The following is a 57,671-nucleotide window of genomic DNA, read 5'->3' on the forward strand; positions in this document are numbered from 1 at the left end:
GACGGCGCGGCCGCGGTGGTCGTGATGAGCAAGGAGAAGGCCCAGCAACTCGGCCTGAGCTGGATCGCCGAGATCGGCGCGGCGGGCGTGGTGGCCGGTCCGGACTCGACGCTGCAGGACCAGCCCGCCAATGCCATCGCCAAGGCCTGCGCGAAGCAGGGCATCTCGCCCGCGGATCTGGATCTGGTGGAGATCAACGAGGCGTTCGCGGCGGTCGGCATCGCCTCGACCCGCAAGCTGGGCATCGATCCGGCGAAGGTGAACGTCAACGGCGGCGCGATCGCCATCGGGCACCCGCTCGGCATGTCCGGCGCGCGCATCCTGCTGCACCTGGCGCTGGAGCTGAAGCGTCGCGGCGGCGGCATCGGCGCGGCCGCGCTGTGCGGTGGCGGCGGGCAGGGCGACGCCCTGATCGTCAAGGTCTAGTTGTGATGTCCGAGGACGTCGGTTCCACGGCGTCCTCGCAGGTGAGCTGCTGCGGGATCGGGTCGAGCGGCTTCGGTGGCCGGTCGGACACGATGCGGTGGTCGCTGCCGGAGGTCCGGCTGATGGGTGGCCGGCCTCCGCGGGTGGCGCTCCTGGACTCGGCGGCCGCGTTCACCGGGAGTCCGGGGATCTCGGGGCTCCCGCGTGCGCGGCTGTGCGTGGCGTCAGCGTGCGAACTTCTCGATGGCCTCCGGGGTGACGGGGGTGAAGAAGTTGACGAGGTTGCCGTCGGGATCGCGGAACAGCAGCGACCGGTTGCCCCAGGGCATCGTGGTGGGCTCGTTGACGAAGTCGGTGACGAAGCTGGTCAGGTTCTGGTGAACGCGGTCCACGTCGTCGACGAGGAACTCGGTGATCACGCTGTGGTTGTCCGCCGGGCGGGCAGAGCCCGGGGCGAACAGCGGGACGGTGCGGGTGCCGGCGATCGCGAGGGTTGCGCCCGTGGTCTCGAGTTCGGCGAAGTCCTCGGTGGCCCACGTCGCCTGCATCCCTGTGGCTCGCTCGTAGAACTCGACGAGGCGTGCGACGTCGCTGGTGATGATGCGGATCGAGACGAAGTCCATGGGAATCTCCTTGGCTGTGCTGGAAGCGTGCACCTCGCAGGCTAGGAGAAATAGCGGACAGAATCGGTCCTGTATTCGCGTTAGGCTGCGAATATGCCACGACCCACCGGCCGCGTGCTGACACTCCTGGAGTTGCTGCAGTCGGGCGGCACCCGGACGGTGGCCGAGCTCGCCGACCGTCTCGGCGTCGAAGGGCGCACTGTGCGCCGGTATGTGGACCAGCTGATCGACCTGGACGTGCCCGTGGAGTCGGTGCGCGGTCGCTACGGCGGGTACCGGCTGGCTCCCGGGTACCGCTTGCCTCCGCTCATGCTCAGCGACGACGAGGCGCTGGCCGTGCTGCTCGGCCTGGTCGCCGGCCGCCGGGCAGGGCTGACGACGACGGAGCGCACGGCAAACGAGACGGCGTCAGCGAAGATCCGGCGGGTGTTGCCCAAGCACATCGCCCGCCGGCTCGACACACTGCTGGAAGCTCTCGCCTTCACGGATCAGCCCGGCGAGTTGGACCACCCGGACGCCGGGCTCCTGCTCACCATCGCCGATGCGGTGCGCCACCGCCGACCGGTCTCGGTCCGCTACACCGACCGCGACGGACGGCGCAGCGAACGCACCCTGCACGCGTACGGGATCGTCGCCCATGCGGGCCGGTGGTACGTGACGGGCAAGGACGCCCAGGTCGACGAGGACCGAACCTTCCGGCTCGATCGCATCGCAGACGCGCGGACCCTGCCCGGCTCATTCGAAGCGCCCGTTGGTCCCGGTCCGGCACAGCGGGTGTTGTCAGGATTCGCCACGGCCGAGTACCGGCATGAGGTGACCTTGCGGATCCACGGGACAGTGGAGCAGATCCGCGCGCACCTCCCCGCCGGCGTCGCGAGCCTGGCGGAGCCCGACCCCGCGGCCGGCCAGGACCCGGCAGCCGAGCACTGGCTGCGCGTCGAGCTACGGGCGCAGCAGCTCGACTGGTTGCCTCGGATACTCGCCTCACTCGACCGGCCGTTCGTCATCGAGCGCCCCGATGAACTACGCGACCTCGTCATCGCCCTCGCCGATCGCCTCACGTCCTACGCCCGCCAAGCCTGACGGCGAGGAACCGGTGCCATGAGACGGCACATCTGGTCCGGCAGCCGGTCGCGCCGGGCAGATGTCCGTTCTGTCCGGTGTGACCGGTACGACTACGACCGTACGTAGTTGATACGGCACAATGGTGGCCATGGCCTCTTTCGACCCGCGCACCGTCGCCGGTAGGTTCCGCTTGTTCGCCGTTCTCGAAGCCGTGTCCTGGGCAGGTCTGCTCATCGGCATGGCCTTCAAGTACCTGCCTGCCGAGGGCAACGAGATCGGCGTGAAGATCTTCGGCCCGACGCACGGCGCCGTCTTCGTGCTGTTCCTGCTCACCACGCTGCTCACGGCGCGCGAGTTCGAGTGGAACTGGAAGACCACCATCCTCGCGCTGCTGTCGAGCATCCCGCCGTTCTTCACGGTGGCGTTCGAAGTGTGGGCCCAGCGAACCGGCAAGCTCGAAGCGCCCGCCGGGGCGAATTCCGGCAACGCGGCTGGTGGCTTCGTCGGGTCCGCCACCTCGCTCGCCAAAAGCGTGTCCGACTGATCCATCAGGTCGTCTGCCCCGCACCCGCCTCTTCGTGACAAACTGGGAACCGTGACTCGACCAGCCGCACGTCGTCCTTCGCCAGCAGTCGCCGCCGCCATGTCCGGAGCGGTCGACCTGTCCAGCCTGAAGCAGCCGCCCGCCGCCTCCGGAGCCACCGGTGGGGCGCCCGGCGGTGACTACGCCGTCTCGGAAGTCGATTTCGAAGCCAAGGTGCTGCACCGCTCCATGCAGGTGCCGGTGGTCGTCGCGCTCTACTCCCAGCGCAGTCCCGGCAGTGTCGAGCTGGTGCGGACGCTGCAGCGCCTGGTCGAGGCCGACGGCGGTTCCTGGGCGCTGGCCGCGGTGGAGGCCGAAGCCAATATGCGCATCGCCCAGGCGCTGCGGGTGCAGGGCATCCCCACCGTGATCGCGATCGCCGCGGGTCAGCCGCTGGCCGATTTCGAGGGCGCGCAGCCCGAGGCCCAGGTACGCCAGTGGCTCGACGCGGTGGTCGACGCCGTGGCGGGCAAGCTCGAGGGCGGCCCGGCCGAAGCGCACGAGCAGGAGGATCCCCGTTTCGTCGCCGCCGAGGACGCGCTCGAGCGCGGCGACTTCGAGGCCGCGGAGGCCGCCTACGAGGCGATCCTCGCCGCCGAGCCGGACAACACCGAGGCCAAGGCCGCGCTGCGACAGCTGAAGTTCCTGGCCAGGGCGCAGCAGGTGCCCGAGTCGGCGATCGAGACCGCCGACGCCGATCCGGGCAATGTGGACGCCGCCATTGCCGCGGCCGATCTGGAACTGCTCGGCCAGCAGCCGGAAGCGGCTTTCGATCGGCTGATCGCGGTGGTCAAGCGGACCGCGGGCGACGACCGCACCAAGGCGCGCACCCACCTGCTCGAACTGTTCGAGCTCTTCGATCAGGCCGAACCCTTCGTGGTGGCGGCTCGTCGCAGGCTCGCGGCGGCGCTGTACTGATCACCGCTCGAGCGGATCGCCCTCGGCGGGCCGATCGCATCGCGGCAATCCGTGCACGATCCGGCAGGACCGAAACTTTCGGCCCTGCCGGATCTGTGTCCGGGGCCGGATATGCGAGGCGGCGTCGAACCGAGGACGTCGCGGGGGATCAGATGTGCGGACCGGCCAGCCAGACGGCGGTGTTCGGCGCGAGGGCGACGGTCGCCGAGTACGGACGCCCGTGCCGGCGGACCTCCTCGGTGTGCACCGCGCCGAGGTTGCCGATGCCCGAGCCGCCGTATTCGACGGCATCGGTATTGAGCACCTCGGTCCACTCGCCCGCGACCGGCAGGCCGAGCCGGTACTCGCCGTGCGTGGAGCCGGAGAAATTGAACACGCAGGCCAGTACCGAGCCGTCGGAGCCGTAGCGCAGGAAGGCGAGGACATTGCGCTCGCGGTCGTCGGCCTCGATCCAGGCGTAGCCGCCGGGGGTGGTGTCCTGGCTCCACAGCGCGGGGGTGGCCCGGTAGACGCGGTTGAGGTCGCGCACCGTCGTGGCGATGCCGCGATGCAGGGGGTTGCCGAGTTCTTCCCAGTCCAGGCCGCGATCGTGGGACCACTCCCGGAACTGGCCGAAATCCTGGCCCATGAACAGCAGTTGCTTGCCGGGATGGGCCCACATGTAGGCCAGCAGCGCCCGCACGCCCGCGGCCTTGGCGAAGTCGTCGCCGGGCATCCGGCTCCACAGCGTGCCCTTGCCGTGCACCACCTCGTCGTGGCTGATGGGCAGCACGTAGTTCTCGCTCCACGCGTAGACCATGGAGAAGGTGATCTCGTGGTGGTGGTAGGCCCGGTGGATCGGGTCGCGCCCGAGGAAGCCCAGGGTGTCGTGCATCCAGCCCATGTTCCACTTCATCGTGAAACCGAGACCGCCGACATCGGCGCCGCGGGTCACGCCCGGCCAGGTGGTGGATTCCTCGGCGATGGTGACCACGCCCGGATGTGCTCGATGCACGACCTCGTTGAGTTCGCGCAGGAAGGCGACCGCTTCCAGGTTCTCCCGGCCGCCGTGGACGTTCGGTTCCCAGTCGCCGCCGCGTGAGTAGTCCAGGTAGAGCATCGAGGCGACGGCGTCCACCCGCAGGCCGTCGATGTGGAACTCCTCGATCCAGTAGCGCGCGTTGGCGATGAGGAAGTTGCGGACCTCGTTGCGGCCGAAGTCGAAGACGTAGGTGCCCCAGTCGGGTTGCTCGCCGCGGCGTGGGTCGGCGTGCTCGTAGAGCGGGGTGCCGTCGAAGCGGGCCAGCGCCCACTCGTCGCGCGGGAAGTGCGCGGGAACCCAATCGAGCAGCACGCCGATGCCCGCGCCGTGCAGGTGGTCGACGAAGGCGCGGAAATCGTCGGGGGTGCCGAAACGCGCGGTCGGGGCGTAGTAGGAGGTGACCTGGTAGCCCCAGGAACCGCCGAACGGGTGCTCGGCGACGGGCAGCAGTTCGACGTGGGTGTAGCCGGCCTCGCGGACGTAGTCGGCCAGTTGCCGCGCCAGTTCCCGGTAATCCAGCCCGGCCCGCCAGGAGCCCAGGTGCACTTCGTAGACGCTCATCGGCGATCGGGTGGGATCGGCGGCCGCGCGTCGGGCCAGCCACTGTTCGTCGTGCCAGGCGTAGCTGCTCTCGGTGACGACGGAGGCGGTGCGCGGCGGGACCTCGGTGGCGAAGGCGAGCGGGTCGGCGTGGTCCACGGCGCGACCGTCCGCGCCGTGCACCCGGTACTTGTACTTGGTGCCGGGACCGGCGCCGGGGACGAACACCTCCCAGACGCCCGAGGTGCCCAGCGCGCGCAGCGGAGCGGTGTGCCCGCTCCAGCCGTCGAAGTCGCCGAACACGGTGACGCCGCGGGCATTCGGGGCCCACACCGCGAAGGAGGTGCCCGATACCGGGCCGTCGAGGGTGTCGTAGTGGCGTGGATGCGCGCCGAGCACCTGCCAGAGATGCTCATGGCGGCCGGCGCCGATCAGGTGCAGGTCGAACTCGCCGAGCGTGGGCAGGAAGCGGTAGCCGTCGGCGGCGACGACGACCGGGCCGCCGGGGTAGGTCGTGACGACCCGGTAGTCCATCAGCTCGGGGTAGGGCAGGACGGCGGCGAACATGTCGTAGCCGAGGAACTCGAGCGGATGGTCGACGCCGCCGACGCGCACGTGGACCGACTCGGCGTGCGGGCGCAGCACCCGGACCACGGTGCCGCCGGGGTGCGGATGCGCGCCGAGCACGGTGTGCGGATCGCGGTGCGTGCCCGCCGCCAGCAGCATGAGGTCGCGGGTCTCGATCAGCGGCCCGCCCCGATCAGGTGGCAATGCGCCGGCGCGCCCGGAGTTCTCGGCAGCGCCGCCGCTCGTGCCGGAGCCGGTGTCGCCCGCGGCCGGCGCGCCGCCACGGGTGGCCGGTGTCGTCGTCTCCGGGTCGGGCTCCTTGGCGCTCATCGCAAACTCCTCCGGTAGGCCAGTGCGGCACGGGCTGCGGCGGGAACGGGCGGCAGGGCGACGATGTGCGCGACCGACCGAGCCGGCTCCAGACGCACCCAATTGTGCTGGCCCCAGTGCCATTCCTCGCCGCTGACCTCGTCGCGCACCACCGGATGGTCGTGCCATTCGCGGCCGATGGCGGGCAGGTCGAGGGAGAGGAAGCCCTCCTCGGCGCCGTAGGGGTTCAGGTTGACGACGACCAGAACCGCGTCGCCGCCGATCGGATCGAACTTGGAGTAGGCGATCAGGGCGTCGTTGTCCACGTGGTGGAAGTTCAGGCAGCGCAACTGCTGCAGCGCGGGGTGTGCGCGGCGGATCTCGTTGAGCCGGGTCAGCCAGGGCTCGAGTGATTCCCCGCGCTCGAGCGCGCCGGCGAAATCGCGCGGGCGCAGCTGGTACTTCTCCGAGTCCAGGTACTCCTCGCTGCCCGGTCGCACGGCCTGGTGCTCGAAGAGCTCGTACCCGGAGTAGACGCCCCAGGTGGGGGCCAGGGTCGCGGCGAGTACCGCGCGGATGGCGAACATGCCGGGGCCGCCGTGCTGCAGGCTCTCGTGCAGGATGTCGGGGGTGTTCACGAACAGGTTCGGCCGGGCCTCGTCGGCCTTGGCGGCCAGTTCGTTGCCGAACTCGGTGAGCTCCCACTTGGCCACGCGCCAGGTGAAATAGGTGTAGGACTGGCTGAATCCGCGCCGGGCCAGACCGTAGAGACGGGCCGGGCGGGTGAACGCCTCGGAGAGGAAGATCACTTCCGGGTTCTCCTTGCGCACCGCGGCGATCAGCCACTCCCAGAAGTCGGCGGGCTTGGTGTGCGGGTTGTCGACGCGGAAGATCTTCACGCCCAGCCCGATCCAGTGCCGCACGACCCGCAGGATCTCGGCGTAGAGGCCGTCCGGGTCGTTGTCGAAGTCGATCGGGTAGATGTCCTGGTACTTCTTGGGCGGATTCTCGGCGTAGGCGATGGTGCCGTCGGGCAGGGTGGTGAACCACTCCGGGTGCTGTGTCACCCACGGGTGGTCGGGCGCGCACTGCAGGGCCAGGTCGAGGGCGACCTCCAGGCCGAGCTGCTCGGCCGCGGTGACGAATTCCGCGAAGTCCGCCTCGGTGCCCAGCGCCGGATGCACGGCGTCGTGGCCGCCGTGCTTCGAGCCGATCGCCCACGGGGAACCGACATCTCCGGGAGCGGCGACCAGGGAGTTGTTGGGCCCCTTGCGGTTCACCTCGCCGATCGGATGGATCGGCGGCAGGTACACCACGTCGAAACCCATGCCGGCGATGCGCGGCAGTTCGGCGGCGGCGGTGGCGAAGGTGCCGTGTACGGGCTCGCCCTGGGCATCGCGGCCGCCGGTGGAGCGCGGGAAGAACTCGTACCAGGAGCCGAAGAGCGCGCGCGTGCGCTCGACCTGGACGTGATGGGCCGGGCCCCGGGTCACCAGCTCGCGCAGCGGGCTCACCCGCAGGATCTCGGCGATCTCCTCGGCGAAGGCGGGCGCGACCCGGGCGGGCAGCTGGTCGTCGCTGCGCAGCGCCGTCGCGACCGCGCGCAGCTTCTCGAACTCCGCCTTGCGCACCGACTGGGCGACACGCTCGAACAGCCGCGCCCCGATCTCGAGGTCGTTGGCCAGGTCGGCGGCGCTCTGGCCGACGGCGAGCTTGGCCTCCACCGCGTGCCGCCAGGTCGCGATCGGATCGCTCCAGCCCTCGACGCGCACGGTCCACAGCCCCGGTGCGTTCGGGACGAAGACGGCGTCGAACACGTCGGGCTCGGCGGCGGGCGTCATCCTGATGCGGGTCGGCCGGTTCGCGCCGGGGGCGCGCACGGTCAGGTTCGCCGAGACGGCGTCGTGTCCCTCGCGCCACACCACGGCGCGCACCGGGAACACCTCGCCCACCACAGCCTTGGCCGGGCGGCCGCCGGGGATCGAGGGGGCAGTGTCATCGATGGCGATGCGGCCGGTCACGTGCACCAACCTACTGGACGATCTTCGACGACGACGGGTGTGGCTGTCGTGCCTGTTGAGGCGTTGTTTCGTGGTCGGCGCGGGTTCCGGGGTCCGTGTAGGGTACTGCCGGTGAAGGCATTGCGTCGGTTCACTGTCCGTGCTCATCTGCCCGAGCGTCTGGCGGCCCTGGGTGAGCTGTCCACGAATCTGCGGTGGTCCTGGCATCCGCCGACGCAGGACGTGTTCGCCGCGATCGACCCGCGGCTGTGGCGCGAGGTCGGCCACGACCCGGTGCGGATCCTCGGCGAGGTGCCCGCGGCCCGCCTCGACGAACTCGCCGCCGATCCCGGTTTCCTCGCGCAGGTCGACGCCGCCGCCGCCGACCTGCGGGACTACCTGGGCGCGGCGACCTGGTTCCAGCGGCAGGGCCGCGAGGACGGGGTCTCGGGCATCGCCTATTTCTCGATGGAGTTCGGCGTCAGCGAAGTGCTGCCCAACTACTCCGGCGGCCTGGGCATCCTGGCGGGCGACCATCTCAAGGCCGCCTCCGACCTGGGCCTGCCGCTGATCGGCGTGGGACTGCTGTACCGCTCCGGCTACTTCCGGCAGTCGCTGTCGGCCGACGGCTGGCAGATCGAGCACTATCCGTCGCTCGATCCGCAGGGGCTGCCGCTGCGCCTGCTGACCAGCGAGGGTTCGGCGGTGCTGGTGCACGTGGCCATGCCCGACGGCCGGGTGCTGCGCGCGCGGGTGTGGATCGCCCAAGTCGGCCGGGTGCCGCTGCTGCTGCTCGACTCCGATATCGCCGAGAACGACGCGGACCTGCGTGCGGTGACGGACCGGCTCTACGGCGGCGACCAGGATCATCGCATCAAGCAGGAGATCCTGGCCGGTATCGGCGGGGTGCGGGCGGTGCGTGCCTTCACCCGCGCCGAAGGGCTGCCGGATCCGGAGGTCTTCCACATGAACGAGGGCCACGCGGGCTTCCTCGGCGTGGAGCGCATCCGCGAGTACGTGGCGGGTGGGATGGATTTCGACACCGCGCTGACCGTGGTGCGGGCGGCGACGGTGTTCACCACGCACACCCCGGTGCCCGCGGGCATCGACCGGTTCCCGATGCCGATGGTGCGCCGCTACTTCGGCGGTGCGCACGGCGAGGCGGAATCGGCGTTGCTGCCCGGGCTTTCGGTTGACCGCATCCTGGCGCTCGGTCGCGAGGCGGATCCCTCGGTCTACAACATGGCGCACATGGGCCTGCGGCTGGCGCAGCGCGCCAACGGCGTCTCGCGTCTGCACGGCGAGGTGAGCCGGGGCATGTTCGCCGCGCTCTCACCGGGTTTCGATCCCGAGGAGGTGCCGATCGGCTCGGTCACCAACGGCGTGCACGCGCCCACCTGGGCGGCCAGGGAATGGGTGGAGAAGGCGCGCGAACTCGTCGGTCCCGAGCTGGCCGAGGAGGGGCGCGGCTGGGAGAAACTGCGCGAGATCGACCTCGGCGAGCTGTGGTCCACCCGCAACACCCTGCGCGCGACGCTGGTCGCGGAGGTACGGCGCCGGTTGCGCGCCTCGTGGCTCGAACGCGGCGCCGCCGAAGCCGAACTGGGCTGGATCGACGATGTCTTCGACCCGGACGTGCTCACCGTCGGCTTCGCGCGCCGGGTGCCGACCTACAAGCGGCTGACCCTGATGCTGCGCGATCCCGAGCGGCTGCGCGCGCTGCTGCTGGACCCGCAGCGTCCGGTGCAGCTGGTGGTCGCGGGCAAGAGCCACCCGGCCGACGACGGCGGCAAGGCGCTGATCCAGCAGGTCGTGCGCTTCGCCGACGATCCGGAGCTGCGCCATCGCATCGTCTTCCTGCCCGACTACGACATGTCGATGGCCCGCTATCTGTACTGGGGTTGCGATGTGTGGCTGAACAATCCGCTGCGCCCGCTGGAGGCGTGCGGCACCTCGGGCATGAAGTCGGCGCTCAACGGCGGCCTCAACCTGTCCATCCGCGACGGCTGGTGGGACGAGATGTACGACGGCGAGAACGGCTGGGCGATCCCCACCGCCGACGGCGTGCGTGACGAGCAACGCCGCGACGACCTCGAGGCGGGCGCGCTCTACGACCTGTTCGAGCGGGCAGTGGCTCCGCGTTTCTACGATCGGGACGCCGCCGGGCTGCCGGTGCGCTGGGTGGAGATGGTGCGCCACACGCTGCAGACACTGGGGCCGAAGGTACCGGCCTCGCGCATGGTGCGCGACTACGCCGTGGAGTACTACGCGCCGGCGGCGGCGGCGTACCGGCGGGTGAGCGCCGACGATTTCGCCGGGGCGCGCGCGCTCGCCGAGTACCGCAGACGGGTCGAGGGAGCCTGGGGTGCGATCAAAGTGGTGCAGGTGGACAGCGCGGGTCTGCCCGACACTCCGGTCATCGGCGCACCGCTGTCGCTGACCGCGCGGGTGGATCTGGGCGGTCTCGCGGTCGACGATGTGGTGGTGCAGGCGGTCCTGGGCCGGGTGACGGCGGGCGACGACCTCGGCGAGGTGACCACCGTCGAGATGACGCACATCGGAAACGATTCCGGCACAGATGTTTTCACCGTGCAGACGCCGCTGTCGCTGTCGGGTGCGGTCGGCTACACGGTGCGGGTGCTGCCGCGTCACCCGTTGCTGGCCTCGGACGCCGAGCTGGGGCTGGTCGCCGCGCCCTGAGCCAGTTCGCGACCGGCCGCATTCGTGATCGCCCTGGTGAGGGCCGTCACGAGTGCGGTCGGGTGGGCGCGGGCGCCGGATAATTCTCCGCTAACGTCGCTGGGGCCACCAATCCCTCACCACGACCGGAGAACCGCCATGGCAACCGAGACGCGGCCCAGCGGCCCGGGTCGCATCGACAGCTACTTCGGCGTCACCGAGAACGGATCGAACTACCGCCGCGAGATCATGGCGGGCACGATCACCTTCCTGGCGATGTCCTACATCCTGGCCGTCAACCCGAGTGTCCTCGGCGACCAGGGAGCGCTGGGCGAGCAGGGCATCCCGATGCAGGCGGTGTTCACCGCGACCGCGGTGGCGGCGGTGTTCGGCACACTGGTGATGGGCCTGTGGGCCCGGTATCCGATCGCGCTCGCGCCGGGTATGGGTCTCAACGCGTTCTTCGCGTTCTCGGTGGTGCTGGGGATGGGCATTCCCTGGCAGGTCGCGCTGTCGGGCACGTTCCTGTCCGGCGTCATCTTCTTCGTGCTCGCCGTCACCAAGGTGCGCGAGCGGATCCTCGACGCGATTCCGTTGCAGCTCAAGCTCGCCGTCGGCGCGGGCATCGGCCTGTTCGTGGCGTTCCTCGGGTTCAAGAACGCCGGCATCGTGGTGGCCAGCGACGCCACCTTCGTCAAGCTGGGCGATTTCACCGAGCCGCGCACGATGCTGGCCCTGTTCGGTCTGCTGGTTACGGTGATCTTCCTGGTCAAGGGCTGGCACGGCGCGGTCCTCTACGGCATCGTGCTGACCGCGCTGCTCGGCGTCGTGACCGGACTGGTGGATCTACCCGACGGCGTGTTCGCCCTGCCGCGCGGTCTGGAGGACACCTTCGGTCAGGCGATCATCCATCTGCCCGATGCCTTCACCGGGCAGATGGCGATCGTGATCCTCACGATGTTGTTCGTCGACTTCTTCGACGCTTCCGGCACCCTGATCGGTGTGGCCAAGCAGGCCGGGCTGCTGACGACCGAAGGCAAGCTGCCGCGCGCGATGCAGGCCTTCGCCGCCGATTCGGTGGGCACGGCCGCCGGTGCGGTCATCGGCACCTCGACGACCACCGCCTATGTGGAGTCCACGGCCGGTGTCAGCTCGGGCGGGCGCACCGGACTGACCGCCGTGACCACCGCGGGATGGTTTCTGGTGGCGATGTTCTGCTACCCGATCTTCACGGTGGTGGCGAGCGCGGGGGAGGTGACCGCGCCCGCCCTCATCGTGGTCGGCGTACTGATGGCCCGCTCGCTCGGCGAGATCGAGTGGCACGAATTCGAGTTCGCGATCCCGGCGTTCATCACCGTGGTGATCATGCCGCTGACCTATTCGATCGCCAACGGTCTGGCGCTGGGCATGATCTTCTATCCGATCGTGATGACCGCCCGTGGCCGGTTCCGGGAAGTGCACCCGGTGATGTGGGGCCTGCTGGTGATCTTCCTCGGCTACTTCTTCTTCCTAGCGGAGTGAGGCGCCGCTCGCCCGCGTCACGGACTCGGTGGACTCACCGAGTCTCGGCGGGGCCGAGCGGTAGGTCGCCGGCGTCGCGCTCAGTTTGATCGGATTGGCGATCTGCCGGATCGGCGCGTCCCGGCGGGGATCGTCGATCGTCACCACCGGATCCAGCCCGAGCCGTTGCGCGAACGCCACGGCCCCGGCGATGTCGTTGACCGGGCCGGACGGCACCCGGGCCGCGGACAGCGCGTCGGCCCAGGCGTCGGCGGTGTCCTTCGCCAGCAGGTCGTCGAGGATCTTTTTCAGTTCCTCGCGATGGGCGACTCGGGAGGTGTTGGTGGCGAACCGCGCGTCACCGGCGAGTTCCGGTGCCCCGAGCACCTCGGTCAGCGACGCGAACTGCCGGTCGTTGCCCACCGCCAGGATCAGCGGCCGGTCGGCGGCCTGGAACACCTCGTAGGGCGCGATGCTCGGGTGCCGGTTGCCCATCGCCACCGGTACCACCCCGGCGCCGACATAGGCCGAGGATTGGTTGGCCAGTGCGGACAGCAGCGACGAGAGCAGGTCCACCTCGACCCGCTGCCCCTCGCCGGTGCGGTCGCGATGGCGCAGCGCCGCGAGGATGCCGAGGGCGGCATGCATGCCGGTGATGATGTCGACCATGGCGACCCCGACCTTGGTGGGCGTCTGCGGGTCCGGCCCGGTGATGCTCATCAGACCGCCGACCGCCTGGATCAGTAGGTCGTAGCCGGGCAGCACGTTGTCGCGGCCGAATCCGGTGATCGAGCAGTACACGACATCGGGATTGATCTCGCGTACCTGCTCGTAGCCGAGGCCGAGCCGGTCGAGGGCGCCCGGCAGGAAGTTCTCGACCACCACGTCGGCGCGGGCCGCGAGGGCGCGCGCGGCGTCGAGATCACCGGGATCGGACAGGTCGAGCGCGGCGGACTGCTTGTTGCGGTTCACCCCGAGGAAATAGGTGGATTCCTCGCCGACCCAGGGCGGTCCCCAGTGCCGGGTGTCGTCGCCGGCGCCGGGACGTTCGATCTTGACGACCTCGGCGCCGAGGTCGGCGAGCAGCATCGTGGCGTAGGGGCCGGCGAGCACGCGACCGAAGTCGGCGATCACCAGCCCGTCGAGGGCGCCTGTCACCGGAAGGCCGCCTGGCCGGTCAGTGCCTTGCCGATGGAGAGCTGGTGCATCTCCGAGGTGCCCTCGTAGGTCAGCACGGACTCGAGGTTGTTGGCGTGCCGGATGACCGGGTACTCGAGGGTGATGCCGTTGGCGCCCAGGATGGTCCGGCATTCCCGGGCGATGGCGATGGCCTCGCGCACGCTGTTGAGCTTGCCGGTGCTGATCTGCTCCGGGGTGATCTCGTGGCGGTCCTTGATGCGGCCGAGATGGTAGGCCAGCAGGTGGCCCTTGCCGAGTTCCAGCGCCATGTCGGCCAGCTTGGCCTGGGTCAGCTGGTAGGAGGCCAGCGGCTTGTCGAACACCTCGCGGGACTGCGCGTAGTCGATCGCGGTCTCCAGGCAGTCGCGGGCGGCGCCGAGCGCGCCGAAGGCGATGCCGAAACGGGCTTCGTTCAGCGCGGTGAGCGGGCCGCGCAGACCCTTGGCCTTCGGCAGCATCGCCGAGGCGGGCAGGCGCACCCCGTCGAGCACCAGTTCGGAGGTCACCGAGGCGCGCAGCGACAGCTTCGCGTGGATCTCGGGGGCCGAGAAGCCGGGGGTGTCGGTCGGGACGACGAAGCCGCGCACGCCGTCTTCGGTCTGCGCCCACACCACGGCCACATCGGCGATCGAGCCGTTGGTGATCCACATCTTGGTGCCGTTGAGGATCCAGTCGTCACCGTCGCGCTTGGCGTGGGTGCGCATGCCGGACGGATTGGAGCCGAAGTCGGGCTCGGTCAGGCCGAAGCAGCCGATGGCCGTGCCCGCGGCCATCCGCGGCAGCCACTCCTGCTTCTGCTCCTCGCTGCCCCAGTGGTGGATGGAGAACATCGCCAGCGAACCCTGCACGGAGACGAGGCTGCGGATACCCGAGTCGATGGCCTCGAGCTCGAGGCAGGCCAGACCGTAGGCGGTCGCGCTCATGCCCGCGCAGTCGTAGCCCTCCAGGTGCATGCCCAGCACGCCCAGTCCGCCCAGTTCCACGGCGAGCTCACGGGCGGGCAGCTGCGCCTTCTCGAACCACTCGGCGATGTGCGGGCGGATCCGCTCCTCGCCGAACTTGCGCACGGTGTCGCGGATGGCGATCTCCTCGGGCTCGAGCAGCGAGTCGAGGGCGAACAGCTGGGTCAGGGTCTGGGGCTTGGACACGATTCCTCCGGGTGCGGCAGCAAGGTCGTCGATAATCGAGAACGTTTGCAATAACGATTGCGAGAACGTTTGCGTGCAGTAGGGTATGGCTTGATCGCCACTTCGTCAAATGCCGTTTACCCGTCGACTGCCTCGACGAACAGCCCAGAAGGACCAGCCGGAACATGCCTCGACCCTCGCGGGCGCCGACCCTCAAGGAAATCGCCGAACGGGCGGGTGTGCACATCTCCACCGCTTCCCGGGTGCTGCGTCAACCGGAGCCGGTGGACGGTTGGTCCGCGTCGGCGCTGCGGGTGCGCGAGGTCGCCGCCGAACTCGGCTACCAGCCCAATCTGTGGGCGGCCAGCCTGCGCACCCGCAAGACGACGACCCTCGGTGTGGTCATGCCGCGCTTGACCGACGGCGTCGTCGCCACGACCTATCAGGGCATCGAGGAGGCGGCCACCCGCGCCGGATACTCGGTGCTGCTGTCCAGCCCGCCCGACGATCCGGAGGCCCAGCGCCGTGCGATCGAGTTGCTCTCCGGCAGGCAGGTGGACGGCCTGCTGCTCAGCAGTCTGCACGCGCCGGGGCGGCCCTTCGTCGAGTCGCTCGCGGTGGGCCCGCTGCCGATACTGACCGTCACCCGCCATGCCGATGCCGGGCTGCCGTTCGTCGGTGGTGACGATCGGCACGGTGGCGCGCTGGCGGCACGTCATCTCGTCGACCGCGGATATCGGGACCTCGCGGTGATCGCGGGTCCCGGCCATGCGACCACCGCCCGCGATCGCGTCGAGGGATTCGTCGGCGCGCTGGCCGAGGCGTCGATCACGCTGCCGCCGAACAGGATCGTGCCCTCGACCTTCGACGTGGCCGGCGGCGTCGCGGCGGGCCGGGAACTGCTGGACCGGCCGGATCGGCCACGGGCGATCTTCGCTGTCACCGACACCATCGCCGTCGGCGTGCTCGGCGTGGCCAGGGATCTGGGCTTGGCCGTGCCCGGCGACATCGCGCTGGTCGGCTACAACGACATCCCGATCGTGGCGCAGTTGCCGGTGCCGCTGACCACGGTGCGCTCGCCCGCGCGCGATATCGGCGTCACGGCGGTGCGTGTGGTGCTGGAACTGCTGCAGGGCAAGCAGGTCGAGTCGGTGCGGCTACCGGTCGAATTGGTGGTGCGGGGGAGCAGCTGATTCCTCTCGAGTGGTCCCCGCGCCGCGTGCAGGGCTTGGCGCGGGGACCGGATACGCCGGTGGGGGAATTGGGGTTTCCACCGCTGTATCGGTGCTCAATGTAGTTTCGAACAGAACTAGCGTGGTCGGTTTGTGTGCCGGATCATAACGAGGCGGCCTCGGTTGTGAGGCGGCGCAACGCCTTTGCCACGACCTCCGGATCGGCGGTCTCCCAATACGGCGGCAGGGTGGCTCGCAGATAGCCGCCGTAGCGAGCGGTGGCCAGGCGGGAATCGAGGACCGCGATCACGCCGCGATCGTCGACACTGCGCAGCAGCCGGCCGGTGCCCTGGGCGAGCAGCAGGGCCGCATGGTTGGCGGCGACCGCGAGAAAGCCGTTGCCGCCGCGAGATTCGACCGCGCGCTGCCGGGCCGCCAGCAGCGGATCGTCCGGGCGGGGGAACGGAATGCGGTCCAGGATCACCAGACTCAGCGAAGGGCCGGGCACGTCGACGCCCTGCCACAGCGACAGAGTGCCGAACAGCGAGGTCTCCGGGTCGTCGGCGAACTTGCGCACCAGCGCGCCGGTCGAGTCGTCGCCCTGGCACAGCACCGGGGTGCTCAACCGCTGGCGCATGGCCTCGGCGGCGGCCTTCGCCGCGCGCATCGAGGAGAACAGTCCGAGCGTGCGACCGCCCGCGGCGTCGATCAGCCGCTCGATCTCGTCGAGATAGGCGGGCGGCAGGCCGTCCCGACCGGGCGGTGGAAGATGTTTGGCGACATAGAGAATGCCCGACTTCGCGTGATCGAACGGCGAGCCGACGTCGAGGCCGTCCCAGTGGACCGGTCCGGAGTCCGACGGGGCGGTCGCGCCGTTGGCGGTGGCCGGATCGACCTTGTCGCCGGACTGCGCGGGCAGCCCCCAGGTGACCGCGAGGCTGTCGAAGGAGCCGCCGATCTGCAGGGTCGCCGAGGTCAGCACGACGGTCGAGGCGCCGAACAGCCGCGAGCGCAGCAATCCGCCGACCGACAGCGGCGCCATGCGCAGCGTCTTGCGCGCCACCCCGGTCTTGGACTCCTCCGCGGACAGCCAGACGACATCGCGGCGGGCGGCCGGGTCGGGCTCGTCGAAGGAGGTCAGCGCGCGCACCGCGGCGTCGTGCACCTCTTCGACGGCGGCCACGGCGAAGGTGCGGGCCGCGGCGCTGTCCGGATCGCCCTGCGCCTGCGTGCCGCCCGGCGGCGCGAGTTCGGTGCGGGCGTTCCACGCGGCGTCGCGCACCAGCGCCAGGGTCTGGGCCGCGCCCTCGGGGAGCCGGTCCCAGCGGGCGGGCGGCAGTTCGTCGAGCAACTCGTGCCAGGCTTCGGCCGCGCCCTCGAGCCGGTCGACTTCGCGGTCGTCGACGAGTTTCGCGCAGCGGCGGGCGGCGGCGCTGATCCCGGCCGCCGACAGCTCGGCGGTGGCCACGCCGGTGACCCGGTCGACCAGTTCGTGTGCCTCGTCGATGACGACGACATCGTGTTCGGGCAGGATCTGGATGCCGCTGATGGCGTCGATGGCCAGCAGCGCGTGATTGGTGACCACCACATCGGCCTGCGCGCCCTCGGCGCGGGCCCGCTCGGCGTAGCAGTCCTGGCCGAACTGGCAGCGCGATTTGCCCAGGCACTCCCGCGAGGACACGCTGACCTGCCGCCACGCCCGATCGCTGACGCCGGGGGCGAGATCGTCCCGGTCGCCGGTCTCGGTGTCGGAGGCCCATTCGTTGAGGCGCTGCACCTCGCGGCCGAGCCGGGAGATGGCGAAGGCGTCGAAGAGTTCGGCCTCGGCGGGCTCCTCGGGAATCACGCTGTTGATCTTGTTGAGGCACAGATAGTTGTTGCGGCCCTTCAGGATCGCGAAGCGCGCCGGGCGGCCGAGCGGCTTCGCCAGCGCCTCGGACAGCCGCGGCAGGTCGCGATCGACCAGCTGGCGTTGCAGCGCGATGGTCGCGGTGGAGACCACCACGGTGCGGCCGGTGCGGACCGCGTGGCGCAGGCTGGGCACCAGGTAGGCCAGCGACTTACCGGTGCCGGTGCCCGCCTGCACGGCCAGATGCCGCTTGGTGTCGATGGCGTGGTCGACGGCCGAGGCCATCGACACCTGCCCGGAACGCTCCTTACCTCCGAGCGCGCGCACAGCGGTGGTCAGCAGTTCCGAGGTGGGAGGCAGTTCGGGCACGCGAGCAGCCTACTGCCCGGCACCGACACCGACCGGCCGTCTCGCCGGACACCGGTGCCGACCGCGCTGTCCCGGCCCGCGCCCTCGTGCCCCGTCGAGGCGCTAGCGGCTGCCCGGCACCGCCCCGTCGAGTTCCACCCCGGCCGCGCGCAGTTCGGCCAGCGCGCGATCCACGGTTTCCGGGGCGACGCCCGCGGTCAGGTCGAGCAGTACCCGGGTCCCGAATCCGGCCGCCCGGGCGTCCAGTGCGGTGGCGCGCACGCAGTGGTCGGTGGCGATGCCGACCACGTCCACCGCCTCGATGTCACGGGCGCGCAGCCAGTCGGTGAGCGAGCTGCCGTCCGCGGCCGCGCCCTCGAAACCCGAATAGGCGGCGGCGTATTCGCCCTTGGAGAAGATTTCCTGGACCGGGGTGGTGTCCAGGTCGGGGTGGAACCGCGCGCCCGGCGTGCCCACCCGGCAGTGCGGCGGCCAGCTGTCGATGTAATCGGGCGTCTCGGAGAAGTGCGCGCCCGGATCGATGTGGTGGTCGCGGGTGGCCACCACCGCGGCGTACTCGCGCCCGGCGAGGTGTTCGTTGATCCGCCCGGCCACGGCCGCGCCGCCGGCGACCGCCAGTGAGCCGCCCTCGCAGAAGTCGTTCTGCACGTCGACGATGATGAGCGCCCGGTTCATGCACCGAGATTACCCGCGCCGGTCGGGACCGTCTCGCGCATCATTCGGCGTGCGGCCGAGGCGAACTCGTGAGCCGGGGGCTCAGCCGACGAAGGTCGTCGGGATGGCGGGCTCGCCCTCGGAGAGTTTGAGTCCCTCCCACGGCAGGCTCACCAGGCCGCGCCGGACCAGCTCGCGGCTGTCCTCCAGCGTCGGCAGCCCGGGCACGGCGTCGCCGCCGCGCACCAGTGGGACGAGCAGTTCGCGCGCCCGGAACTCGCCGCCCGAGGGCGCCTCGGCGCAAGCGGGGTAGACCAGCTCCTCGACGATCGTCCCCGACTCCTTCGCCAGTCGCAGCGCCCGCTTGATCCCGCCGCGCGATTCCTTGTGACTGCTGCGCTTGACGACCGGCACACCCTCGACTTCGACGAGCTTGTAGACCATGCCCGCGGTCGGCGCGCCGGAGCCGGTCACCAGGGAGGTTCCCACGCCGTAGCTGTCGACCGGTTCGGCCCGCAGTGCCGCGATCGCGTATTCGTCCAGATCGCCGGAGACCACGATGCGGGTGTTGTGCGCGCCGAGCGCGTCGAGCTGGGCGCGCACCTGCCCGGCCAGCACGCCGAGATCGCCCGAGTCGATGCGCACGCCGCCCAATTCCGGACCGGCCACCCGGATCGCGGTGGCCACGCCCTCGGTGATGTCGAAGGTGTCCACCAGCAGGGTCGTGCCCACCCCGAGCGTGGCGATCTGACCGCGGAAGGCCGCCGCCTCGTGCGCGCCGTCGGGCCCGCTGTGCAGCAGGGTGAAGGCGTGCGCGCTGGTCCCGGCGCCCGGCACGCCGTACCGGCGCACCGCCTCCAGGTTCGAGGTGGCGTCGAAGCCGGCCAGGTAGGCCGCGCGCGCGGCCGACGGCGCGGCCCACTCGTGCGTGCGCCGCGAACCCATCTCGATCATCCGCCTGCCGCTCGCGGCCGAGACCATCCTGGCCGCGGCGGAGGCGATCGCGCTGTCGTGGTTGATGATCGACAGGATCAGCGTCTCCAGCAGGACGCATTCAGCGAAGCTGCCGCGCACCGACAGGATCGGCGAGCCGGGGAAATACAGCTCGCCCTCGGCGTAGCCGTCGATGTCGCCGGTGAAGCGGTAGTCGCGCAGCCAGTTCAGGGTCCGTTCGTCGAGCACCGGCGCGACCACGGCGAGCTCTTCCTCGCCGAAGCGGAACTGCCGCAGAGCGTCGAGCAGCCTGCCCGTGCCGGCGACCACGCCGTAGCGCCGGCCGTGCGGCAGCCGCCGCGCGAACACCTCGAACCCGCATCGGCGCTGCGCCGAACCGTCGGTGAGCGCCGCGGCGAGCATCGTGAGTTCGTACTGATCGGTCAGCAGCGCGGTGCTCGCGGCCTGGTCACGGGAATACACTCCGTCACTGTAGACAGCGGGCCGCGGAACGGTCCCGGTCGCGCTCGGGCACGGCGAGCGGGGTGTTGAGGTTCGTCCGGCGAGTCGTACCCTTGACGGCATGGGCTTGTGCAATTCGTACCCGGCGCCGGCAACCCTGTCAGCGGCACAGGCAACCCTGCAAGCGGCGCAGGCGACCCCGGAGGCGGTGGAATACACCGAGATCCTGGAGGCCGAGGATCGTCCGTGGGTGACCGTGGTCTGGGACGATCCGGTCAATCTGATGCACTACGTGACCTATATCTTCCAGAAGCTGTTCGGCTACAGCAAGGCCAAGGCGACCGAGCTGATGCTGCAGGTGCACAACGAGGGCAAGGCCGTCGTCTCCAGCGGTTCCCGCGACAAGATGGAACACGATGTCCGCAGGCTGCACGCCGCCGGACTGTGGGCCACCATGCAGCGCGACGATTGAGGTCGGCGACGCTCGAGCTGCGCGGCGATCGGGGTTGCGGAGAAGGACCGCGATTGCGACTACCCTGACGCTGGTGCGTGATGGGACGGACGACCGTGCGTAAGTGGACCAGGAAGAACTCGCTGGGCGGGCTCAAGCTGCGCGCCGAAATGGACCCGCACGAGGCCGAAGTGCTGCGTTCGCTGGTGGGCGCGGTCGCCGGTCTGCTCACCGAACGGGCGCAGTCGGCCCCCGAGGACGAACTCAGCGCGCTCACCGGTATGCGCACCGGCAACAGCACGCCCCCCGACGATCCGCGCCTGGCCAGGCTGCTGCCCGAGTTCCATCGACCCGAGCCGGGTTCACCGGATGCCGATCGCGCCGGGCTCAACAGCGCGTTGCGCGCCCTGCACGAGCCGGAGATCATCGACAGCAAACTGGCCGCGGGTTCGGTCGTGCTCGAGACCGTGCCCGTGCACGGCGGCAAGATCGTGCTGACCCCGGAACAGGCCGACGCCTGGCTCAGCGCGCTCACCGACGTCCGGCTGGCCCTCGGCACGGTCCTCGGCATCGACGCCGACACTCCCGAGCAATTCGATCCGGACGATCCGCGCGCGCCGCACCTGGACGTCTACCACTGGCTGACCTGGATGCAGGACAGCCTGCTGCAGGCGCTGGCCCACTGACCGCGCAGCCCCGCTAGCGCGGTGTCGATCCGTGCGAATCGAGGAGGACTCGTTGACGGCCGGAACCGGCGCTCGTGACGCCCTCACCGATGTGGCCGGCCTGCTGGTCGGCCACCACCATGTGCTCGATTCCGACGCCGCGCTCGGCTCCGGCGCGGCCACCGGCTGCACGGTGGTGCGTATCCCCGGCGGCGCGGTCGCGGCGGTGGACGTGCGCGGCGGCGGCCCCGGCACCAGGGAGACCGACCTGCTCGACCCGGCCAACACCGTCACGCGGGTGGACGCGCTGCTGCTCACCGGCGGCAGCGCCTACGGACTCGCCGCGGCCGACGGGGTGATGCGCCTGCTCGAGGAGAACGGCGAGGGCATCCCGATGGACCCGGCCGATCCGAGCCGGGTGGTGCCCATCGTGCCGGGCGCGGTGATCTTCGATCTGCCCGTGGGGGATTGGCACATCCGGCCGACCGCGGAGTTCGGTTACCGGGCCGCCGGGGACGCCGCCGCCGATTTCGCCCGCGGCTCGGTGGGCGCAGGCGTCGGCGCGCGGGCGGGTTCGATCAAGGGCGGTATCGGCACGGCGAGTGTGGTGCTCGGCGACGGTCTCGCCGCGGGCATGACGGTGTCGGCTCTGATCGTGGCCAACCCGGTGGGCTCGGTGTTCGATCCGCGCACCGGACTGCCCTGGGGTGTGGGCACCGACGGCCCGGGGTGGTTCGGTCTGCGCCCGCCCTCTCCGGAACGGCTGGCCGAGGCCAACGCGCTGCCGGTCAAGGGCACCGTCCTCAATACCACCATCGGCGTGGTCGCCACCGACGCCGCACTCGGCACCACCGCCTGCCGCCGGCTCGCCACCACCGCGCACGACGGGCTCGCCCGCGCGATCCGGCCCGCGCACTCCCCGCTCGACGGCGACACCCTCTTCGCCGTCGCGACGGGCGCGGTGCCGCTTCCGGTCGTCCCGTTGCCCGCCGCCTTCCCGCCCGAGCTGCTCGTGCTCGACGCCCTCTGCACGGCCGCCGCGGTGTGCGTGGAACGCGCCGTCGTGGACGCCGTACTCAGCGCGACCGCGGTCGCGGGCATCCCTGCCTACCGCGATCTCTTCCCGTTCTGACCCTGCGGCGGCGGGCTCCGCACCGTCACCGGGCTGTGAGCCGCGACGTCGCCGTGCCGCGAGCGCTCGGTGGCCCGACGCCGCGGGTGCGCGGTCGCCACCACGCGGCCGATCGCGACACCGGGGTCCGGCACCGGGCCGCCCACCGGGAATACGCACCTATCCTGGCTGGTTGACGGCAGAGACCCGGGCAGGCGTGCGGAAGGCGTGAGACAGGTGCTGGTGATCACATCCGAGCTGGTGGAAGCGATGGTGGCCCATGCCCGCGCCGACCACCCGGACGAGGCCTGCGGCATCATCGCCGGACCGGAGGGCTCCGACCGCCCCGAGCGCTTCGTCGCCATGACCAATGCCGAGCGCTCGCCCACCTTCTACCGCTTCGACTCCGGTGAGCAGCTGAAGGTCTGGCGGGCGATGGACGACGCCGACGAGGAGCCGGTCGTCATCTACCACTCGCACACCGCCACCGAGGCGTACCCGAGCCGCACCGACATCGCCTACGCGTCCGAGCCGAACGCGCACTACGTGCTCATCTCGACCCGTGATCCCGAGGAGCACGAACTGCGCAGCTACCGGATACTCGACGGCGTCGTCACCGAGGAACCGGTCCGCGTCGTCGACGCCTACGACACCGTCTGAGCGCCCACCGGGCGCCTGCGCGGCCCGAGCAGAAATTCAGCCCCGATCGAGCGACATCAGGAGTGTTCATGTCGGTAACCGTGTCCATCCCGACCATCATGCGCGGCCTCACCGGCGGCGAGAAGCGGGTGCAGGCCGAGGGGGACACCCTCTCCGCGCTCATCGCCGACCTCGACGCCAACCATCCCGGGCTGGCGGAGCGGCTGCTCAAGGACGGCAAGCTGAACCGCTTCGTCAACATCTATGTCGACGACGAGGACGTCCGCTTCGCCGGGGGACTCGAGGCCGAGGTGCCCGAGGGCGCGAGCGTCACCATCCTGCCCGCGGTCGCGGGCGGCGCACCGACCGATCGCTGATCCGACGTGGCGCGCTACGAATCGCTGATCGCGACGCTCGGCAACACTCCGCTGGTCGGCCTGCGCACGCTCTCCCCGCAGTGGGAGGGCGAACAGCACGTGCGGCTGTGGGCCAAGCTGGAGGACCGCAACCCCACCGGCTCCATCAAGGACCGGCCCGCCCTGCGCATGATCGAGCAGGCCGAGGCCGACGGCACGCTGCGCCCCGGGTGCACCATCCTCGAACCGACCAGCGGCAACACCGGGATCTCGCTGGCGATGGCCGCGAAACTCAAGGGTTACCAACTGGTTTGCGTGATGCCCGAGAACACCTCGGTGGAACGGCGTCAGCTGCTCACCATGTACGGCGCGCGCATCATCGATTCGCCCGCGGCGGGCGGGTCGAACGAGGCGGTGGCGGTGGCCAAACGGATCGCCGCGGAGAACCCCGACTGGGTCATGCTCTACCAGTACGGCAACCCGGCCAACGCCCAGGCGCACTACGACACCACCGGCCCCGAACTGCTCGCCGACCTGCCGGAGATCACCCATTTCGTGGCCGGGCTCGGCACCACCGGCACGCTCATGGGCACCGGTCGGTTCCTGCGCGAGAAGGTGCCCGGCATCGAGATCGTGGCGGCCGAGCCGCGCTACGGCGAACTGGTCTACGGCCTGCGCAACATCGACGAGGGGTTCATTCCCGAGCTCTACGACGAGACCGTACTGAGTTCGCGGTTCTCCGTCGGTCCCTACGACGCGGTCAAGCGCACCCGCGAACTCGTCGCCGAGGAGGGGATCTTCGCGGGCATCTCCACCGGGGCGATCCTGCACGCCGCGCTCGGCGTGGGACGCAAGGCGCTGAAGGCGGGCAAGCGCGCCGATATCGCCTTCGTGGTGGCCGACGCGGGGTGGAAGTACCTGTCGACCGGCGCCTACGACGGCACCCTGGAAGAAGCCGAGGGCAGGCTCGAGGGCCAGCTCTGGGCCTGAACCCCGGCCGCGACGACCCCGTCGCCGGTCGTGGCTTCGGTAGGCTCGAGGCAGGAATCGAGAGTCGCCGTGCGCCAGGAGGTCGGCCATGTCCGGAGGTTCGGGCCTCGGCCCGTCGTTCGATCCGCAGCGATTCGCGCCGCCGCGTCCCGGACAGCCGGGACCGGACCGGGCGCCCGCCTCCGGTTTCACGGCGGTACGCCGGCTGTGGCTGCAGGCCGGCGCGCTGATCTCCGGCTTCGTGCTCATGCTCTGGGCGATCGAGGGCATCGACGCCCTCGACGCCCGCGACTACGACCAGGCGGGCATCCAGCCGCGCGAAGCCGACGGGCTGTGGGGCATCCTCTGGGCGCCGCTGCTGCACCACGGGTGGAACCACCTGATCAGCAATACCGTGCCGGTGCTCGTGCTCGGCTTCCTCGTACTGGCCGCCGGCATCGGGCGTGGTCTGGTGGCGACCGCGATCATCTGGGTGGTCGCGGGTGTGGGCACCTGGCTGACCGGCGCCGAGGGCACCGTCCACATCGGCGCCTCCGCGCTGGTCTTCGGCTGGCTCACCTTCCTGATCCTGCGCGGCTGGTTCGCGCGCAACGCCTGGCAGATCGTGCTCGGGCTGGTGGTGCTCGTCTTCTACGGCTCGCTGCTGTGGGGCGTGCTGCCCGGCCAGGACGGGATCTCTTGGCAGGGACATCTTTTCGGCGCCATCGGCGGCGTGGTCGCGGCCTGGGCGCCGCACACCCGGCAACGCGCCGTCGCGCAGCGCACCCCGCCGCCCGCCCGATTCTGAGCCGTTGCGCGACAGCGGGATTCGCCGCCCGCGCATGGCGGCCGCCCCGGCTGGGTACCCTCGGGAGATGGACGACGAAGTTCGTGGCAGTTTCGAGCGGGAGCCCGCAGCACCACTCCGCGCACGGGTGGGCCGCCGGAGAATTCGGGGGATCGTTTCGTGAGCGGTGTTTCGTCGTGGCAGCATGAGGGCATGCGCCTTACCGTCCTCGGGTGCTCGGGCAGCGTGTCCGGCCCGGACTCCCCAGCGTCGGGGTACCTGCTGACCGGTCCGGATATGAAGCCGGTCGTCATCGATTTCGGACCGGGCGTGCTCGGCGCGCTCCAGCGCCACGTCGATCCGGGTGAAGCCGACATCTTCCTGACCCACCTGCACGCCGACCACTGTCTGGACCTGCCCGGTCTGCTGGTGTGGCGTCGCTACCATCCCACTCCGCCGGTCGGGCGCGCCATCGTGCGCGGCCCCTCCGACGCGCCGCTGCGCATCGGCAACGCCTCGGCCGAGGTCGGCGGCGAATGCGACGACTGGTCCGATGTGATCGACCATCGGGCCTGGCAGGAAGGCGAGGCCGTCGAGTTCGGTCCCGGCCACATCGTCACCGCGCGCCGGATGTTCCATCCGCCGGAGTCCTACGGGCTGCGGATCGTCACCAACGCCGGGCGCACCTTCGTCTACACCGGCGACACCGCCATGTGCGATGCGGTGCAGGAACTGGCCCAGGGCGCGGACGTGCTGATGGCCGAGGCCTCCTGGACCCACGATCCGGCCAACCGCCCGCCCGGCATCCATCTCTCCGGCACCGAGGCCGGGCAGATCGCCGCGCGTGCCGGGGTCAAGGAACTGCTGCTCACCCACATCCCGCCGTGGACCTCCCGCGAGGACGTGATCGCCGAAGCCAAGGCCGAGTTCACCGGTCCGGTGCACGCGGTGGCCCCGGGCGAGAGCTTCGAGATCTGAGCGGACACCCGGTCTTCGGGCGGACGCCGTCGTCTAGGCTGGCCCCGTGTCGAGACGAGCCGATGGCAGGGCGGACGATGAGCTCCGCGAGGTCCGGATCACCCGGGGATTCACCACCCACCCCGCGGGTTCGGTGCTGGTGGAGTTCGGGCAGACCAGAGTGATGTGCACGGCCAGCGTGACCGAGGGGGTGCCGCCGTGGCGGCGCGACTCCGGGTTGGGCTGGCTCACCGCCGAATACGCGATGTTGCCCGCCGCCACCCACACCCGCTCGGGCCGGGAATCGGTGAAGGGCAAGATCGGCGGCCGCACCCAGGAGATCAGCAGGCTGGTCGGGCGCTCGCTGCGCGCCTGCATCGACCTGGCCGCGATCGGCGAGAACACCATCGCCATCGACTGCGATGTGCTGCAGGCCGACGGCGGCACCAGGACCGCCGCCATCACCGGCGCCTATGTCGCGCTCTCGGACGCGATCACCTGGCTGGGCGCCCGGGGCGCGCTGGCCGACCCGCAGCCGATCTCGTGCGCCATCGCCGCGGTGAGCGTCGGCGTGGTGGACGGCCGGGTCCGCCTCGACCTGCCCTACGAGGAGGACTCGCGGGCCGAGGTGGATATGAACGTCGTGGCCACCGACACCGGGACCCTGGTGGAGATCCAGGGCACCGGCGAGGGCGCCACCTTCCCCCGCTCCACCCTCGACAAGATGCTCGACTCGGCGCTGGCCGGCTGCGAGCGGTTGTTCGTCGTGCAGAAAGAGGCGCTGGCGCTGCCGTACCCGGGCACCCTGCCCGAGCCCGTCGAGCCGTCGTCGAAGAAGAAGTGATGAGCGCGCGCGTCCTGGTCGCCAGCCGCAATGCCAAGAAGCTGGCCGAACTGCGCCGTATCCTCGCCGACGCGGGGGTGGCGGGCGTGGAGATCGTCGGACTCGACGACGTGCCCGCCTACGACGAGGCGCCCGAGACCGGCGCGACCTTCGAGGAGAACGCGCTGGCCAAGGCGCGCGACGGCGCCGCCGCCACCGGATTGCCCTGTGTCGCCGACGATTCCGGCCTCGAGGTGGACGCGCTCAACGGCATGCCCGGCGTGCTGTCGGCCCGGTGGTCGGGCGCCCACGGTGACGACGCGGCCAACAACGCGCTGCTGCTGGCCCAGTTGGGCGATGTCCCCGACGAGCGGCGCGGCGCGCGCTTCGTGTCCACCTGCGCGCTGGTCGTGCCCGGCGGGGAGGAGATCGTGGTGCGCGGCGAGTGGCCGGGCACGATCGGCCGGAAGCCGTCGGGCGAGGGAGGTTTCGGCTACGACCCGCTGTTCCTGCCCGAGGGCGGTACCGGCTCGGCCGCGCAGCTCACCCCCGCCGAGAAGGATGCGGCCTCGCACCGGGGGCGGGCCCTGCGGCAATTGCTGCCCGCCCTGGCGGCGCTCGCGGACTGAGCCCCGCGGCGCCGATGGGGCGAGCGAGCGCGGTGGTGCCGGGTGGGTATCAGACGCCGAAGTCGCGTTTGACCTGCGTCGCGTTCTTGTGCTCGACGAAGAACGACAGCAGCGGGATGGTGCCCGCCAGCAGCGTGCCGACGGTGCGCCCGATCGGCCAGCGGACCTTCTGCGCGAGGTCGGTGGTGAGGATCAGGTAGACGAAGTACACCCAGCCGTGCACGATCGCGATCCAGGTCGGCGGGTTCGCGTCGAACCCGTACTTGGCGATCATCTCACCGACGAGCAGCAGCAGCCACAGACCGGTGAACCAGGCGAGGACCCGGTAGCGCAGCAGCGCGCCCTTGATCTTGGCGCGCTTGGCCGGGTCCGCCGTGGCGGCCGGGGTCGCCGGTTTCTCGACGGAGACGGTCTCGTTGTCGCCGGCGTTCACCCAGCGCTCCTCTCGCTCGTGCCCGCGCCGAGATCGGTGCGGACCGCTTTCTCGACGTGGGCGGCATGCAGTTGTGCCAGGTATCGGTTGTATTCGGTCAGCGCCGGGTCGGTCGAGCGGGCCGCCTTGGGCCGCTCGGGCAGGATGCCGGCCGGGATCTCGCGCGGCAGCTCCTGCTTGCGACGACGGCGCGCCTTCGCCGCGCCCGGCTCGGCCGGGCGCGCGGGCTCGGCGGCGTCCGGCTGCGTGACCTCCGCCGCCGTGACGCCCGGCTCGGCCGCTTCCGCTCCCGCCTCGCGCTCGCCGGCGTCGCGCTCGAGCCGGACGAACCGGATATAGGCGAACACCACGAAGCCGGCGAACAGCGGCCACTGCAGGGCGTAGCCGAGATTCTGCGCGGTCCCCGCGGCCGATTCGTACCGCTCCCACTGCCACCAGGCCAGTGCCAGGCAGGCCGCGAACGCTACGACGACCAGCGCGATCAGGGCGGGCCGGTTGTAGGCGGAGCGGGACGGAGGAACGGACACGCCTACCACGGTACCTGTCTACTACGTGGTGCGTAGGAGCAGGTCGGTGCCGGAATCGGGGCTCAGAACCGGTAGGTGACGCCGGTCATGCGCTCGGATTCGGTCCACAGCGCGAGTTGCAGTTCCCGGTTCTTGGACAGTTTGGTCGACGGGCACGGGACCACCGGGCCCTGGCTGCCGAACAGCCGGTTGGGTCCCCAGTAGATATCGGGGTCGGCGTCGGGCATCGTCGCGGCGAACAGCGTCGAGTGCGCGGCCTTGGCGGGGGAGTGGCCCACGATCCGCATGGCCGGGCGCAGAACGTGATCCAGCGGGGTCTCGGTGCGGGCGAACAGTTCGGTGGCCGAGACGCCGGGATGCACCGCGTAGGAGCGCACCTTCGAATCCGCCGCGGCGAGACGGCGCTGGAGTTCCCGCGCGAACATCAGGTTGGCCAGCTTGGACTGCGAGTAGGCGAGATTGCGGAAGTAGCGGCGGTTCTCGTAGTTGAGGTCGTCGATGCGCAGCTTCGGGGTCTGGCGGTGCGCGATGCTCGACAGCGTGACGACCCGGTCGCGAATACGGTCGAGCAGCAGGCCGGTGAGGGCGAAGTGGCCGAGGTGGTTGACGCCGAACTGGGTTTCGAAGCCGTCCACGGTGCGGGTGAACGGGATGTACATCAGGCCCGCGTTGTTCACCAGCACATCGAACTCTCCGCTGCTCTCGGCGAACGCGCGCACCGAGGCCAGGTCCGCCAAATCCAACGGCAGCACGCGGACGTCGCCGGGAATCGAGGCGGCGACCGGCTCGGCCTTGGCGACATTGCGGCAGGCCATCACGACCGTCGCGCCTTTGGCCGCCAGCGCTCGGGTCGTCTCGGCCCCCAGGCCGCCGTTCGCGCCGGTGATCACGAACGTCCGGCCGCTCTGATCGGGAATCTGCTTCGGGTTCCACGCCATGAGAGGACCTTACTGTGAGGTAAGTTCGCGGGGAAGCGGAATGGCTCGCCCCTCGAGATGGGGGCCGCCGAAACCGGGAGGCCGCCGGGGCGTCTTCGCTACCGTTGCCTGGTGACGATCTCGGTGGGCAGGCAGTACGGCGGGCGGGCGGTGGCCGAGCGCAGAGCCGAACGGCGCACCCGCTTCCTGGACGCAGCCACCCGGTTGTTCGCCGAGCGCGGCTACGCCGACTGTTCCCTGGCCGAGGTGTGCGCCGCGGCCGGGCTGTCCAAGCGGCAATTCTACGAGGAGTTCCAGACCAGGGAAGACGTGCTGCTCGCGGCTTACGACCGGGTGCAGGACGACGCCGCGGAGGCCGTCGTCGCCGCGCTCGTGGCGATCGGGCCCGACGCGGATCCACGTGCCGCGATGACCGCGCTGCTCACCGCCTATCTCGGCGCCATCGGGGCCGATCCGTGGCGGGCCAAGCTGGCCTTCGTCGAGGTGGTCGGCGTCAGTGCGCGGATGGAGCGGCATCGCAGGCAGCGCAGGCAGCGCTGGGGCGTCGTGCTCGAGTCCGGCGTGGTGCCGAAAATCGTCGCCGGCGGCCGGGTTCGGGGCGGGCCGGGGCTGGCCGCGACGGCGCTGATCGGCGCGATCAACGGTCTCACCGGCGAGTGGCTGCTCTCGGATCCGCGCCCGCCGATCGCCGACCTGGTGGAACTGCTCGTGCCGCTGGCGGCGTCGCTCATCGAAACTCCCTGATCCCGCCTGTCCGGGAACCGGGCCCGGGCGCTCATGCGCCGGAGGTCGACGGTTGTTGCTTGCCGCCGAATACTCGCCGGCGTATATTTGTCCGCGAGTAGGAGGCGCGTGTTGCCCACCAAACGCAAGGTCGACAATCTGCTGGCGCTGGCCGTCCTGTCGGTGATCGCCGAGCGGCCCATGCACCGCTACGAGATCGCGTCCACCCTGCGCGAGCGCGGCAAGGACCGCGACATGGACATCAAATGGGGCTCGCTCTACACCGTCGTGCGGAACATGACCAAGGCCGGATTCCTCGAGGAGATCGGCAGCGAGCGCCAGGGCGCGCGGCCCGAGCGCGTGATCTATCGGATCACCGACGCGGGCCGCGCCGAGATGATCGACTGGACGAAAGAACTACTGGCGCAACCACGTCCGGAACGCACCGCGTTCACCGCGGGGCTGTCGGTGGCGGGGATGCTCTCGCCGGAACAGGTGGTCGACCTGCTCGCCACCCGGATCGCCGCGCTGGAGGCCGCCATCGCGGGCGTGCGCGCCGAACTCGCCGAGCTGGCCGGCACGCTGCCGCGTCTGTTCGTCATCGAGAGCGAATACGGGCTGGCGATGCTGGAGGCCGAGGCGGCCTGGGCGCGCGGCTGGCGCGCCGAACTCGTCGAGGGCACCTTCCCCGATCTCGCGCTGTGGCGCACGGTCCACGAATCCATGGAAGGGGGCACGACCGACCCAGGGCACCAGTGATGAACCCGCTCCCGGCGGTGGTGCGGCAACACCGCCGCCGGGAGGCGGATAACCGACTCGAACCGCGCACGCGATCGCACACCCGGCCACGAGGTTGGCAACCACAGAATAGCTCTGGGTGGGGCAGGCGCGGCGGTTCGCCGTTTCCCGACCGAACCCATTCGGAGGTATCTCCATGTCCGCAATACGTTCCGCGCTCGTCGCCGGTGGCGGCATCGCCGGCCCCGTCGTCGCCACCGCTCTGCTGAAGGCGGGTATCGACGCCCGCGTCTACGAGGCCTATCCCGGCCCCTCGCACGGCATCGGCAGCGGCCTCGCGCTCGCACCGAACGGCCTGGCCGCCCTCGACCTGCTCGATGCCGGAGATCCGGTGCGCGAGATCGCCGTCCCGGTCTCGGCCATGATGCTCGCGGTCGGCGGCCGCGCACATCGCCTGCCCGTGGCCGAGGGCGAGCCGCCCCTGCAGGTGGTCGACCGCGCCGCACTGCACACGGTGTTGCACGAGCGCGCCGTCGCCGCGGGAGTGCCGGTCCACTACGGCAAGCGGCTCGTCGGGGTGGACGAGCACGCCGACGGCGTCACCGCCCGGTTCGCCGACGGCTCCACCGCGACCGCCGACATTCTCGTCGGCGCCGACGGAATCCGTTCCGCCGTGCGCACTCTCATCGATCCCGCCGCTCCCGGCCCGGACTACACCGGTCTGCTCGGTTTCGGCGCGACCGTCGAGTGCGAGGTCCCGGCCCCGCCCGAGACGATGGTCTTCGCCTACGGCAAACGCGCCTACTACCTGTACTGGGCCGACCGCGACGGCCGGGTCGGCTGGGGCGCGAACCTGCCGCACCAGCGGTACCTGACGCTGTCGCAGGCCAGGCAGGTGCCCGCCGAGCGCTGGCTCGAGATCCTGCGCGAGACCTACGGCGCGGACACGCCGGGCGGCGAACTGACCCGCCGGACCCGGCCGGACCAGCTCGAGATCGTCGGTGGCCTGCACATCATGCCGCCGGTGCCGCACTGGTTCCGCGATCGCATGGTGCTGGTCGGCGACGCCGTGCACGCACCGTCCAACAGTTCCGGCCAGGGCGCCTCGCTGGCGGTGGAGAGCGCCGTGCAGCTCGCCCGCTGCCTGCGCGACCTGCCCGATCCGGTCTCGGCGTTCACCGCCTACGAGCGCCTGCGACGCCCGCGGGTCGAGGTCATCGCCGCTCGCGCGGCCAGGATCAACCGCACCAAGGCGCCCGGTCCGGTGGGCCGGGCGGTGATGAACCTGCTGATGCCGGTGATGGCGCGAACCGTCATGAAGCCCGACGAGCGCACCGCCGCCGAGCGCGGCTACCGCATCGACTGGGCGGCGCCGGTCCAGCGGGAGCTCGTCGGAGGCTGACCGGCTCGTGTGGCGTCCACCGAGGGTGGGCAAACGCTCACCCTCGGAGGAGAGCGGGGCAGCACTGGGGTTCCTGTCGGCGGGGGCTGCCGGGCGACAGAGTTGAGACACACCTCGAAACCGCCCCACCGACTCGTCAGGAGTCCCTCATGCAGACCACCGCCACCCGCATCCGCACCTTCCGTTCCGACGCCGCGATCGCCGTCTCCACCCCCGAGGGCGCGCTCACCCACCGTGAACTCGACAGCTGGTCCAATCGGCTGGCGCGGGTGCTGCTCGGTATGGGAGCCGGCCCCGGTGTGGTGGTCGCGGTGGCCGTCGAGCCGCTGATCGAGGACTTGGTGACCCGCACCGCGATCGCCAAGATCGAAGCCACCGCTGTGCCCGCGGGCACCGAGGTGCCCGCGCCCGCCTTCGGCGTCACCACCGAGGACGCGCGCGGCGCGCTCGGCGAGGCGATCCCGTGGCTGGTGCTCGACGACCGCTCCACCCTGCTGCGGTACCTGACCGGCTCGGACGCCCCGCTCACCGACGCCGAGCTGGGCGGGCTGCGCTCGGCTTCCTGAGGCCGGGGCGCGCCCGCCCACGCGGCGGACATGCGCGTTTCGAGCTGGCAGCGCGCCGCCCGACGATAGAATTCCAGCGGAACCTCTCCACGCATGCTGGTCGATCGACCCGCCGGGAGTCTCGTCGCCGAGCCCGGCTCGCCGGCGGCTGGGCGTGCCTGCCCTCGCGGGCGAGGCGTGCCGTCAACACCTGTTTCGACACAACTTGTCCTCGATGGATCAGTCCCCACAGCCGACTCCCTTCCGAGTACGCAGGAACATTCATGCCCCAGAGTTCCGCCGCCCCGGTCGCCGCGCAGGCCGAATTGCCCGCAGGTGCCTTCCCACTCTCCGCCGCCCAGCGCGGTATCTGGTTCGCCCAACATTTCGCAGGTAGCACGCCGATCTCCATCGCGCAGTACGTGGAGCTCGAGGGGCCGGTCGACCTCGACCTGCTGGCGTCGGCGTCGCGGCAGGCGGGCCGCGAGTTCGGCACCGGCTACCTGCGGCTGATCGAGGTCGACGGGCTGCCCTGTCAGGTGGTCGACACCGATATCGAGCACGAGCTGCACATCGTGGACCTGCGCGCCGAGCCGGACCCGGCGGCCGCGGCGCTGGACTGGATGCGCGCGGAGTACAGCGCTCCGGTCGACCTGCTCGGCGAGCGGCTCGGCGCCTTCGCCATGCTCCGGCTCGCCGACGACCACTGGTACTGGTATCAGCGCATCCACCACATCGTGCTGGACGGTTTCGGCGCCGTCACCATGCTGCGGCGCGTCGCCGAGTTGTACAACGCCGCGGCGGCCGGGGAGCAGCCGCCGCCGAGCCGGGCCGAGGACCTGCGCCGGATCGTGGAAGTCGATGCGGCATACCGGGATTCGGACCGGTTCCGCGCCGACGCGCAGTACTGGCGCGAGCATCTGGCCGGCCTGGCGGAGGCGGTCGGCCCGGCCGGGCGGACCGCTCCGGTGGACGCGCATCCGATCGTCGCCTCGGCCGAACTACCTACCGCCACAGCCGCATTGCTCGACGAGGTGGCGGCCGCCGAGAACTCCGGCGTGGCGCCCGTCGTGGTCGCCGCCTTCGCCGCCTACCTGGCCGCCATGACCTCCTCGCCGGAGGTGACGCTGAGCCTGCCGGTCTCCGGCCGTACCACCGCCGTGCTGCGCCGTTCCGGCGGCATGGTCGCCAACGTGGTGCCGCTGCGGCTGCGGGCGGGGGCCGGGGTGAGCACACGGACCCTGATCCGGGCCGCGCAGGGCGAGCTGACCTCGGCGCTGCGCAGGCAGCGTTATCGCCAGGAGGACATCGTCCGCGATCTCGGCTGGGCGCTGGACGAGGCGGTCTCCTTCGGTCCCACCGTGAACCTGATGATGGTCGACACCAGGATCAGCCTCGGCGAGGTCGTCGGCAGCACCCATGTGCTCACCTCCGGGATGATCGACGACCTGTTCCTGAACCTCTACCCCGGCATCGGCGGCGAGACCACCCACATCGACTTCCAGGCCAATCCGAATCTCTACGACGCGCGCGAGCTCGCCGGGCACCACGAGCGCTTCCTGGCCTTCCTGCACGCCTTTCTCGCCGCCGGACCGGACGCGCCCTGGCACACCGTGCCGCTGCTCGACGACGCCGAACGCGCGGCGCTGCTGCCCGCCCGCGGACCCGCGGGCGTCCCGGTCCGCACCCTGCCGCAGATCCTGATCGAGGGCGCCGCCCGCGATCCCGGCGCGGTGGCGGTGCGCGCGGACGGGCGGGCCCTGACCTACCGCGAGGTACTCGCCTACGCCTCCCGGGTGGCCCGCCTGTTGATCGAGTCCGGTGCCGGACCGGAAACCGCGGTGGCCGTGGCGATTCCGCGCTCGCTGGAGTCGGTGCTGGCGACCTGGGCGGTGGCGCTGACCGGCGCGGCGTTCACGCCGATCGACCCGGCGCTGCCCGCGGACCGCATCGAGCACATGATCGGTGACAGCGACGTGGTGGCCGGACTGACCGTGGCCTCGGCGCGCCCGGCGCTGCCCGGCCACATCACCTGGCTGACCCTCGACGACACCGCGACCGCCGAGATCATCGACGACCAGGATCCGGCGCCGATCACCGAGGCCGACCGCCTCGCGCCCGTGCACCCCGACCAGACCGCTTACCTGATCTACACCTCCGGCTCCACCGGCCTGCCCAAGGCCGTGATGGTCGCGCATCGCGGGCTGGCCAATCTGGTCGCGGGCTCGGGGACGGCCTTCGGCGTCGACGCGTCCTCGGTGGTCGCGCACGCGGTCTCACCGAGCTTCGACATCTCCGTCGAGGAACTGCTGGTCGCCTTCGCGGCCGGCGCGAGCGTCGCGGTGGTGCCGCCGACGGCCTATGCCGGCGAAGAACTCGCGGCCGTGCTGCGCGAGCACCGCGTGACATGCCTGAACGTGACGCCCGCGGTGGTCGGCTCGCTCGATCCCGCGACCCTGCCCGATCTGAAGACCGTCGTGGTCGGCGGTGACGCCTGCCCGCCGGAACTGGTGGCGCGCTGGTCCGGGCGACGCCTGCTCAACGGTTACGGACCCACCGAGACGACCGTCACCACGACACTGAGCGCGCCGCTGCGCCCGGACGGCCCGGTCACCATCGGCGGCCCGACCACCGGCGTCACCGCCCTGGTGCTGGATCCGTGGCTGCGCCCCGTGGCTCCCGGCGTCACCGGCGAGCTGTACCTGAGCGGGCCGGGCGTCGCGCGCGGCTACCACCGGCGCAACGGCCTGACCGCCGGCCGATTCGTCGCCGATCTCCACGCGCCGGGCGAGCGCATGTACCGCACGGGCGACCTGGTCCGCTGGCGGCGGGCGGGGGAGCGCTGGGAGCTGGACTACACCGGCCGGATCGATTTCCAGGTGAAGGTGCGCGGCTATCGCATCGAACTCGGCGAGATAGACGCCGCCATCGAACGCAGGCCCGAGGTGGCCTCGGCGGTCACCATCGGGGCGACCACGCCCGCGGGCGTGGTCGCCACGGTCTCCTACGTGGTCCCCGCGCCCGGCTGCGAGATCCAGCCCGAGGCGTTGAAAGCCGCGGTGGGCGAATCGCTTCCGGCGTACATGGTGCCGGCCGTCATCATGGTCCTCGACGCACTGCCGCTGACCCCGATGGGCAAGGTGGACCGGCGTGCCCTGCCCGCACCGGATTTCGGCGCGCGTCCCGGCGTGCATCGCGCCCCGTCCACCCCGCGCGAGGAAACGCTCGCCGCACTGTTCGCCGACGTGCTCGGGCTGGACGCGGTCGGCGTGGACGAGAACTTCTTCGCCCTCGGCGGCGACAGCATCATCTCCATCCAGTTGGTCTCCCGCGCCAGGGCGGCGGGCCTGCGCTTCAGCGCCCGCGACGTGTTCGAACGCAAGACCGTGGCGGCGCTGGCCGCCGTGGCCGCCGACGTCGCCGAGGACGCGGTCACCGAACTGCCCGGCGGCGGCATCGGCCCCGTCGATGTGACGCCCATCGTGGCGGCCATGCTCGAGCAGGGCCCGACCTGGACCCGGTACGGTCAGGCCGCACTGCTCACCCTCCCGCCCGGCGCCGACGCGGCGCAGCTGATCCCGGCCGTGCAGGCACTGCTCGACCGCCACGACGTGCTGCGCAGCAGTCTGCGGCCGAGCGGCGACGGGTGGGAGTGGGTCGTCGCCGAACCGGGATCCGTGGACGCGGCCGCGCTCGTCGACGTCGTCACCGTGCCCCCGACTACCGGCGACGTTCCTGTCGGGGGCACCGATGGTGCGGCTTCCGGCAGCGACCTTCTGGAGGCGGTCCTGCAGGACGCGGCCGACCGGCTGAATCCGGCGGCCGGGGTGATGGCACGATTCACGCTCGTCCGGCCCGCCGGGGAGGGGGCCGCCCCGTCGCTGTGGCTGGTGCTGCATCACCTGGCGGTCGACGGAGTGTCCTGGCGAATCCTGTTGCCGGACCTGGTGAGCGCGTGGGCGGGCGCACAGCTGGAGCCGACCGGCACCTCGTTGCGCCGCTGGGCGCGCGCGCTCGCCGACCAGGCCACGGCCCGCGCCGTGGAACTGCCGTTGTGGCAGCAGATCCTGACGGCCGACGACCCGCCGCTCGGGCGGCGCGCCGCCGATCCGGCGCGAGACGTGGTCGCCACGGCGGGCGAACTGCGCACCGTGGTGCCCGCCGAGACCGCGGGCACGGTGGTCGATGCCCTGCCGGAGCTGTTCCATTGCGGTGCCGACGATGTGCTGCTGGCCGCGCTCGCCCTGGCGGTCGGTCGCTGGCGCCATCGCGTGCGGACGCTGGTCACGCTGGAGGGGCACGGTCGCGAGGAATCGGTGCTGCCCGGCGCGGATCTCGCGCGGACGGTGGGCTGGTTCACCACGGTGCACCCGCTCGCTCTCGATCTGACCGGCATCGATCTCGACGAGGCGTTCGCCGGCGGCCCGGCCGCGGGTGCTGCCGTGCGGGCGGTCAAGGAGCAGGTGCGCGCGATCCCGGACAAGGGCGTCGGCTACGGCATGCTGCGATACCTGAACCCCGGCACCGCGCCGTTGCTCGCGGTGGGACCGGCCCCGCAGATCGGGTTCAACTACCTCGGACGCGTCACCGCGGACACCGGAGGCGCCGAGAACTACTGGCTGCCGCGCCGATTCGCCTCGACCACCGACGAGCGAGCGCCGTTGCCCGCAGTGATCGACATCAACGCGATCCTGGGCGGCGAGGGACTGGAGATCACCTGGACCTACGCGCGCGACATCCTCGACGCCGACGAGATCGCCGGCCTCGCCGCGCACTGGGCCGCGGCGCTGGCGGCGCTGGCCGCCTACGCCGCGCTGCCCGGTGCGGGCGGGCACACCCCCTCGGACTTCCCGCTCACCACGGTCACCCAGACCGAGATCGATGCCTGGGAGCGCGAATACCCGAACCTGGTGCAGGTGTGGCCGCTCTCGCCGCTGCAGTACGGCCTGCTCTTCCACGCCCGCTACGACACCGACACCGCCGACGGCTACACCGTGCAGACCCGTCTGTCGCTGGCAGGGCGGGTCGACGCGAAGCGGTTGCGGAAGGCCGCGCAGGTGCTGGTCGACCGGCATGAGAACCTGCGGGTGGCGTTCGTCGAAACCCCGCAGGGCCCACGGCAGTTGGTGCTCGCCGACGCACAGGTCTGCTGGCGCGACACCGACCTCACCGCGCTGGCGCGTGAGGACAGCGGCCGCGAACTCGAGCGGCTGCTCGCCGTGGACGCCAACACCCGCTTCGACCTGAACCGCCCGCCGCTGCTGCGTTTCCAGCTGATCCGCGAAGCCGGCGAGGTCTACACGCTGTTGATGACCAACCACCACCTCGTCCTGGACGGCTGGTCCACACCGCTGCTGGTGCGTGAACTGCTCACCGTCTACATCGCCGCGGGTGTGGGCGCCCGGCCCACCGAAGTGCTGGGCCCGGCACCCTCCTATCGCGGGTTCCTGTCCTGGCTCGCCGAGCAGCAGGAGGCCGTCGCCGCCGACGGGGTGGACTCCCTGGAAGCCTGGCGCCGGGCGCTGGCCGGGATCGACGCTCCCACCAGGGCGGTGCCGACGCTGGCAGGCATTCGCTCCACCGAGTCCGGGACGGTGACGGTGGATCTGCCCGCGACCGCGGTCGCCCGGCTCGAGGCCACCACCCGCGCGGCGGGCGCGACCGTCAACGTCGCCGTGCAGGCGGCCTGGGCGCTGCTGCTCACCATGCTGACCGGCCGCACCGACGTGGTGTTCGGCGGCACGGTCTCGGGCAGGCCGCCGGATCTGCCCGGCGTGGAGGAGATGGTCGGTCTGTTCATCAACACCCTGCCGGTGCGGGTGCGGCTCGATCCGCACGAGCAGGTCGCCGACCTGCTGGCCAGGCTGCAGGCCGAACAGGCGGCGTTGCTCGACCATCAGCACGTGGGGCTGGCCGCCATCCACGAGGCGGTCGGGCTGCCCGAACTGTTCGACACCCTCACCGTCTTCGAGTCCTATCCGATCGACCGCGAGGCGCTGTCGCAGTCCCTCGACATCGCGGGCATGCGGGTGCTGGACGTCGCGGGCACCGACGCGACGCCGTATCCGCTGAACCTGATGGTGATTCCGCTGCACGGCGAGCCCGGCGATCCGGGCGACCGGCTGCGGCTGTCGATCAAGTACATGGCCGACCACCTGCCCGAGGCCGACGCCGGGCGACTGCTCGACCGTTTCGTCGCCCTGCTCGAGCAGATCGCCGCGCACCCGGCGCACCGGGTGGCTGCCCTGCAACACTGCGATGCCGCCGAGCGCGCCGCACTGCTGCCGGTGCACGGCCCCGCCTCCGTACCCGCGCGCACCTTGCCCGAGATCCTCACCTCCGCGGCCGCGCTCGATCCCGACGCGATCGCGGTGCGCGCCGGCACCGACACCATGACCTACCGCGAACTCGACGCCTGGTCCAACCGTTTCGCCAGGGTGCTGCTGCGGCGCGGGATCGGCGCCGAGGTGTTCGTCGTGCTCGCGCTGACCCGCTCGGTGGAGTCGGTGGTGGCGGTGTGGGCGCTGGTGAAGACCGGCGCCGCGTTCGCCCCGCTCGACCCCAACCATCCGGTCGAGCGCATCGAGCACATCCTCACCGACTCGAAGGCCCCCATCGGCGTGACCGTGCGCGCCACCGGTGAGACCCTGCCGAGCACCATCGACTGGCTGCTGCTCGACGACCTGAACACCATTCGTCGCGTCATGACCGTGCCCGACGACCCGATCACCGACCTCGAGCGCGGCGGCGCCATCCGGCTCGACCAGGTCGCCTACCTCATCTACACCTCCGGCTCCACCGGCAAGCCGAAAGCCGTGCTGCTCGGGCATCGCGGCATCGCCGATCTGGTTGCCGCGCAGCGTGAATCGCTCGACCTGGACCCCTCCGCCCGTGCCCTGCAGGTCGCCTCGCCGAGCTTCGACGCCTCGGTGTTCGAGATGTTGTCCGCGCACGCGGCAGGCGGCACCCTGGTGATCTCGCCCCCGGAGGCCTACGGCGGCGCCGAGTTGGAGCGGCTGCTGCGCGCCCAACAGGTCAGTCATGCCGTGATCACCCCCTCGGTGCTGGCCACGATGAATCCCGACCGGCTGCCCGACCTGCGGGTGCTCGCCGTCGCGGGCGAGGCGTCCGGGCCGGAGCTGACCGCGCAGTGGTCCCCGGGCAGGCGACTGCTGAACCTCTACGGGCCCACCGAATTCAGCATCTGGGCGACCGGCCCCGGCGAATTGCGCACGGGGGATCGGGTCACCATCGGCGGCCCGATCCGCGGCGCCGCGGCACTGGTTCTCGATCAGTGGTTACGGCCCGTCCCGGTCGGCGTGGAGGGCGAACTCTATCTGGCGGGGCCCGCCATCGCTCGCGGCTACTTCAACCGCTACGCCCTCACCGCCGCGCGTTTCGTCGCGCACCCGTGGGGCGGGCCGGGCGAGCGGATGTACCGCACCGGGGACATGGTCCGCTGGGTCGACTCCGAGCGAGCGGGCGGATCCGTGCTCGAACTGGAATACCTGGGCCGCAGCGATTTCCAGGTCAAGATCCGTGGTCTGCGCATCGAACTCGGCGAGATCGACGCCGTGCTCTCCGCCGACGACGAGGTCGAGTACGCCGCGACCGTCGGCTGCCCCGGGCCGTCCGGCGAGACGGTACTGGTCTCCTATGTCCTCGCGCAACGGGGTTCGGGCCGACTCGACACCGAGCGGCTGCGCAATCGCGTCGCCGCGTCGCTGCCCGGCTATATGGTGCCCTCGGTCGTCATCGAGCTCGACGACGTCCCGCTGACGCCGGTCGGCAAGCTGGACCGCAAAGCCCTTCCGCTGCCGGACTTCTCGGTCTCGGCGCGCCCCTATCTCGCGCCGCGCACCCCGGTGGAGCGCGCGGTCGCCGACATCTTCGCCGACGTGCTCGGCGTGGAGCGGGTCAGCATCGACCACTCCTTCTTCGATCTCGGCGGCAATTCGCTCAGCGCCACCAAGGTCGTGGCGCGCATCGATGCGACGCTCGGCGCCGGGATCGCCCTGCGCGACCTGTTCGACGCGCCGACACCGGCCCAGCTCGCCGGCCGGGTGGTGCCCGCCGAGCCGGGGCAGCGGGCCCGGTTCGCGCTCGCGCCACGGCCGCGCCCGGACCGGGTGCCGCTCTCACCCGCCCAGCAGCGCATGTGGGTGCTCAACCGGCTCGAACCGGAATCGCCCGCCTACAACATCGCGATCGCGCTGCGGCTGACCGGCGCGCTCGACACCGCGGCCATGCGCCGGGCCCTCGTCGCGGTGGTGCACAGGCACGAAAGCCTGCGCACGGTGTATCCAGCCGACGCCGAGGGGCCGCGCCAGGTCGTGATCGATGCCGCGCACGCGGTGCCGGACCTGCCGGTCGAGACGGTCGCCGACGGTGCGCCATTGCGCGAGAGCATCGCCGCGTTCGCGGGCAGAGGATTCGACCTGACCAGCGAACCGCCGCTGCGCGCCCGGCTGTCGCGCGTGCACCGGGACGGGACGACGGGCCGCGACGGTGCCCCCGACCACAACGGTGCCCCCGACCACAACGGCGCGGCGCCGGAACACGTGATCGTGCTGGTGGTCCACCACATCAGCGCCGACGGCGCGTCGATGGCGCCGCTGGCGGCCGATCTGGTCGCGGCTTACGCGGCGGAGTCGGCGGGCCGCCCGGCCGACCTTCCCGCCCTGCCGGTCCATTACGCCGATTACGCGCTGTGGCACCGGGAACTGCTCGGCGCGGAGGACGACCCCGCCGCACCGGCGGCTCGACAGATCGCGTTCTGGCGCGAAACCCTGGCGGGCGCACCGGAAACGCTCGACCTGGCCGCCGACCGTCCGCGTCCGGCCGTGCAGTCCATGCGAGGCGCGGACCTGCCGTTCACCGTCCCGGCCGACCTGCATCGGCGGATGGGGCGGCTGGCCGCCGAGTCCGGCGCGAGCCTGTTCATGGTCGCGCACGCCGCTTTCGCGGTGCTGCTGTCCAGGCTCGGCAGCACCGACGACGTGGTGGTGGGCACCGCCGTCGCCGGTCGCGGGGACGCCGCTCTCGACGGCATGGTCGGCATGTTCGTCAACACCCTCGCCCTGCGCACCACGGTCGACCCGGAGCAGTCCTTCCGTGCGCTGCTCGCCGGTGTCCGGGACGACGACCTGGCCGCCTTCGCCCACGCCGACGTCCCGTTCGAACGCCTGGTCCAGCATCTCGACCCGCCGCGCTCGACCGCCCACCACCCGATCTTCCAGGTGACCCTCGCGCTGCAGAACTTCGTGGATCCGGTCCTCGAGCTGCCCGGCCTGCGCATTGCCGTCGAGGATCTCGACCGCGACGCCACCCAGTTCGACCTCGCCCTCGACCTGCGCGAACGGGAGGCGGACGGCGTCCCGGCCGGCATCGACGCGGTCCTGACCTACGCCACCGATCTGTTCGACCCCGCCACCGCCGAGGCCATGACGCGACGCTGGTCGGCCGTCCTCGACGCCGCGCTCGCCGACCCCGACACCCGCGTCGGCGACCTCGACCTGCTGCTGCCCGACGAGCGCGCGCTGGTTCCGGCACGGGGACCGCGGGGCAGCGAAACCACCACGCTGCCGGAACTGTTCGCCGCCACTGCCGCCGCGCACCCCGACCGGGCCGCCGTGCTCTCCGACGGCCGCACCGTGACCTACCGCGCGTTGAACGCGAGTGCCGAGCGGCTCGCGGAGCGGCTCGTGCGAGCGGGCGCGGGCCCGGAGACCGTCGTAGCACTGGGCCTCGCCCGCGGCGCTGACCTGATCACCGGCATGTGGGCGGTCGCCCGCACCGGGGCCGCTTTCCTGCCGGTCGACCCGAAGTACCCGCGCGAGCGGGTCGAGCACATGCTCACCGACTCCGGGGCGGTCCTCGGCCTCACCGTCGCCGCACACCTCGAAAACCTCTCCGGCACAACACGGTGGCTCGTTCTCGACCGGGATGCTCCCGCCGATCCGAGTTCGCACGAGCCCGTCGCCGGTGCGCTCGACCGCTCCGGTGATACCGCCCCGGCGGCACCCGCCGCCGTGGCGTCGGACGAGGTCGTCGCCGGTCCCGTGTCGCCCGGCTCGGTGGAGCCCTGGCGGACCACGCCGCGCCTCGACCAGCCCGCGTGGATGATCTACACCTCCGGCTCGACCGGCACCCCGAAGGGCGTCACCGTGACCCACCGGGGCATCGCCGATCTGGTCGCCGCGCAGCGGCGCATTCTGCGACTCGACGAGCACGCGCGGGTACTCCAGGTGGCCTCACCGAGTTTCGACGCCTCGGTGTTCGAGGCACTCATGGCATTCGGCGCCGGCGGCGCGAGCGTGGTCGCCCCCCCGGATGTGTACGGCGGGACACCGCTGGCCGAGCTGATCACCGAACAGCAGGTCACGCACATGGTCATCACGCCTTCGGCGCTGGCCACGCTGGAGCCGGACGCGATCCCCTCGGTGCGGGTGCTCGCGGTCGCCGGCGAGGCGGTCGGCGCGGATCTGGTGCGACGCTGGGCGACCGGACGCACCATGATGAACCTCTACGGCCCGACCGAGACGACCATCTGGGCCACCTCCGCGCCGCTGAGGCCCGGCGCCCCCGTCACCATCGGCGGCCCGATCCGGGGGACGAGCGCGCTGGTGCTGGATCCGCGCCTGCGGCCGGTGCCGGTCGGGGTGGCCGGTGAGCTGTATCTGGCCGGTCCCGCGCTGGCGCGCGGCTACCACGGCAGGCCGGAACTGAATGCCGCGCGATTCGTCGCCGATCCCTGCGGCGCGCCGGGCGAACGGATGTACCGCACCGGTGACCTGGTGCGCTGGACCCGCGCCGGGCAACTGGAATACCTGGGCCGCACCGATTTCCAGGTGAAGGTACGCGGCCAGCGCGTCGAGCTCGGCGAGATCGACACGGTCCTCGCCGCCGCGCGCGGGGTCGAATTCGCGCTCACCCTGGGAGTTCCCGGCCCTGGCGGCGGTACGGCGCTGGCCGCCTACCTGCTGGCGGAGCCGGGCCGGGAGATCGATGTGGCCGAGGTGCGCGCGCATGCCGCGGCGTCGCTGCCCGGCTACATGGTGCCCGCCGCGTTCGTGGTGCTGGCGTCCATCCCGCGCGACGCGGTCGGGAAGCTGGACCGGAGGGCACTGCCGCAACCGGTCTTCGGCGCGGACGAGGGCGAGTACGTCGCCCCGTCGACCCCGACGGAACAGGCGCTGGCCGGTATCGTCGCCGAACTGCTCGGCCGCGAGCGGGTCGGCGCGACCGACTCGTTCTTCGCCCTCGGCGGCGACAGCATCCTGGCCATCCAACTGGTCTCGCGGGCCAAGTCGGCGGGCATCACGCTCACCCCGGTGCAGGTGTTCGAGCATCGCACCATCGGCGCGCTGGCCGCCGTCGCCGACGAGGCCGGCGTCGCGGTAACCCTGGACGAACTGCCCGGCGGCGGAGTCGGCGAGATGCCGCTGACACCGATCGTGCACTACATGATCGGCCGCGGCGGGGATTTCGACCGCTTCGCCCAGACCGCGGTCCTCGAACTGCCGCTCGGCATCGACGCCGCGGGGCTCACCGCGACAGTCGCGGCCGTGCTGGACCGTCACGACATGCTGCGCGCACGGCTCACCCGCGACGGGGCGCACTGGCGGCTGGAGACCCGCGACGCGGCCGAAGTGGATGTGGCGGCACTGGTCCGGCGGGTGGAGTTCCCCGCCGACGCCGACCCGGTCGACCTGCGCGAATTCGCGGTCACCGAACTCGAGGCGGCACTGGATCGCCTCGACCCCGCAGACGGTGCGGTGTTGCGGTTCGTCTGGCTCGATCCGGTCGGGATGGCGGGTGCGCGGCCACGCTCGGGCCGGTTGATCGTGGTGGCGCACCACCTGGTCGTCGACGGCGTGTCCTGGCGCATCCTGGTGCCGGATCTGATGGCGGCCTGGGCGCAGGTCTCCACCGGCAACCGGCCTGTGCTCGCCGACACCGGCACGTCGATGCGGCGCTGGGCGCACGCGCTGGCCGAGCACGCCCGCAGCCCGCGGCGCACGGCCGAACTGGGCTTCTGGCGCGAGGTGCTCGACGGCCCCGATCCCGGCTTCGGGCCGCGGGACCTCGATCCGGCCGTCGACCTGGCCGGCGTGCTCGACCAGGTCGAAGTGGACGTGCCCGCGCAGGTCACCGCCGATCTGCTGACCACTCTGCCCGCCCTGTTCGACGGCGGCGTCGAGGACGCGCTGCTGACCGCGCTGGCCTGCGCCGTGCGGACCTGGCGGGCCCGCCGTGGCGCCGACACCGGGGACGTGCTGGTCCGGATGGAGGGCCACGGCCGCCAGGAGGAGGTGATCCCCGGCGCGGATCTGTCGCGGACGATCGGCTGGTTCACCACCATCCACCCGGTGCGCCTGCGCCCCGGCGAATTCGCGCACCCGGCGCAGCTGGGCGCGGCGATACGCGCGGTGAAGCACCAGTTGCGCGCCGTCCCGGACAAGGGCATCGGCTTCGGTCTGCTCCGCTACCTGAATCCCGAGACAGCGCAGTGGCTTCCGCACGCGCTGCCCGGTCGCATCTCCTTCAACTATCTCGGCCGATACGCCACCGGCGACATTCCCGCCGGTCTGGAGGGCCTGGGCTGGCTGCCCGCCGACGATCTGGGCGAACTGCCCGCCGTCGAACATCCGAGCGTGCCCGCGCAGGTCGAGGTGGATGTGAACGCCGTGGTGATCGGCGATCGCCTGCAGGCGAGTTTCGGCTTCCCCGCCACCCTGCTCGACCGCGACGAGGTCGCCGAACTGGCCGACCTGTGGATCGAATTCCTCGCCGCTCTCACACGATTCGCGCACACGCCGGAGGGCAGGCAGGCGGGCGAAGAAGAACGCCGGGCCGCGGTGGAGCGAGCCGCGGCGGCGGCGCCGAGCGCACCGCCCGGACTCGGGTTGGATGTGCTGCTGCCGATCCGGGCCGAGGGCGCCGAACCCGCGCTGTTCTGCGTGCATCCCTCCTCCGGCATGGCCTGGACCTACCTCGGCCTGGCCGACGCCCTCGCCGCTGGCCGCCCGATCTACGGCCTGCAAGCCCCCGATCTGAGCGGACGCGAGCCGTCCGCGCGGAGCATCGAGGAATTCGCGCGCCGGTATGTCGCCGAGATCAGGGCGAGGCAGCCGGACGGGCCGTACCACCTGCTGGGCTGGTCCTTCGGCGGCCTCATCGCGCACGCGATGGCCGCGCAACTCGAACGCGAGGGCGCGCGGGTGGGCGTGCTGGCCCTGCTCGACGCCGACAGCGGCGATATCGACGGCGACAGCATCGAACCGCTGTCGCCCGGCGAGTTCGCGCACACCTTCGGCGCCGTCTTCGGCATCGACGACATCCCGGAGACCGCCACCGCCCAGGAGGCCGCCGAACACATCGGCGCGCGCATGGGCGGCGCGCAACTGCTCGACGCCGACACACTCACGAGAATGGCCGCCTCCTACAACGCCTCGGCCCGCACCCGCACCGGCTACCGCCGCCCGGTCTACCACGGCGCGGCGATCTACTTCCGCGCCACCGTGCCCACCCCGGACACCGAAGGAATCTTCGGCCCCGACGGCTGGGCGCCCTACATCACCGGTCCGATCACCACCCACGACATCGAAGCCACCCACGACGAGCTGACCGCACCGCACATCCTGCCGCGGATCGCCCGGCAGCTCGACCGGCACCTTGGAGGCACGCAGTGAACGAACCAGCGGTTGTGGTCGAAGGCGTCGAGAAGTCCTTCGGCGAGGTACGCGCCCTGCGCGGCGTGGATTTCGTCGCGGGCCAGGGGGAGGTGCTCGGCATCCTGGGCCCCAACGGCGCGGGCAAGACCACCATGGTCAACATCTTGTCCACGCTCGTCACCCCCGACCGCGGGCGCGCCGTGGTCGCCGGGTACGACGTGGTCGCCGCTGCCGCGAACGTGCGCCGCCGCATCATGCTCACCGGCCAGTTCGCCGCGCTCGACGACATGCTCAGTGGCTACGAGAATCTGGTGATGTTCGGCAGGCTGCTCGGCCTGCGTAAGAAGACCGCGCGGGCGCGGGCGCGGGAACTGCTGGTGGAATTCGACCTCACGGGCGCCGCCGACCGCCGCGTCGGCACCTACTCCGGCGGTATGCGCCGTCGCATCGACATCGCCTGCGGGCTGGTGGTGCGACCGGAGGTGGTGTTCCTCGACGAGCCGACCACCGGCCTGGATCCGCGCAGCAGGCAGGGCGTCTGGGATCTGGTCGGTGGTTTTCGCGAGCACGGGATCACCACCCTGCTGACCACCCAGTACCTGGAAGAGGCCGACGCGCTGTGCGATCGGATCATCGTCATCGACCACGGAATCGTCATCGCCGAGGGCACCGCCGACGAACTCAAGTCCCGCACCGGGGGCAGCTATTGCGAGGTGGTGCCGTTGCGGTTGGAGGACCTGCCGGCCATCGTCACCGCGCTCGGCCCGCTGCTGCCGCCGGAGAGCCTGGCCGCGCTCGCCCCGGACGCCGACCGGCTCGCCATCCCGGCCCCGGACGGTGCGAAAACCCTCGCCGAGGCCTTGCGCAGGCTCGACGCCGCCGACATCGAACTGGTCGATATCGCCCTGCGCCGCCCCTCCCTCGACGAAGTCTTCCTGCACCTCACCGGCCATCCCACCGAGGTCCCCGTCGACAGCGAGGTCTCCGCGTGAGCGCCGCCCGCCCGGTCGCCCTCGCCACACCGGCCGGACCACACAGCGGCGCCTGGGCGACCGACCTGCGCGCCGCGCCGGTCCGGCTGTGGCAGTGGTGGGTGCTGACCGTCCGGCTCATCACCCCGGCGATCAAGAGTGGCGAGGTACTCACCTCGATCGTCGCGCCCGCCGCCTTCACCGCCAGCTTCTATATCCCGCTGAAAACCGTGATGAGCTTCTCCGGCCTCGGCTTCAGCAGCTACGCCCAGTTCATGATGCCGCTGGTCGTGCTGCAAGCCGCGGCCTTCACCGCCATCGGCGCGGCCCTGCGCTCGGCGACCGACGCGGTGTCCGGACTCGATCGCCGGTTCGCCGCGATGCCGGTCGGGCGGCTCATCCCGTTCTCGGCGCGGATGTCGGGCAATGTGATCCGGCTGCTCATCGCCCAGGCCGCGGCGCTGACCTGCGGGCACGTCATCGGGTTCCGGTTCAGGGAGGACTGGGCCCACACGCTCGGGTTCGTCGCGCTCGGCCTGCTCATCGGCATCGCCTTCACCGTCGGTGCCGATGTCATCGGCACCGCGTCCAAGAGCCCGGAGACCACCACCCAGGCGCTGTTGCTGCCGCCGTTGATCCTCGGCATGCTCTCCACCGGCATCGCGCCGGCGGCCCAGTTCCCGGAGTGGGTGCAGCCGTTCGTACGCAACCAACCGGTCTCGCAGTTCGCGACCGCGCTGCGCGCGCTGGCCGGCGACACCCAGGGCAATGCCGGGGTGGCCGACTGGGCGACGATGACGCCCGCACTGCTGTGGATCGGGGCCATCCTGGTGATCGCCCTGCCGTTCGCCGTTCGTTTCGCGATCCGGAGGTCGTGATGGTGTCAGACGTGATGATGTCGACGGCCGACGGCGACCTGCGCGCCGAGAATTCGGGAACGACGCTGTTGTCCAATGTCTCGGTGCAGACCCAGCGATTGCTGTTGCGCTGGCTGCGCAATCCGGTGGCGTTGCTGGAGACCCTGATCATCCCCTGCCTGCTGCTGCTCATGCTCGACATCGTGGTCGGCGGGCAGATCGAGCGGTTCACCGGTGAGGACGCGCTCTTCGGGTCGGTGCCGATGGTGGCGTCGGTCGGGGCGTTGTCCGGTGCGGTCGCCGCCGGGGTGATGCTCGGACGCGAGCGCGACAGCGGACTGCTCGCCCGCTTCTGGGTGCTGCCGGTGCACCGGGCGTCGGGCCTGATCGCCCGGGTCCTCGCCGAAGGCTGCCGGATCCTGGCGGGCACGCTGGTGGTGGTGCTGGTCGGCTTCCTGCTCGGCTTCCGGTTCCGGCAGGGACTGCTCGCGGCACTGGCGTTCATCGGCGTGCCCGTGCTCTTCGGGCTGGCCTTCGCCACCCTCGTGACGGCTATCGCCGTGTTCACCGCCAAAACGGTGCTGGTCGAGGGCATCACGATACTCAGCACCCTGCTGATGTTCTTCAGCACCGGATTCGTGCCGCTGATCGCCTTCCCGGAATGGATCCAGCCGATCGTGCGCAATCAGCCCATGTCGGCGGCGGTGGACACGATGAAGGCGCTATCCCTGGGCGGGCCGCTCGCCCGGCCGCTCACCCTCATCCTGGTCTGGTCGCTCGGCGCCATCCTGATCTGCGCCGTCCCCGCCGCCATCGGCTATCGAAGGGCCAGCCGGCGCTGAGGATCGCGGCGCGGAATCGGTGGTCCCGGCCCGCGCCGGGTCCGCCTCGCCCGCCGAGGGATCGGACGCGGGCGCCGCGGCGGATTCGGCGACGGTATCGGTGGACTCCTGCGCCCCGGCAGTCTCTTCGGCAGCGGGGGCCGACGGCTCCCGCGTCGCGGCGTTCACGTCGGTTTCGGCGGCAGGTGATTCGGGTGTGGGCCCGGTCGTGTCGCTCGCCTGTGCCGGACCGGACGGGCGATCTGCGACGGGCAGATTCGCGTGCGCGGGATCTTCCTCGGTGAACACCTCGAAGGGGACCGTATTGCCCGCGGCGTCACGTGCGCCGATCCCTGCCTCGATCGCGGCGGCCAAGCGGGCGACACTGTCCCACGCGTGGGCGGGTTCGCCGTCGAGGTTGCCGATGGTGAGCCAGGTGTCGGTGCCGCGGTAGCGGACGAGCCCCTTACCGGATTCGTCGAGCCTGACATCGAGTTCGCCGGAGACCGTTCCCTCTTCGTCGGTCATCACGGCGGCCGAGCCGCTGATCTGCACGATGTCGCTTATCGGAACCCTCCTTGCCGGGTGCACTCGTCGACCGCTGTACGCAGCGCGGCCTGCTCGGCCGTGTCGACGGTCAGCCCGTACTTTACTTTCACCCGGAGGTAGCGGTCGACATAGGCGCACCGGAACTTTCCGGGCGGCAGGTAATTCGCGGCGTCCTGGTCACCCTTGGAACGGTTGGCCGTGGGGTCGGAGGCCTCCAGGTTCAGCGCGTCGTTGGCGATGCGCCTGCGGGTGTCCTTGTCCAGGCGATCGGCGCCCGAACGCCAGGCCTCGGCGAGCGCCACGATGTGCTCGGCGTCCACGCCGGAGGGGTCGGTGATCCACTTGTAGGGCTTGAGCGCGCCGGTTTTGCGGTCGAGGGTGCCGTACTCGTCGCGCCAGCCGCCGTTCGCGCCGATCTTCAGAGCGCAGGTCGCGGCGTCCAGCGTCACGTCGCCCTCGGCGTCGCGCAGCATCATCACCTCGCGCGTGGTGCAGCGGGCGTACTGGCTGAACTGATCACCGAATCCGTGCTCGGCCTTGGCGGTATCCCAGTGCGGGAACTCCTCGCGGCTGTACCCGTCCATCGGGCGTTCCTTGGCCACCTTCAGTTGCGAGAACAGGTTTTCGACTTCGGCGGCGGAGGAGATCGAGGTCGCGGAATTGCCCACCTCGCCGTCGGTGTTCTCGATGACCGCGTAGGCGCCGGCGACGATGGCCGCCAGTAGCGCGGGCACGATCACGCCGAGAGCGCGCCGGAACCGCTGGGACGAGAACAACTTCACAACGACTCCCTCACCGACCGGGACGGGTGTCCCGTATGCACTTCGACGAACTACCGGAAATGTTGCCGCACAGCGCGAACGGCTGTCATCGGCATGTTCACCGCGGGCCGTGCGCCGGTTGTTGTGCACTCCCGACAGTCCGTGACGGCCGATCACTTCCGAGGTCACCGGGCTCCCCGGTGACCGGTGCAGAGCATAGTTGGGTCGGCGGAAATCGGCGCAACCTCAGATTTCGGCGGGTTGCCGTTCGCCGTCGCCGGTCTGTGCGGTGGGCGGCACGCCGGTGTCCAGGAAGCGGACCATGGCGTCGATGCGATCGGCGTGCTCGACGCAACGCTCGAGATAGCTGCCGAGCAATGTGAGTTCGACGACATCGGTGGGGGAATGCGGATGTTCGTGGTCGGTGAGAGCGGCATGCAGGCGTTCCCGCAGAGGCCCGGGAGCGGTTCCGGCGGCGGTGCCGACGCGGGCTATCCGCGTCGCGGCGACGCGGCCGAGTTCGACGAGCACGTCCAGGATCGGTTGCGGTGCGACGTGATCGGGGTGGCGGCGGTAGACCTGGTCGGCGACCCGGCTGCTCAGCGCGCCGATTTCGGCCAGCTGCCCGGCGATCTGCATGGCCGTGACGACATGGCGCAGGTCGCGGGCGACCGGCGCCTGCAGGGCCAACAGCGCCACGGTGCGCGACTCGCACGTGCCGTGCGCCGCGCGCAACTGTTCCTCGAGCGCGAACACCTCGTACGCGGCCGCGAGGTCGGCCTCGGCCAGGGCGTCGACGCCTCGTTCGACGGTGTCGTGGGCAAGCCGGTACATGAGCGTCAGGCTGTCGGTCAACTCGTGGAGTTCCTGGGTGAACTGGGTCCGCACACCCGAATTCTCGCCCATCCGAGAGGCATTCGGAATCGATCCAGCCGATGTCCGTCCGGCAGGGCGCTGATAGGCAGAGGGCATGGGAGCCGCGATGAGTCGGAGCCCGGACCGGACAGGTGCTACGTTCGCCGTCATGGCGGAAAAAGACCTGAAGATGAAGTTCTCGATCTTCTTCCAGAAGCGGCTCGCGAACCCGATCCGGAGCCGAATCCCGGGGCAGGAGTTGATCGAGACGACCGGCCGCAAGAGCGGCCGGCCGCGCACGACTCCCATCGGTGGGCGGCGGATCGGCGACTCCTACTGGCTGGTGTCGGAATTCGGGGAGAAGTCGCAGTACGTGCGCAACATCATGGCCGACAACCGGGTGCGGGTCCGGCTGCGCGGCAAGTGGCACAACGGCATCGCGCATCTACTGCACGACGACGATCCGATCGCGCGCCTCGAGCAGCTGCCCAAGGCCAACAGCGCGGGCGTGCGCGCCTTCGGCACCAACCTGCTGACCATCCGCGTCGACCTGCAGGACTGACCCGCGATCGGCCGTCCGGTGTCAGCCGACGATGCCGCCGGCCAGTTCTCCGACGCAGTAGGTGATCGCCATCGCCAGTGCGCCGCCGGTCACCACCCGCACCGCCGCCCGCAGTCGGGGACTGCCCCCGAGGGCCGCACTGATCGTTCCGGTGAGGGCCAGCGCGACCAGCACCGTGCCGACCGTGACCGGAATGCGCCAGCTGACCGGCGGCAGCAGGATCGCCAGCAGGGGCAGCAGCGCGCCGAGAACGAAGGCCGCCGCCGAGGAGCCGGCGGCGGCCCAGGGATTGGTGAGTTGCTTCGGGTCGATGCCGAGTTCGACCTCGGCGTGCGCGGCGAAGGCGTCGTGCGCGGTCATCTCCTCGGCGACCCGGCGCGCGGTCTCCTCCGACAGTCCCTTGGCCCGGTAGTTCGCGGCCAGCTCGCGCAGTTCGTAGTCCGGCTCCTCCCGTAGTTCCCTGCGTTCCTTGGCCAGCAGGGCCCGCTCGGAATCGCGCTGGGTGCTGACCGACACGTATTCGCCCACCGCCATCGAGATCGCTCCGGCGGCCACACCCGCCGTACCCGCCGTCAGCAGGGTCTGGGTGGCGGTGCTCGCGGCGGCCACGCCGACCACCAGGCCCGCGGTGGAGACGATGCCGTCGTTGGCGCCGAGCACCCCGGCGCGCAGCCAGTTCAACCGCGTGTGCAACCGCTCGGAGTGCGGTTCGGCGTGATCGTCCTGCCGGGGATTTTTCCCGGTGGTTCCATCGAATTCGGGCACGGTCCGACTGTACTGCCGCGGGCGGACCGGACCCGCCGTCTCCGATTCGGGTATCGGCATCGGGACTGGCATGCTGACCGGCATGAGCACACTGCGTTACCAGGGAACACGACTGGCGGCGGGGCTGGCGGCGGCCGCCCTGCTGCTGTCCGGCTGCGGCGGCAGCGAGGAGACCACGAGCACGGCATCGCCGACGACGCCTCGTGACCAGCTGCTGCTGAGCATCGAGGAGTTCCCGGCGGGCGCCTCGAAGATCGACATGCCCGCCGACCGGTTGCAGTCCGCGGTCACCGATCTGTCCGGCCTGCAGCAGAATTCGACCATCACCCCGGCCGAGTGCGGTCGGACCCAGCAGGATCTGGGCACGGCGACCTCCGAACTGCTCGCCGACTCCGATGTCATCGCCGCCAACGACGGCGCCGCCGGTCTGATGTATGTCGAGTTCGTGGCGTCGCGGGCGGGCGATCTGGCCGGCGTCGAGGAGTCGAACGCCAAGTGCCCCGATGTCACGGTGGTGTCGACCGTGGAGGGCAAGGAGATCACCACGGTCGGCAAGGTCGAGACCCTGAGCGTGCCCAGCGGGTTGACCGCCGACCAGGCGCTGGCGTTCAAGTCGGTCAACACCTCCACCGTCGGTGCGGGCAAGCCGCTGACCACCACCGCCTACCAGGGCATGGCGGTCGTGCGCGGCGTCACCGTGATCGTGCGGGTCGGCGCGCTGAAGGAGGGCGTCGATCAGGCGACCTTCGACCAGGTCTTCCTCGACGCGGTGAACAAGGTGCGCAACGCCGACTGAGTGTTCGTCACGACGGCGGTGCCCCGGGTGCGGCCCGGCGCACCGCCGTCGGCGTCCGTCCCCACCAACGCCGCGCGCACCGGGTGAGCGTGGCCTGGTCGGCCAGCCCGAGCAGCGAGGCCACCTGTGCCAGCGGCATGTCCGTGGTGGCGAGATAGTGCCCGGCCTGTCTGCGGCGTACCTCGTCGAGAATGGCGGCGAAGCCGGTGCCCTCGCCGGCGAGCCTGCGTTGCAGCGTGCGCGGATGCATGCTGAGCAGGCTCGCGACGGTGCCGATTTCCGCCGGGGCGGTGCCGAGCAGCTGGCGCAGCGCCGCCCGGACCCGTTGCGCGGTCGGTGTCGGCGCGCCGTCATCTCCGCTGCCCGCGGTCTGTTCGGCGAGGAACGCCAGGGCCAGCCGGTGCAGCGTCTCGTCGCCGCCGGACAACGGTCGGCTCGCCAGTGTGGCGGGTATTCGCAGGGCGGCGCGGGGCCTGCCGGTGTGTACCGGCGCGGCGTAGAAACGCTCGTAGGCGGAGACGGGAGCGGGCGGCCGATAGGGCAGTTCCACCGAGCGCAGTCCGTAGCGCGGGGTCGCCAGTCGTTGCAGCGCCCGGTGCACGAAGCCCATGCTCAGGTCGGTGCCCTGCACGGGGACCGGTAGACCGGGCTTGACGCCGCAGCTCAACGAGACGATTCCGGGATCGCCGTAGGGATCGGGCTCGATATCCAGGCTCAGCGAGCGCGCGTGCACGAACAGGTAGCGGGAAGTGCATTCCAGGGTGTCGGCCAGCGTCGGGGAATTGCGGATCGCCAGCGCGAGCGGGCCGAGCATGTCCAGGTCCTGCCGGTAGGCGATGCGCAGGCCGAGATCGGGGCAGTCCAGCCGGTGGGCGGCCAGTTCCAGGACCGCCGCCACCGCTTGATCGGGCACCAGCAGGTCGTCGGCGTCGAGTGCGGCGACCGGGATCCCGGCGGCCTGCGCGAACGCCTCCGCATCACCGCCGAGCTCGGCGACGGTGGCCCGGAACCCGCGCAGGCCCGCCGAACGAATCACCGACATGTCGTCGAGAATCAAAGAGTTGTCGCGTGAAGTCAAGAGGCTCGTGGCGGAGTCGGGGACAATGGAGGCTATGAACGGGACCGATTCGCCTGTGGAGCACCTCGACGTCGTGATCGTCGGAGCCGGACTGTCCGGCATCGGCGCGGCCTACCGGCTGCAGACCGAATGCCCTGGCAAGAGCTACGCGGTGCTCGAGGCGCGCGAGGCGCTCGGCGGTACCTGGGATCTGTTCAAGTACCCGGGCATCCGCTCGGACTCGGACATGTTCACCCTCGGCTACCCGTTCAAGCCGTGGCGCGACGAGAAGTCCATCGCCGACGGCGCGTCGATCCTGCGCTATCTGCGCGAGACCGCCGCCGAGTCCGGCATCGACCGCAACATCCGCTATTCGACGAAGGTGGTCGCGGCCGACTGGTCGAGCGCCGAGGCTCGCTGGACCCTCACCCTGGCCGCCCGGGACGGCAGCGGCGCCGCGACCGAGCGCACGCTGACCTGCGGTTTCCTCTACGTCTGCGCCGGCTACTACGACTACGACCGCGGTTACGACCCGCAGTTCCCCGGCGCGGACGAGTTCGCCGGGCAGATCGTGCACCCGCAGTTCTGGCCCGAGGACATCGATTACGCGGGCAAGAAGGTCGTGGTGATCGGCAGTGGCGCGACCGCGGTGACGCTGGTGCCGTCGATGGCCGAGCAAGCCGAATCGGTGACCATGCTGCAGCGCAGCCCCACCTGGATCAGCGCGGTGCCCGGCCGGGACAAACGCGCCGACACCCTGCGCAAACTGCTGCCCGCCGACCTCGCGCACCGGCTCATCCGCTCGAAGAATATTTTGTTCGGAATCACCTTCTTCAACTACTGCCAGCGGTTCCCCGCCTCGGCGCGCAAGGTGCTCACCGACCTGAACACGCGCATCCTGAAGGACGAGCGGATGGTCGCCGAGCACTTCACACCCAGTTACAACCCGTGGGATCAGCGCCTGTGCGCCGCGCCCGACGCCGACTTCTTCAAGGCGATCAAGAACGGCAAGGCGCAGGTGGTGACCGACCACATCGAGCGGTTCGTCCCCGGAGGCATCGCGCTGAAGTCCGGGAAGGTGCTCGAGGCCGACATCATCGTCACCGCCACCGGCCTGCGCCTGCTCGCCTTCGGCGGTATCGCGCCGCAGGTCGACGGCACGCCGGTGCCACTGGCCGAGCAGTTCGTCTGGCAGGGCGCGATGCTGACCGGCGTGCCGAATTTCGCGGTGTGCATCGGCTACACCAACGCCTCCTGGACGCTGCGCGCCGATCTGACCTCGCGGCTGGTGTGCAAGGTGCTGCGGCATCTGGACCGGCACGGATACGACGCGGTGGTGCCGCGACCGGACGGCGACCTGGCGCAACGCCCGCTGCTGGATCTCGCGTCCGGTTACATCCAGCGCTCGATCGACGAGTTCCCCCGGCAGGGCGATCGGCATCCGTGGAAGGTCAGGCAGAATTACCTGCTCGATTCGGCGACCACCCTGCGCACCGATCTGAGCAAGACGTTGTCCCCGATCTCGGCGACCCGCGGCGTACCCGCGCCCGCGGGCTGAACGGTCTTCTCGGCACCCCGGGTTTCCGCGCGTTGCGCGACGCACAGCCTGCGGATCGCCACCGCCCGCAGATGGTCGGCGGTGCCCGCCAGGCCCGATCCGCGGGCCAGTTCCACCGCGTGATCGGCCCGTTCTTCGGCGATGGCGGGATGTCCGGCGAGCACGGCGGTCAACGCCAGCCGCATCTGCGCGCGCAGGCGCAGCCGGGGCGCGGCCATCGCTTCCCCGAGGGCCAGGGCGCGCCGCAGCCCGCGCTCGCCGAGACAGGTGTCCCCGCGCAGCGCGTGTGCCGTGGCCAGGGACAGTTCGGCGTAGTAGTCGGTGGCGGCATGGCCGGTGAGCGTGGGGCGCGTCGGTAGCGACAGGGCGTGCAGGGTGGCGGTGTCGGCGTGGATGGCCAGGTCCGCGGCGACCGCGGATTCCAGAGCGGCGAGACCCCGCTGGTCGGCGATGCGGGAGGTGCGTCGCAGCGGATGCGTCAGGTGCGTGAGGCGTTCACCGCGTACCAGGGCGTCGGTGGTGTGCAGCAGGATGAGCACCGGGTCGTCGAGCAGCGGCGTGCGGGCGTCCTCGAGCGGTCCGAACAGGGCGGGGCCGTTCGCGTCGAGCACCAGCCGGACCGCGTGCGCGCGTAGGAACTCGACCAGCTGCGGGCGGTCCGGTTCGGCGAGCAGGTGCGGGAGGACGGTGGGGGAGGGGTGCGTCCGGCACCAGTGGCGCAGCGGCTCGGCCGACGGCGAACGGCCGGTCGGGCCGGCGGCGGGAGTGTCCGATCGCGAGGGCGGGTCGGTCCAGACGGCATCGGCGGTGGGGCGGGCGGTGTGGATGAAGTGGCCCCGCAGCAGCGGTGGGTAGGAGTAGTGCAGGACCTCGTCATGGCGGTGCCGGCGCAGGGGGAAACCGGCGTGTTCGAGGCGTTCCAGGGCGGACGTGGCGCTGCCCTCGGTCAGGGCATCGGCCAGGTCCGGGGTGAATTCCGGGAGCAGGCGGGTGGCGGTGAGAACCTCGCGTTGGGCGTCGTCCAGTGCGGGCAGGACTTCCGTGGCGAGGAATTCCGCGATCGGGCGCGGTGCGTGTTCGAGCATGGTCAGGGCGGCGGAGCGGTACTCGCGGTGGGTGTCCAGGTAGCTCGCGGCGAGGCGGACCAGCGTGGGCCAGCCCCTGGTCAGGTCGTGCACGAGCCGGAGTTCCGCGGCGTCGAGCGGGCAGCCCGCGGCGGCGGCGAGCTCGGCTGTGCCCGCCCGGTCGAGGGCGAGATCGGCGGCGGTGAATCGGGTCAGCCGTGCGGCGGCGGTCAGGGTGTGCCAGGACAGGGCCGGTGGCCGGCGGGCGACGAGGACGGTGATCAGCCGCGGTGGGGCGGTGTGCAGGAACTGCTCGACGATCCGGACTGCGTCCCCGGTGACCAGCCGGTGGGCATCGTCGATGACGAGAACGGTGTCGCCGTAGCGAGTTTCGTCGCACAGTCGATGAATGTTCCTGTGCCGCAAGAATTCCGGCGCGCGCTCGCCGGGGATGCGCAGGGTACGGGTACCCGGCCGGACGCGGGACAGATGCTCGATCCAGGCGGCGGTCAGGGCGGTCTTGCCGCTGCCCGCGGGCGCGGTGACGAGCAGTACCGGGGCCGGGCCTGCGGCGGCCCGGTCGAGGCGGGTCAGCAGACGCGAAGGAACCATCGTGCCTCCTCGACGGGATGGCGGATGTGCAATGGAGGAGTGGGCGCGGGCCGGGGAGCGGGGGCGCAGCGCCGGGAGTCGCGGACGGCTGCGCGATC

The 57,671-nt window shown here is 71.1% G+C and carries 43 protein-coding genes and 1 pseudogene; 28 read left to right on the forward strand and 16 right to left on the reverse strand.

Features of this window, described 5'->3' with window-relative positions:
• Window positions 1–426: pseudogene (locus ON26_RS05085) on the forward strand (acetyl-CoA C-acyltransferase); the annotation flags it as partial.
• Window positions 427–650: 224 nt separating this feature from the next.
• Here the strand turns inward: ON26_RS05085 and ON26_RS05090 are convergent.
• On the reverse strand, window positions 651–1,049 hold the full coding sequence (locus ON26_RS05090; RefSeq protein ID WP_040794847.1) for a VOC family protein: 399 nt from the start codon (window positions 1,047–1,049) through the stop codon (window positions 651–653).
• 93 nt (window positions 1,050–1,142) lie between these two features.
• Between ON26_RS05090 and ON26_RS05095 the strand changes: the two genes are divergently transcribed.
• The 3 genes from ON26_RS05095 to ON26_RS05105 all read left to right on the forward strand — a co-directional run bounded on the left by ON26_RS05095 (window position 1,143) and on the right by ON26_RS05105 (window position 3,615).
• Window positions 1,143–2,132 carry a helix-turn-helix transcriptional regulator gene (locus tag ON26_RS05095; protein ID WP_040794807.1) on the forward strand — a complete coding sequence of 330 codons (990 nt, stop codon included), beginning with the start codon at window positions 1,143–1,145 and terminating at the stop codon, window positions 2,130–2,132.
• A 121-nt stretch (window positions 2,133–2,253) separates the two neighbouring features.
• Entirely contained in the window at window positions 2,254–2,658 is a 405-nt protein-coding gene (locus tag ON26_RS05100) for a DUF3817 domain-containing protein (protein ID WP_040794808.1), read from the forward strand.
• Window positions 2,659–2,757: 99 nt separating this feature from the next.
• Window positions 2,758–3,615 (forward strand): tetratricopeptide repeat protein, encoded by an 858-nt coding sequence (locus ON26_RS05105; protein ID WP_040794809.1) that lies wholly within the window; start codon window positions 2,758–2,760, stop codon window positions 3,613–3,615.
• Between the two features lie 148 nt (window positions 3,616–3,763).
• On the opposite strand, the gene glgB is transcribed toward ON26_RS05105, so the two are convergent.
• Window positions 3,764–5,902, reverse strand: a complete 2,139-nt coding sequence (gene glgB / locus ON26_RS05110; RefSeq protein WP_083883745.1) for a 1,4-alpha-glucan branching protein GlgB — start codon at window positions 5,900–5,902, stop codon at window positions 3,764–3,766.
• Window positions 5,903–6,069: 167 nt separating this feature from the next.
• Window positions 6,070–8,073: an alpha-1,4-glucan--maltose-1-phosphate maltosyltransferase gene (locus tag ON26_RS05115; RefSeq protein WP_040794849.1), complete on the reverse strand. Its 2,004-nt coding sequence runs from the start codon at window positions 8,071–8,073 to the stop codon at window positions 6,070–6,072.
• A gap of 111 nt (window positions 8,074–8,184) precedes the next feature.
• Here ON26_RS05115 and glgP point away from each other — a divergent pair, with 111 nt between their 5' ends.
• Window positions 8,185–10,752, forward strand: a complete 2,568-nt coding sequence (gene glgP / locus ON26_RS05120) for an alpha-glucan family phosphorylase (RefSeq protein WP_040794810.1) — start codon at window positions 8,185–8,187, stop codon at window positions 10,750–10,752.
• 138 nt (window positions 10,753–10,890) lie between these two features.
• Window positions 10,891–12,252 carry an NCS2 family permease gene (locus ON26_RS05125; protein ID WP_040794811.1) on the forward strand — a complete coding sequence of 454 codons (1,362 nt, stop codon included), beginning with the start codon at window positions 10,891–10,893 and terminating at the stop codon, window positions 12,250–12,252.
• Here the strand turns inward: ON26_RS05125 and ON26_RS05130 are convergent.
• Window positions 12,241–13,389 (reverse strand): CaiB/BaiF CoA transferase family protein, encoded by a 1,149-nt coding sequence (locus ON26_RS05130; RefSeq protein ID WP_040794812.1) that lies wholly within the window; start codon window positions 13,387–13,389, stop codon window positions 12,241–12,243. The two genes, ON26_RS05125 and ON26_RS05130, sit on opposite strands and share 12 nt — an antisense overlap.
• Window positions 13,386–14,558, reverse strand: a complete 1,173-nt coding sequence (locus ON26_RS05135; RefSeq protein WP_040794813.1) for an acyl-CoA dehydrogenase family protein — start codon at window positions 14,556–14,558, stop codon at window positions 13,386–13,388. The genes ON26_RS05130 and ON26_RS05135 overlap by 4 nt, the downstream gene beginning before the upstream one ends.
• Window positions 14,559–14,722: 164 nt before the next feature.
• Here ON26_RS05135 and ON26_RS05140 point away from each other — a divergent pair, with 164 nt between their 5' ends.
• A complete protein-coding gene (locus ON26_RS05140; protein WP_040794814.1) occupies window positions 14,723–15,730 on the forward strand; it encodes a LacI family DNA-binding transcriptional regulator in 1,008 nt (335 codons plus the stop codon).
• Window positions 15,731–15,872: 142 nt separating this feature from the next.
• Here ON26_RS05140 and ON26_RS05145 read toward each other — a convergent pair whose 3' ends face one another.
• From ON26_RS05145 to ON26_RS05155, 3 genes are all read right to left on the reverse strand, one after another.
• Entirely contained in the window at window positions 15,873–17,927 is a 2,055-nt protein-coding gene (locus ON26_RS05145; protein WP_040794815.1) for an ATP-dependent DNA helicase, read from the reverse strand.
• A 102-nt stretch (window positions 17,928–18,029) separates the two neighbouring features.
• Window positions 18,030–18,602, reverse strand: coding sequence for an isochorismatase family protein (locus ON26_RS05150; RefSeq protein WP_040794816.1), 573 nt, complete (start codon window positions 18,600–18,602; stop codon window positions 18,030–18,032).
• Between the two features lie 81 nt (window positions 18,603–18,683).
• Window positions 18,684–19,997 carry a nicotinate phosphoribosyltransferase gene (locus ON26_RS05155; protein WP_040794817.1) on the reverse strand — a complete coding sequence of 438 codons (1,314 nt, stop codon included), beginning with the start codon at window positions 19,995–19,997 and terminating at the stop codon, window positions 18,684–18,686.
• Window positions 19,998–20,097: 100 nt separating this feature from the next.
• Between ON26_RS05155 and clpS the strand changes: the two genes are divergently transcribed.
• The 10 genes from clpS to rdgB all read left to right on the forward strand — a co-directional run bounded on the left by clpS (window position 20,098) and on the right by rdgB (window position 27,363).
• Entirely contained in the window at window positions 20,098–20,448 is a 351-nt protein-coding gene (gene clpS / locus ON26_RS05160; protein WP_040794818.1) for an ATP-dependent Clp protease adapter ClpS, read from the forward strand.
• A 95-nt stretch (window positions 20,449–20,543) separates the two neighbouring features.
• Entirely contained in the window at window positions 20,544–21,113 is a 570-nt protein-coding gene (gene aosR / locus ON26_RS05165; protein WP_040794850.1) for an oxidative stress transcriptional regulator AosR, read from the forward strand.
• Between the two features lie 52 nt (window positions 21,114–21,165).
• The gene (locus ON26_RS05170; protein ID WP_040794851.1) at window positions 21,166–22,224 is read left to right on the forward strand and encodes a P1 family peptidase; all 1,059 of its coding nucleotides are present in this window, start codon (window positions 21,166–21,168) and stop codon (window positions 22,222–22,224) included.
• 216 nt (window positions 22,225–22,440) lie between these two features.
• A complete protein-coding gene (locus ON26_RS05175; protein WP_040794819.1) occupies window positions 22,441–22,863 on the forward strand; it encodes a M67 family metallopeptidase in 423 nt (140 codons plus the stop codon).
• Window positions 22,864–22,931: 68 nt separating this feature from the next.
• Window positions 22,932–23,219: a MoaD/ThiS family protein gene (locus ON26_RS05180; protein ID WP_040794852.1), complete on the forward strand. Its 288-nt coding sequence runs from the start codon at window positions 22,932–22,934 to the stop codon at window positions 23,217–23,219.
• Window positions 23,220–23,225: 6 nt separating this feature from the next.
• Window positions 23,226–24,188, forward strand: a complete 963-nt coding sequence (locus ON26_RS05185; RefSeq protein ID WP_040794820.1) for a PLP-dependent cysteine synthase family protein — start codon at window positions 23,226–23,228, stop codon at window positions 24,186–24,188.
• 88 nt (window positions 24,189–24,276) lie between these two features.
• Window positions 24,277–24,975: a rhomboid family intramembrane serine protease gene (locus tag ON26_RS05190; protein ID WP_083883741.1), complete on the forward strand. Its 699-nt coding sequence runs from the start codon at window positions 24,277–24,279 to the stop codon at window positions 24,973–24,975.
• A gap of 192 nt (window positions 24,976–25,167) precedes the next feature.
• Window positions 25,168–25,932 carry a cyclic nucleotide-degrading phosphodiesterase gene (locus ON26_RS05195; RefSeq protein WP_083883742.1) on the forward strand — a complete coding sequence of 255 codons (765 nt, stop codon included), beginning with the start codon at window positions 25,168–25,170 and terminating at the stop codon, window positions 25,930–25,932.
• A gap of 46 nt (window positions 25,933–25,978) precedes the next feature.
• Window positions 25,979–26,755, forward strand: coding sequence for a ribonuclease PH (gene rph / locus ON26_RS05200; protein ID WP_040794822.1), 777 nt, complete (start codon window positions 25,979–25,981; stop codon window positions 26,753–26,755).
• The gene (rdgB, locus tag ON26_RS05205) at window positions 26,755–27,363 is read left to right on the forward strand and encodes an RdgB/HAM1 family non-canonical purine NTP pyrophosphatase (protein ID WP_040794823.1); all 609 of its coding nucleotides are present in this window, start codon (window positions 26,755–26,757) and stop codon (window positions 27,361–27,363) included. The genes rph and rdgB overlap by 1 nt, the downstream gene beginning before the upstream one ends.
• Before the next feature lie 49 nt (window positions 27,364–27,412).
• Here the strand turns inward: rdgB and ON26_RS05210 are convergent, their stop codons facing one another.
• The 3 genes from ON26_RS05210 to ON26_RS05220 form a co-directional block, all read right to left on the reverse strand.
• Window positions 27,413–27,712: a DUF3817 domain-containing protein gene (locus ON26_RS05210; protein ID WP_245545733.1), complete on the reverse strand. Its 300-nt coding sequence runs from the start codon at window positions 27,710–27,712 to the stop codon at window positions 27,413–27,415.
• An 80-nt stretch (window positions 27,713–27,792) separates the two neighbouring features.
• Window positions 27,793–28,323 (reverse strand): transcriptional regulator, encoded by a 531-nt coding sequence (locus tag ON26_RS05215; RefSeq protein ID WP_051026713.1) that lies wholly within the window; start codon window positions 28,321–28,323, stop codon window positions 27,793–27,795.
• A gap of 62 nt (window positions 28,324–28,385) precedes the next feature.
• Window positions 28,386–29,261, reverse strand: a complete 876-nt coding sequence (locus tag ON26_RS05220) for an oxidoreductase (RefSeq protein ID WP_040794826.1) — start codon at window positions 29,259–29,261, stop codon at window positions 28,386–28,388.
• A 111-nt stretch (window positions 29,262–29,372) separates the two neighbouring features.
• Here ON26_RS05220 and ON26_RS05225 point away from each other — a divergent pair, with 111 nt between their 5' ends.
• The 8 genes from ON26_RS05225 (at window position 29,373) to ON26_RS05260 (ending at window position 49,015) form a co-directional block, all read left to right on the forward strand.
• Window positions 29,373–30,005 (forward strand): TetR/AcrR family transcriptional regulator, encoded by a 633-nt coding sequence (locus ON26_RS05225; protein ID WP_040794827.1) that lies wholly within the window; start codon window positions 29,373–29,375, stop codon window positions 30,003–30,005.
• A 108-nt stretch (window positions 30,006–30,113) separates the two neighbouring features.
• On the forward strand, window positions 30,114–30,743 hold the full coding sequence (locus tag ON26_RS05230; RefSeq protein WP_306307239.1) for a PadR family transcriptional regulator: 630 nt from the start codon (window positions 30,114–30,116) through the stop codon (window positions 30,741–30,743).
• A 175-nt stretch (window positions 30,744–30,918) separates the two neighbouring features.
• Window positions 30,919–32,124: an FAD-dependent oxidoreductase gene (locus ON26_RS05235; RefSeq protein ID WP_040794828.1), complete on the forward strand. Its 1,206-nt coding sequence runs from the start codon at window positions 30,919–30,921 to the stop codon at window positions 32,122–32,124.
• Between the two features lie 149 nt (window positions 32,125–32,273).
• On the forward strand, window positions 32,274–32,690 hold the full coding sequence (locus ON26_RS05240; protein WP_051026707.1) for an AMP-binding protein: 417 nt from the start codon (window positions 32,274–32,276) through the stop codon (window positions 32,688–32,690).
• A 263-nt stretch (window positions 32,691–32,953) separates the two neighbouring features.
• Entirely contained in the window at window positions 32,954–46,363 is a 13,410-nt protein-coding gene (locus ON26_RS05245; RefSeq protein ID WP_040794829.1) for a non-ribosomal peptide synthetase, read from the forward strand.
• Window positions 46,360–47,337, forward strand: coding sequence for a daunorubicin resistance protein DrrA family ABC transporter ATP-binding protein (locus tag ON26_RS05250; protein WP_040794830.1), 978 nt, complete (start codon window positions 46,360–46,362; stop codon window positions 47,335–47,337). The genes ON26_RS05245 and ON26_RS05250 overlap by 4 nt, the downstream gene beginning before the upstream one ends.
• Entirely contained in the window at window positions 47,334–48,194 is an 861-nt protein-coding gene (locus ON26_RS05255; RefSeq protein ID WP_245545727.1) for an ABC-2 transporter permease, read from the forward strand. Before ON26_RS05250 ends, ON26_RS05255 begins: the two co-directional genes overlap by 4 nt.
• Complete coding sequence (locus tag ON26_RS05260) at window positions 48,194–49,015, forward strand: ABC transporter permease (protein ID WP_245545728.1); 822 nt, start codon at window positions 48,194–48,196, stop codon at window positions 49,013–49,015. Before ON26_RS05255 ends, ON26_RS05260 begins: the two co-directional genes overlap by 1 nt.
• A 542-nt stretch (window positions 49,016–49,557) precedes the next feature.
• Here ON26_RS05260 and ON26_RS05270 read toward each other — a convergent pair.
• Together ON26_RS05270 and ON26_RS05275 are read right to left on the reverse strand one after the other, a co-directional pair.
• On the reverse strand, window positions 49,558–50,325 hold the full coding sequence (locus tag ON26_RS05270) for an HNH endonuclease family protein (protein WP_040794859.1): 768 nt from the start codon (window positions 50,323–50,325) through the stop codon (window positions 49,558–49,560).
• A 225-nt stretch (window positions 50,326–50,550) separates the two neighbouring features.
• Complete coding sequence (locus ON26_RS05275) at window positions 50,551–51,192, reverse strand: phosphate signaling complex PhoU family protein (RefSeq protein WP_245545729.1); 642 nt, start codon at window positions 51,190–51,192, stop codon at window positions 50,551–50,553.
• A gap of 136 nt (window positions 51,193–51,328) precedes the next feature.
• Here ON26_RS05275 and ON26_RS05280 point away from each other — a divergent pair, with 136 nt between their 5' ends.
• Window positions 51,329–51,721, forward strand: a complete 393-nt coding sequence (locus ON26_RS05280) for a nitroreductase/quinone reductase family protein (protein ID WP_040794832.1) — start codon at window positions 51,329–51,331, stop codon at window positions 51,719–51,721.
• Window positions 51,722–51,742: 21 nt separating this feature from the next.
• On the opposite strand, the gene ON26_RS05285 is transcribed toward ON26_RS05280, so the two are convergent.
• A complete protein-coding gene (locus ON26_RS05285; RefSeq protein ID WP_051026714.1) occupies window positions 51,743–52,486 on the reverse strand; it encodes a VIT1/CCC1 transporter family protein in 744 nt (247 codons plus the stop codon).
• Between the two features lie 82 nt (window positions 52,487–52,568).
• Between ON26_RS05285 and ON26_RS05290 the strand changes: the two genes are divergently transcribed.
• Window positions 52,569–53,282, forward strand: coding sequence for a hypothetical protein (locus ON26_RS05290; protein ID WP_157171789.1), 714 nt, complete (start codon window positions 52,569–52,571; stop codon window positions 53,280–53,282).
• A 7-nt stretch (window positions 53,283–53,289) separates the two neighbouring features.
• Here ON26_RS05290 and ON26_RS05295 read toward each other — a convergent pair whose 3' ends face one another.
• On the reverse strand, window positions 53,290–54,324 hold the full coding sequence (locus ON26_RS05295; protein ID WP_040794834.1) for an AraC family transcriptional regulator: 1,035 nt from the start codon (window positions 54,322–54,324) through the stop codon (window positions 53,290–53,292).
• A 70-nt stretch (window positions 54,325–54,394) separates the two neighbouring features.
• Between ON26_RS05295 and ON26_RS05300 the strand changes: the two genes are divergently transcribed.
• Window positions 54,395–55,897, forward strand: coding sequence for a flavin-containing monooxygenase (locus ON26_RS05300; RefSeq protein ID WP_040794835.1), 1,503 nt, complete (start codon window positions 54,395–54,397; stop codon window positions 55,895–55,897).
• Here the strand turns inward: ON26_RS05300 and ON26_RS05305 are convergent.
• Complete coding sequence (locus ON26_RS05305) at window positions 55,801–57,573, reverse strand: winged helix-turn-helix domain-containing protein (RefSeq protein WP_040794836.1); 1,773 nt, start codon at window positions 57,571–57,573, stop codon at window positions 55,801–55,803. The genes ON26_RS05300 and ON26_RS05305 overlap by 97 nt on opposite strands.
• Window positions 57,574–57,671: the final 98 nt, after the last annotated feature.

This window comes from Nocardia higoensis NBRC 100133, from assembly GCF_000308595.1.
GTDB classification, from domain to species: Bacteria; Actinomycetota; Actinomycetes; order Mycobacteriales; family Mycobacteriaceae; genus Nocardia; species Nocardia higoensis.

Bases quoted from the DNA above. Each gene is read 5' to 3' on its own strand.
- ON26_RS05090 (WP_040794847.1), bottom strand. From the start codon at position 1,049: ATGGACTTCGTCTCGATCCGCATCATCACCAGCGACGTCGCACGCCTC.
- ON26_RS05095 (WP_040794807.1), top strand. From the start codon at position 1,143: ATGCCACGACCCACCGGCCGCGTGCTGACACTCCTGGAGTTGCTGCAG.
- ON26_RS05100 (WP_040794808.1), top strand. From the start codon at position 2,254: ATGGTGGCCATGGCCTCTTTCGACCCGCGCACCGTCGCCGGTAGGTTC.
- ON26_RS05105 (WP_040794809.1), top strand. From the start codon at position 2,758: ATGTCCGGAGCGGTCGACCTGTCCAGCCTGAAGCAGCCGCCCGCCGCC.
- glgB (WP_083883745.1), bottom strand. From the start codon at position 5,902: ATGCTGCTGGCGGCGGGCACGCACCGCGATCCGCACACCGTGCTCGGC.
- ON26_RS05125 (WP_040794811.1), top strand. From the start codon at position 10,891: ATGGCAACCGAGACGCGGCCCAGCGGCCCGGGTCGCATCGACAGCTAC.
- ON26_RS05140 (WP_040794814.1), top strand. From the start codon at position 14,723: ATGCCTCGACCCTCGCGGGCGCCGACCCTCAAGGAAATCGCCGAACGG.
- ON26_RS05150 (WP_040794816.1), bottom strand. From the start codon at position 18,602: ATGAACCGGGCGCTCATCATCGTCGACGTGCAGAACGACTTCTGCGAG.
- clpS (WP_040794818.1), top strand. From the start codon at position 20,098: ATGGGCTTGTGCAATTCGTACCCGGCGCCGGCAACCCTGTCAGCGGCA.
- ON26_RS05180 (WP_040794852.1), top strand. From the start codon at position 22,932: ATGTCGGTAACCGTGTCCATCCCGACCATCATGCGCGGCCTCACCGGC.
- ON26_RS05190 (WP_083883741.1), top strand. From the start codon at position 24,277: ATGTCCGGAGGTTCGGGCCTCGGCCCGTCGTTCGATCCGCAGCGATTC.
- ON26_RS05195 (WP_083883742.1), top strand. From the start codon at position 25,168: ATGCGCCTTACCGTCCTCGGGTGCTCGGGCAGCGTGTCCGGCCCGGAC.
- rdgB (WP_040794823.1), top strand. From the start codon at position 26,755: ATGAGCGCGCGCGTCCTGGTCGCCAGCCGCAATGCCAAGAAGCTGGCC.
- ON26_RS05220 (WP_040794826.1), bottom strand. From the start codon at position 29,261: ATGGCGTGGAACCCGAAGCAGATTCCCGATCAGAGCGGCCGGACGTTC.
- ON26_RS05235 (WP_040794828.1), top strand. From the start codon at position 30,919: ATGTCCGCAATACGTTCCGCGCTCGTCGCCGGTGGCGGCATCGCCGGC.
- ON26_RS05240 (WP_051026707.1), top strand. From the start codon at position 32,274: ATGCAGACCACCGCCACCCGCATCCGCACCTTCCGTTCCGACGCCGCG.
- ON26_RS05245 (WP_040794829.1), top strand. From the start codon at position 32,954: ATGCCCCAGAGTTCCGCCGCCCCGGTCGCCGCGCAGGCCGAATTGCCC.
- ON26_RS05260 (WP_245545728.1), top strand. From the start codon at position 48,194: ATGGTGTCAGACGTGATGATGTCGACGGCCGACGGCGACCTGCGCGCC.
- ON26_RS05280 (WP_040794832.1), top strand. From the start codon at position 51,329: ATGGCGGAAAAAGACCTGAAGATGAAGTTCTCGATCTTCTTCCAGAAG.
- ON26_RS05290 (WP_157171789.1), top strand. From the start codon at position 52,569: ATGAGCACACTGCGTTACCAGGGAACACGACTGGCGGCGGGGCTGGCG.
- ON26_RS05295 (WP_040794834.1), bottom strand. From the start codon at position 54,324: ATGTCGGTGATTCGTTCGGCGGGCCTGCGCGGGTTCCGGGCCACCGTC.
- ON26_RS05300 (WP_040794835.1), top strand. From the start codon at position 54,395: ATGAACGGGACCGATTCGCCTGTGGAGCACCTCGACGTCGTGATCGTC.
- ON26_RS05305 (WP_040794836.1), bottom strand. From the start codon at position 57,573: ATGGTTCCTTCGCGTCTGCTGACCCGCCTCGACCGGGCCGCCGCAGGC.